At 62.3% G+C, this 56,700-nt stretch carries 50 protein-coding genes (1 of these 50 only partly in view); 23 read left to right on the top strand and 27 right to left on the bottom strand.

What is annotated here, in order from left to right; genetic code table 11:
* The 4 genes from APH33_RS11390 to rpsU all read right to left on the bottom strand — a co-directional run.
* Positions 1-3,512, bottom strand: the 5' portion of a protein-coding gene (locus APH33_RS11390; RefSeq protein ID WP_054885231.1) for a bifunctional diguanylate cyclase/phosphodiesterase. 232 nt of this gene lie to the left of the window's left edge; the window shows 3,512 of its 3,744 coding nt (coding positions 1-3,512); it begins with the start codon at positions 3,510-3,512; the stop codon falls past the left edge of the window.
* A 118-nt stretch (positions 3,513-3,630) separates the two neighbouring features.
* Complete coding sequence (rpoD, locus tag APH33_RS11385; protein ID WP_054885230.1) at positions 3,631-5,481, bottom strand: RNA polymerase sigma factor RpoD; 1,851 nt, start codon at positions 5,479-5,481, stop codon at positions 3,631-3,633.
* Between the two features lie 67 nt (positions 5,482-5,548).
* A complete protein-coding gene (gene dnaG, locus APH33_RS11380) occupies positions 5,549-7,531 on the bottom strand; it encodes a DNA primase (protein WP_054885229.1) in 1,983 nt (660 codons plus the stop codon).
* Positions 7,532-7,816: 285 nt separating this feature from the next.
* Positions 7,817-8,032 carry a 30S ribosomal protein S21 gene (gene rpsU / locus APH33_RS11375; protein WP_003255575.1) on the bottom strand — a complete coding sequence of 72 codons (216 nt, stop codon included), beginning with the start codon at positions 8,030-8,032 and terminating at the stop codon, positions 7,817-7,819.
* 204 nt (positions 8,033-8,236) lie between these two features.
* Between rpsU and tsaD the strand changes: the two genes are divergently transcribed.
* Positions 8,237-9,262 (top strand): tRNA (adenosine(37)-N6)-threonylcarbamoyltransferase complex transferase subunit TsaD, encoded by a 1,026-nt coding sequence (tsaD, locus tag APH33_RS11370; protein WP_054885228.1) that lies wholly within the window; start codon positions 8,237-8,239, stop codon positions 9,260-9,262.
* Between the two features lie 15 nt (positions 9,263-9,277).
* Here tsaD and plsY read toward each other — a convergent pair whose 3' ends face one another.
* Complete coding sequence (gene plsY / locus APH33_RS11365; RefSeq protein WP_054885227.1) at positions 9,278-9,847, bottom strand: glycerol-3-phosphate 1-O-acyltransferase PlsY; 570 nt, start codon at positions 9,845-9,847, stop codon at positions 9,278-9,280.
* Between the two features lie 74 nt (positions 9,848-9,921).
* Between plsY and folB the strand changes: the two genes are divergently transcribed.
* Together folB and folK are read left to right on the top strand one after the other, a co-directional pair.
* Positions 9,922-10,278, top strand: coding sequence for a dihydroneopterin aldolase (folB, locus tag APH33_RS11360; RefSeq protein ID WP_009682799.1), 357 nt, complete (start codon positions 9,922-9,924; stop codon positions 10,276-10,278).
* The gene (folK, locus tag APH33_RS11355) at positions 10,269-10,778 is read left to right on the top strand and encodes a 2-amino-4-hydroxy-6-hydroxymethyldihydropteridine diphosphokinase (RefSeq protein WP_054885226.1); all 510 of its coding nucleotides are present in this window, start codon (positions 10,269-10,271) and stop codon (positions 10,776-10,778) included. Before folB ends, folK begins: the two co-directional genes overlap by 10 nt.
* A 109-nt stretch (positions 10,779-10,887) precedes the next feature.
* On the opposite strand, the gene APH33_RS11350 is transcribed toward folK, so the two are convergent.
* The 11 genes from APH33_RS11350 to APH33_RS11300 form a co-directional block, all read right to left on the bottom strand.
* Positions 10,888-11,982: a multifunctional CCA addition/repair protein gene (locus APH33_RS11350; RefSeq protein WP_054885225.1), complete on the bottom strand. Its 1,095-nt coding sequence runs from the start codon at positions 11,980-11,982 to the stop codon at positions 10,888-10,890.
* A gap of 54 nt (positions 11,983-12,036) precedes the next feature.
* Positions 12,037-13,605: a SpoVR family protein gene (locus APH33_RS11345; protein WP_054885224.1), complete on the bottom strand. Its 1,569-nt coding sequence runs from the start codon at positions 13,603-13,605 to the stop codon at positions 12,037-12,039.
* A complete protein-coding gene (locus APH33_RS11340) occupies positions 13,602-14,873 on the bottom strand; it encodes a YeaH/YhbH family protein (protein ID WP_054885223.1) in 1,272 nt (423 codons plus the stop codon). The genes APH33_RS11345 and APH33_RS11340 overlap by 4 nt, the downstream gene beginning before the upstream one ends.
* Positions 14,874-15,014: 141 nt before the next feature.
* Positions 15,015-16,937, bottom strand: a complete 1,923-nt coding sequence (locus tag APH33_RS11335; RefSeq protein WP_054885222.1) for a PrkA family serine protein kinase — start codon at positions 16,935-16,937, stop codon at positions 15,015-15,017.
* 283 nt (positions 16,938-17,220) lie between these two features.
* Positions 17,221-17,550 (bottom strand): thiosulfate sulfurtransferase GlpE, encoded by a 330-nt coding sequence (glpE, locus tag APH33_RS11330; RefSeq protein WP_054885221.1) that lies wholly within the window; start codon positions 17,548-17,550, stop codon positions 17,221-17,223.
* A gap of 13 nt (positions 17,551-17,563) precedes the next feature.
* Complete coding sequence (locus APH33_RS11325; protein WP_054885220.1) at positions 17,564-18,430, bottom strand: symmetrical bis(5'-nucleosyl)-tetraphosphatase; 867 nt, start codon at positions 18,428-18,430, stop codon at positions 17,564-17,566.
* Positions 18,430-18,810 carry a Co2+/Mg2+ efflux protein ApaG gene (gene apaG, locus APH33_RS11320; RefSeq protein WP_054885219.1) on the bottom strand — a complete coding sequence of 127 codons (381 nt, stop codon included), beginning with the start codon at positions 18,808-18,810 and terminating at the stop codon, positions 18,430-18,432. The genes APH33_RS11325 and apaG overlap by 1 nt, the downstream gene beginning before the upstream one ends.
* 206 nt (positions 18,811-19,016) lie before the next feature.
* Positions 19,017-19,817 (bottom strand): 16S rRNA (adenine(1518)-N(6)/adenine(1519)-N(6))-dimethyltransferase RsmA, encoded by an 801-nt coding sequence (gene rsmA, locus APH33_RS11315; protein ID WP_054885218.1) that lies wholly within the window; start codon positions 19,815-19,817, stop codon positions 19,017-19,019.
* Positions 19,814-20,803 (bottom strand): 4-hydroxythreonine-4-phosphate dehydrogenase PdxA, encoded by a 990-nt coding sequence (pdxA, locus tag APH33_RS11310; RefSeq protein ID WP_054885217.1) that lies wholly within the window; start codon positions 20,801-20,803, stop codon positions 19,814-19,816. Before pdxA ends, rsmA begins: the two co-directional genes overlap by 4 nt.
* Positions 20,800-22,119: a peptidylprolyl isomerase gene (locus APH33_RS11305; protein ID WP_054885216.1), complete on the bottom strand. Its 1,320-nt coding sequence runs from the start codon at positions 22,117-22,119 to the stop codon at positions 20,800-20,802. Before APH33_RS11305 ends, pdxA begins: the two co-directional genes overlap by 4 nt.
* On the bottom strand, positions 22,100-24,904 hold the full coding sequence (locus tag APH33_RS11300; protein ID WP_054885215.1) for an LPS-assembly protein LptD: 2,805 nt from the start codon (positions 24,902-24,904) through the stop codon (positions 22,100-22,102). Before APH33_RS11300 ends, APH33_RS11305 begins: the two co-directional genes overlap by 20 nt.
* Positions 24,905-25,034: 130 nt before the next feature.
* On the opposite strand from APH33_RS11300, the gene APH33_RS11295 reads away from it, so the two are divergent.
* From APH33_RS11295 to APH33_RS11285, 3 genes are read left to right on the top strand one after another with little or no spacing between them, the layout of a single operon-like run.
* Positions 25,035-26,054, top strand: a complete 1,020-nt coding sequence (locus APH33_RS11295) for an aminoglycoside phosphotransferase family protein (protein WP_054885214.1) — start codon at positions 25,035-25,037, stop codon at positions 26,052-26,054.
* Positions 26,051-26,722, top strand: coding sequence for an N-acetylmuramate alpha-1-phosphate uridylyltransferase MurU (murU, locus tag APH33_RS11290; RefSeq protein ID WP_054885213.1), 672 nt, complete (start codon positions 26,051-26,053; stop codon positions 26,720-26,722). The genes APH33_RS11295 and murU overlap by 4 nt, the downstream gene beginning before the upstream one ends.
* 1 nt (position 26,723) lies before the next feature.
* On the top strand, positions 26,724-27,488 hold the full coding sequence (locus APH33_RS11285) for a TerB family tellurite resistance protein (RefSeq protein ID WP_054885212.1): 765 nt from the start codon (positions 26,724-26,726) through the stop codon (positions 27,486-27,488).
* A 31-nt stretch (positions 27,489-27,519) separates the two neighbouring features.
* Here APH33_RS11285 and APH33_RS11280 read toward each other — a convergent pair whose 3' ends face one another.
* A complete protein-coding gene (locus APH33_RS11280) occupies positions 27,520-28,518 on the bottom strand; it encodes an alpha/beta hydrolase family protein (RefSeq protein ID WP_054885211.1) in 999 nt (332 codons plus the stop codon).
* A gap of 95 nt (positions 28,519-28,613) precedes the next feature.
* On the opposite strand from APH33_RS11280, the gene APH33_RS11275 reads away from it, so the two are divergent.
* The 9 genes from APH33_RS11275 (at position 28,614) to trpE (ending at position 39,500) form a co-directional block, all read left to right on the top strand.
* The gene (locus tag APH33_RS11275; RefSeq protein ID WP_054885210.1) at positions 28,614-31,001 is read left to right on the top strand and encodes a PAS domain S-box protein; all 2,388 of its coding nucleotides are present in this window, start codon (positions 28,614-28,616) and stop codon (positions 30,999-31,001) included.
* A gap of 10 nt (positions 31,002-31,011) precedes the next feature.
* Positions 31,012-31,641 (top strand): response regulator transcription factor, encoded by a 630-nt coding sequence (locus APH33_RS11270; RefSeq protein ID WP_054885209.1) that lies wholly within the window; start codon positions 31,012-31,014, stop codon positions 31,639-31,641.
* Between the two features lie 294 nt (positions 31,642-31,935).
* Positions 31,936-33,060: an ABC transporter ATP-binding protein gene (locus tag APH33_RS11265; protein WP_054885208.1), complete on the top strand. Its 1,125-nt coding sequence runs from the start codon at positions 31,936-31,938 to the stop codon at positions 33,058-33,060.
* Positions 33,061-33,100: 40 nt separating this feature from the next.
* The gene (locus APH33_RS11260) at positions 33,101-34,135 is read left to right on the top strand and encodes an ABC transporter substrate-binding protein (protein ID WP_054885207.1); all 1,035 of its coding nucleotides are present in this window, start codon (positions 33,101-33,103) and stop codon (positions 34,133-34,135) included.
* Between the two features lie 60 nt (positions 34,136-34,195).
* Positions 34,196-35,443, top strand: coding sequence for an ABC transporter permease (locus APH33_RS11255; RefSeq protein WP_054885206.1), 1,248 nt, complete (start codon positions 34,196-34,198; stop codon positions 35,441-35,443).
* A gap of 11 nt (positions 35,444-35,454) precedes the next feature.
* Positions 35,455-36,282 carry an ABC transporter permease gene (locus APH33_RS11250; protein WP_054885205.1) on the top strand — a complete coding sequence of 276 codons (828 nt, stop codon included), beginning with the start codon at positions 35,455-35,457 and terminating at the stop codon, positions 36,280-36,282.
* A 176-nt stretch (positions 36,283-36,458) separates the two neighbouring features.
* The gene (gene rpe / locus APH33_RS11245) at positions 36,459-37,133 is read left to right on the top strand and encodes a ribulose-phosphate 3-epimerase (protein ID WP_027917448.1); all 675 of its coding nucleotides are present in this window, start codon (positions 36,459-36,461) and stop codon (positions 37,131-37,133) included.
* Positions 37,130-37,948 (top strand): phosphoglycolate phosphatase, encoded by an 819-nt coding sequence (locus APH33_RS11240; protein ID WP_054885204.1) that lies wholly within the window; start codon positions 37,130-37,132, stop codon positions 37,946-37,948. The genes rpe and APH33_RS11240 overlap by 4 nt, the downstream gene beginning before the upstream one ends.
* A 70-nt stretch (positions 37,949-38,018) precedes the next feature.
* Positions 38,019-39,500 carry an anthranilate synthase component I gene (trpE, locus tag APH33_RS11235; RefSeq protein WP_054885203.1) on the top strand — a complete coding sequence of 494 codons (1,482 nt, stop codon included), beginning with the start codon at positions 38,019-38,021 and terminating at the stop codon, positions 39,498-39,500.
* A 131-nt stretch (positions 39,501-39,631) separates the two neighbouring features.
* Here the strand turns inward: trpE and estP are convergent, their stop codons facing one another.
* Positions 39,632-41,512 (bottom strand): esterase EstP, encoded by a 1,881-nt coding sequence (estP, locus tag APH33_RS11230; RefSeq protein ID WP_054885202.1) that lies wholly within the window; start codon positions 41,510-41,512, stop codon positions 39,632-39,634.
* A 374-nt stretch (positions 41,513-41,886) separates the two neighbouring features.
* Between estP and APH33_RS11225 the strand changes: the two genes are divergently transcribed.
* The 4 genes from APH33_RS11225 to APH33_RS11210 all read left to right on the top strand — a co-directional run bounded on the left by APH33_RS11225 (position 41,887) and on the right by APH33_RS11210 (position 45,139).
* Positions 41,887-42,480 (top strand): aminodeoxychorismate/anthranilate synthase component II, encoded by a 594-nt coding sequence (locus APH33_RS11225; RefSeq protein WP_054885201.1) that lies wholly within the window; start codon positions 41,887-41,889, stop codon positions 42,478-42,480.
* A 9-nt stretch (positions 42,481-42,489) separates the two neighbouring features.
* The gene (gene trpD / locus APH33_RS11220; RefSeq protein WP_054885200.1) at positions 42,490-43,539 is read left to right on the top strand and encodes an anthranilate phosphoribosyltransferase; all 1,050 of its coding nucleotides are present in this window, start codon (positions 42,490-42,492) and stop codon (positions 43,537-43,539) included.
* A complete protein-coding gene (gene trpC / locus APH33_RS11215) occupies positions 43,536-44,369 on the top strand; it encodes an indole-3-glycerol phosphate synthase TrpC (protein ID WP_054885199.1) in 834 nt (277 codons plus the stop codon). The genes trpD and trpC overlap by 4 nt, the downstream gene beginning before the upstream one ends.
* A gap of 65 nt (positions 44,370-44,434) precedes the next feature.
* A complete protein-coding gene (locus tag APH33_RS11210; protein WP_054885198.1) occupies positions 44,435-45,139 on the top strand; it encodes a lipoate--protein ligase family protein in 705 nt (234 codons plus the stop codon).
* Here APH33_RS11210 and crp read toward each other — a convergent pair.
* Entirely contained in the window at positions 45,136-45,780 is a 645-nt protein-coding gene (crp, locus tag APH33_RS11205; RefSeq protein WP_054885258.1) for a cAMP-activated global transcriptional regulator CRP, read from the bottom strand. The two genes, APH33_RS11210 and crp, sit on opposite strands and share 4 nt — an antisense overlap.
* A gap of 189 nt (positions 45,781-45,969) precedes the next feature.
* Between crp and APH33_RS11200 the strand changes: the two genes are divergently transcribed.
* Positions 45,970-46,392, top strand: coding sequence for an OsmC family protein (locus tag APH33_RS11200; RefSeq protein ID WP_054885197.1), 423 nt, complete (start codon positions 45,970-45,972; stop codon positions 46,390-46,392).
* A gap of 42 nt (positions 46,393-46,434) precedes the next feature.
* On the opposite strand, the gene APH33_RS11195 is transcribed toward APH33_RS11200, so the two are convergent.
* From APH33_RS11195 to hemJ, 6 genes are all read right to left on the bottom strand, one after another.
* Positions 46,435-47,475: a hypothetical protein gene (locus tag APH33_RS11195; RefSeq protein WP_054885196.1), complete on the bottom strand. Its 1,041-nt coding sequence runs from the start codon at positions 47,473-47,475 to the stop codon at positions 46,435-46,437.
* A gap of 13 nt (positions 47,476-47,488) precedes the next feature.
* Positions 47,489-48,136 (bottom strand): 2-polyprenyl-3-methyl-6-methoxy-1,4-benzoquinone monooxygenase, encoded by a 648-nt coding sequence (gene coq7, locus APH33_RS11190; RefSeq protein WP_054885195.1) that lies wholly within the window; start codon positions 48,134-48,136, stop codon positions 47,489-47,491.
* A gap of 66 nt (positions 48,137-48,202) precedes the next feature.
* Positions 48,203-48,541 (bottom strand): histidine triad nucleotide-binding protein, encoded by a 339-nt coding sequence (locus APH33_RS11185; protein WP_054885194.1) that lies wholly within the window; start codon positions 48,539-48,541, stop codon positions 48,203-48,205.
* Positions 48,542-48,604: 63 nt separating this feature from the next.
* Positions 48,605-49,387: an SDR family oxidoreductase gene (locus APH33_RS11180; RefSeq protein WP_054885193.1), complete on the bottom strand. Its 783-nt coding sequence runs from the start codon at positions 49,385-49,387 to the stop codon at positions 48,605-48,607.
* Between the two features lie 67 nt (positions 49,388-49,454).
* Positions 49,455-50,411, bottom strand: a complete 957-nt coding sequence (locus APH33_RS11175; RefSeq protein WP_054885192.1) for a nitronate monooxygenase family protein — start codon at positions 50,409-50,411, stop codon at positions 49,455-49,457.
* Positions 50,412-50,434: 23 nt separating this feature from the next.
* The gene (gene hemJ / locus APH33_RS11170) at positions 50,435-50,860 is read right to left on the bottom strand and encodes a protoporphyrinogen oxidase HemJ (RefSeq protein WP_054885191.1); all 426 of its coding nucleotides are present in this window, start codon (positions 50,858-50,860) and stop codon (positions 50,435-50,437) included.
* Positions 50,861-51,002: 142 nt separating this feature from the next.
* On the opposite strand from hemJ, the gene argC reads away from it, so the two are divergent.
* Complete coding sequence (gene argC, locus APH33_RS11165) at positions 51,003-52,037, top strand: N-acetyl-gamma-glutamyl-phosphate reductase (protein WP_054885190.1); 1,035 nt, start codon at positions 51,003-51,005, stop codon at positions 52,035-52,037.
* A 146-nt stretch (positions 52,038-52,183) separates the two neighbouring features.
* On the top strand, positions 52,184-52,534 hold the full coding sequence (gene erpA / locus APH33_RS11160; RefSeq protein ID WP_015268740.1) for an iron-sulfur cluster insertion protein ErpA: 351 nt from the start codon (positions 52,184-52,186) through the stop codon (positions 52,532-52,534).
* Between the two features lie 58 nt (positions 52,535-52,592).
* On the opposite strand, the gene APH33_RS11155 is transcribed toward erpA, so the two are convergent.
* A complete protein-coding gene (locus APH33_RS11155; RefSeq protein ID WP_054885189.1) occupies positions 52,593-53,684 on the bottom strand; it encodes an anhydro-N-acetylmuramic acid kinase in 1,092 nt (363 codons plus the stop codon).
* 3 nt (positions 53,685-53,687) lie between these two features.
* Positions 53,688-55,106: a peptidoglycan DD-metalloendopeptidase family protein gene (locus APH33_RS11150; RefSeq protein WP_054885188.1), complete on the bottom strand. Its 1,419-nt coding sequence runs from the start codon at positions 55,104-55,106 to the stop codon at positions 53,688-53,690.
* Positions 55,107-55,321: 215 nt separating this feature from the next.
* On the opposite strand from APH33_RS11150, the gene tyrS reads away from it, so the two are divergent.
* Positions 55,322-56,521 carry a tyrosine--tRNA ligase gene (gene tyrS, locus APH33_RS11145; RefSeq protein WP_054885187.1) on the top strand — a complete coding sequence of 400 codons (1,200 nt, stop codon included), beginning with the start codon at positions 55,322-55,324 and terminating at the stop codon, positions 56,519-56,521.
* Positions 56,522-56,700: the final 179 nt, after the last annotated feature.

Genomic DNA, 56,700 nt, shown 5'->3' with positions numbered 1-56,700 from the left:
TCATGGGGATCGTCCGGCAGGCCGCGAATGAACGACTTGTCGATCTTGAGGATATCCAGCGGCAGGCGCTTGAGGTAACTCAGCGATGAGTACCCGGTACCGAAATCGTCGATCGCCAGCTGCACGCCCAGCTGTTTGAGCTGATGCAAAATGGCCAAGGCCTCTTCGGCCTGGCTCATGATGAAGTTCTCGGTAATCTCCAGCTGCAGGTCGCCCGCTTTCAGCTGATACACCTTCAACAGGTGCTCGATGCGCTTGGCGAGGTTGGGGTGGCGCAGCTGCGCACCAGCCAGGTTGATCGACAATGGCCCGAAGGCTTGATAAGCCTTTTTCCAGCGATGCATCTGCTGGCAAGCCTGCTCCAGCACCCAGTCGCCCAGCTGCAGGATGGTGCCGTTCTCTTCGGCCAGATGAATGAAATGCTCGGGCGGCACTTCGCCGAATGTCGGGTGGCTCCAGCGAACCAATGCTTCGGCCCCGACCAGGGTCTGGGTCTTGAGGCTCAGCTTGGGCTGGAAGCTCAGGCTCATCTCGTTGCGCTCGATGGCGCGGCGCAGTTCGTGCTCCATGGCGATGCGTTCGCTGGCCTGTACGGTCAGGTCACGGGTGTAGGCTTCCACGCGGTTGCGACCTTTGGCCTTGGAGCGGTACATGGCGGCGTCGGCGTTGCGGATCAGCGTGGCGACGTCGGTGCCATCCTGCGGGTAAAGGCTGATGCCGATGCTGGCGCTGGTAAAGAACTCATGCTCGCCGGCCTGGAACGGGGCGACGAAGCAGGCCAGCAACTTGTTGGCGATGGCATGGGCATCGCTGGGCTTGTGCAGGCCGGGCAGCAGGATGATGAATTCGTCGCCGCCCAGGCGGGCCACGGTGTCGACGTCGCGCACCTGCTCCTTGAGGCGCTGGGCGATGCCTTTGAGCAACAGGTCGCCAACCGGGTGGCCGAGGCTGTCGTTGATGTGCTTGAAGCGGTCCAGATCGAGGAACAGCACAGCACCCTGCCGGTTGGACACCTGTGCGCAGGTCAGCACGGCCTGCAGCCGGCTTTCGAAGAGGGCGCGGTTGGGCAGGCCGGTCAGTGGGTCGTGGTGGGCCTGGTAGTCGAGTTTGGCCTGGGCGTGCTTGAGGCTGGAGATGTCGGCGAACACGGCGACGAAGTGGGTGATGTTGCGATCATTGTTGCGAACGGCGCTGATGGTCAGCCAGCCGGGATACAGTTCGCCGTTCTTGCGCTTGTTGTAGATCTCGCCCTGCCAGTGACCTTCTGCGGTGAGCTGGTGCCACATGGCGGCATAGAAGGCGCTGTCATGCTGGCCAGAGGCGAGCAGGCGCGGGGTCTGGCCGAGCGCCTCGATCTCGCTGTAGCCGGTGATCTCACTGAAGGCACGGTTGACTGCACTGATGCGCTGGTCGGTGTCGGTAATCAATACACCTTCAGCGGTATTTTCAAACACGGTGGCAGCCAGTTGCAGTTTTTCCTGCATCAGGTGGCGTTCGGTAATGTCGCGGGCGATGGTCAGCATGCAGTCGACACCACCGATCGGCAGTGGCCGGGCCGAGAGTTCGCAGAGGCGAATCTGCCCGTCGCTGCGGCGCAGGTGGCAGCTGAAGTCACGCACGAAACCATTGCGTCCCAGTTGGTCGATCAGGCGTTTGCGTTCGTTGAGGTCGACCCAGATCCCCAGGTCGAAGGAAGTCTGGTCGATAGGCTGGTTGAATTCGTAACCGGTCAGGCGGCAGAAGCCTTCGTTGACTTCCAGCAGCAGGCCGTCGCTTTGGCGCGACAGCAACAGGCCGTCAGGCGAGGCGTGGAAAGCCTTGGCGAACTTTTCCTCGGAGGTCTGCAACTGTTGTTGGGTTTCCTTGAGCTGGCTGATGTCGCGAACCGCCACGACCAGCGCCGGGGTGCCGTCGAGCTCGAAGGTTTCGGCCGAAGTCAGGCCGGTGAACAACTGGCCGTTGCTGCGGCGGAAAGTCATTTCAAGGTTGCGGATGCCACCCTGATGCAGGCGTTCGAGAAGCCTCGGGCCCATGCCTTCGACCCCCCACAGGTTGAGCTCGGTAGCGGTACGGCCGATGACCTCACCCGGTTTCAGGCCGATCTGTTCTTCGAAGGCTTCGTTGACCTCGAGCAGCACGCCATCACTATGCCGTGCGATCAGCAGAATGTCCGGGCACTGCTCGAACACCGAGGCGAACTTTTGCTCAGACAGACGCAGGGCGTCTTCGGTGCGTTTGGTCTCGCTGATGTCGATCATCAGGCCCCGCATCACCGGCCGGTGGCCGTGTTCGATCATGCTGACGATGTTGCGCACCCAAAGCGCCTGGCCGTCGGCGCGTAGCACGCGGTAATCGAGGCTGTGATCACGCCCTGCGGCGGTTTCGCTTTCGCAGAAAGCCTGGGCCCAGAGCGCATCGTCGGGGTGCAGGATGCTGCGCCAGAAGCCGGGCTTGAGCCAGTCGTGCAACGGGTAGCCCAACAGGTCCTCGGCGTGCGGCGAGACATAACTGTAGGTGAAGTCGTTGGCGTCGGCTTCCCAGGCGATTGCCGACAGGCTCTCGATCAGGCCGCGGTAATGGTATTCGCTGCTGCGCAGTTCCTGTTCCAGGGCGATACGTCTGGAAATTTCCGAACTGAGCCGGCGATTGATACGGATGACCGCGGCGAGAATGGCGATCAGCAGCAGGACGGCCGGCAGCCCATAGAGCAGCGTGTCGTGCCAGAAGCTTCGCTGGTCGACCACGGCGCCGACCCAGCGCTGCTGGATATGGCTGATCTCTTCGCTGGACATGTCGGCCATCACTTTGTCGAGGATGCCGACCAGCACCTGCTGGTCACGGGGCGCGGCCATTGCCAACTGATAGCGATAGGGTGTGTCGCCGCTTACATACAACCCTTCGAGCTTGAGCTGGCGCAGGCTCCAGATACTGGAGGCGAGGTCACCGACCACGGCGTCCACCGCGTCGGTGGCCAGTGCCTGCAGGGTCGAGTTGACATTCGGCATCGCCACCAGGTTCAGGTCCGGGTGGTGGGTGCGGAGCAGTTCATGGGGCGCATAGTTTTCCACCACAGCGACCTTCAGCCCGTACAAGTCCTTGAGCGTGCGCGGTTGCGGGCCGCCTTCATGGGCCAGGATGACGATGGGGAAATCGAGGTAGGGACGGGTGAACGCGAGGTAGCCCTGGCGTTCGGGTGTCGACATGATGCCGGGCAGCAAGTCGATGCGGCCTTCGCGCGCCTGCTGCAGCACTTCGGTCCACCTGCTCGGCTCGACCGGTTTCAGTATTACGCCCAGGCGATCCTGGAGCAGGGCGATGTAATCGGCGGCCAATCCCTGGTACCGGCCCTCCTGGTCACGAAACTCGAAAGGTGGCCAGGAAGCGTCGACGCCCAGTCTCAACTGCGGGTGGGCAGCGAGCCAGGTTTTTTCCTCGTCTGTCAGGGTCAGGGCGCCGGCCGTTGTGTTCCACAGCATCAGGAACAGCAACAGAATGGCCGGCTTCGGCAGCATAGCGGCCTCGCATTCAGTTGGTCTGAAGTCGAGTGTAGACGGGCATTCAGCCAGCAGAGTGGCCGATCACAACTATTTGTCGGATAAGAAAAACCCCGGCCTGGGCCGGGGTTCGTCATCACTCGTCGAGGAAGGAGCGTAGATGCTCGCTGCGAGTCGGGTGGCGCAATTTGCGCAACGCCTTCGCTTCGATCTGACGGATCCGCTCACGGGTCACGTCGAACTGCTTGCCTACCTCTTCAAGGGTGTGGTCGGTGTTCATGTCGATACCGAAGCGCATGCGCAGCACCTTGGCTTCGCGTGCGGTCAGGCCCGAGAGCACGTCACGGGTCGCTTCCTTGAGGCTTTCGACCGTGGCCACGTCGATCGGGGACTGCATGGTCGAGTCCTCGATGAAGTCGCCCAGGTGCGAATCTTCGTCATCACCGATCGGGGTTTCCATGGAGATCGGTTCTTTGGCGATCTTCAATACCTTGCGGATCTTGTCCTCAGGCATTTCCATGCGCTCACCGAGCTCTTCCGGGGTCGGCTCACGGCCCATTTCCTGCAGCATCTGGCGGGAAATACGGTTGAGCTTGTTGATCGTCTCGATCATGTGCACCGGAATACGGATGGTGCGCGCCTGGTCGGCGATCGAGCGGGTGATCGCCTGACGGATCCACCAGGTGGCGTAGGTCGAGAACTTGTAACCGCGACGGTATTCGAACTTGTCCACCGCCTTCATCAGGCCGATGTTGCCTTCCTGGATCAGGTCGAGGAACTGCAGGCCCCGGTTGGTGTACTTCTTGGCGATGGAAATCACCAGACGCAGGTTCGCCTCGACCATTTCTTTCTTGGCGCGGCGGGCTTTCGCCTCGCCGATAGACATGCGGCGGTTGATTTCCTTGATCTCGGCGACGGTCAGGCCGGTCTCGGTCTCAAGGTCGATCAGCTTCTGCTGGCAAGCGACGATGGCGGCGTCCTTTTCACCCAGGGCAGCTGCCCACTTGGTGTTGCGCTTGGCCAGGTCACCGGACCAGGTCTGGTCGGTTTCATTGCTCGGGAACAGGCGCAGGAAGTCAGCACGCGGCATACGGGCATCACGCACGCACAGCTGCATGATCGCGCGCTCTTGCTGACGCAGGCGATTCAGGGCATCGCGCACACGCTCGACCAGGACGTCGAACTGCTTCGGCACCAGCTTGATCGGCATGAACAGGTCAGCCAGGGCCTGGAGGGCCTCGATGCTTTCCTTGCCGTCACGGCCGTGCTTTTTCAGGACCTTGGCGGTGACCTGGAGCTGATCGGCAACGGCACCGAAGCGCTGGGCTGCGACAACCGGATCGGGACCGCTTTCGGTCTCTTCCTCGTCGTCACCCCCTTCGCTTTCCTCGTCTTCGTCGTCCGACTCTTCCTTGGCCGCTGGTACCTTGGCACCAGGTACTGGCACTTCGTCGGTCGGTGCGGCGATGTTGTCGTCAGGGTCGATGTAACCGCTGAGGACGTCGGACAGGCGGCCGCCTTCGGCGGTGACGCGGTCGTATTCGCCGAGGATGTAGTCGACAGTGCCCGGGAAGTGAGCGATGGCGCCCATGACTTCACGGATGCCTTCCTCGATACGCTTGGCGATTTCGATTTCGCCTTCGCGAGTCAGCAGCTCGACGGTACCCATTTCGCGCATGTACATGCGCACCGGGTCGGTCGTGCGGCCGATATCGGTTTCAACTGCCGCCAACGCAGCAGCGGCTTCTTCGGCCGCGGCTTCGTCGGTGTCGGCTTCCGCCAACAGAAGGGCATCCGCATCCGGAGCACTCTCGAATACGTTGATCCCCATGTCGTTGATCATGCGGATGATGTCTTCCACCTGTTCCGGATCTGAAATATCCTCAGGCAGGTGGTCGTTGACCTCCGCGTAAGTCAGGTAGCCCTGCTCACGACCGCGGGTGATCAACTCTTTGATACGAGACTGCTGTTGCGCTTTTCCGGACATAACACCCTATCCACTGAAGGTCTTGGCGGGCAAAAAACAAGCCGAGGATTATACCCGAGCATGGGCCTCACGCGCCAGATGAGGTCGGCGTTTGTGCGGGAACATTCCGGCTCAGCAGGGCGAGGAGCTGTGATTTTTCCTCGCTGGTCAATTCGCTTTGACGTGATTTCCTGAGCAGTTGTTCCAGGCTGCGCTCGCGTTGGCGGGCGGACAAGCTAGTTATAGTGTCGAAAAACTGTTGTTCAAGGTTGTCGGCCACGATCAACCATTCCTTTTCGGCCAGGGCCCGCAGCAGGCGGCCTTGTTCAGTGCCGTGCCAACGTGCGATCAACTGCATTGAGCTTAGCCCAGGATTCTTCTGCGCAGCTTCGATCAGGGCCACCAGCAGCTGGCTGTACAGGTGTTCTTCGTCGGCGAAGTGGCTGGCATCCTCGACCTTGCCGGCCAGCAATGGATGGTGCAGCAAGGTGCGCAGGGCGGCCAGGGTCGGTGGTTCGACCGGTGCCGGCACCCGCGGCGGTGCTTCGTCGCGCTGCTGCCATGGCTTGCCGCCCTTGCGGTTCTTGTCCCAGGGCTTGTCGCCCCACTGCTTCTTGCCCCCGCCTTTGTTTGGCTTCCACTCCTGTTGCTGATGAACGGGGGCGTAGTCGGGCTGTGGCATGTCGCCGTAGTCGGGGGTATAGCTGGCCATGGCATCGTAGTCATAGCCAGGGTCGTAATCTGGCACGCCGCTGGTCGCCGGGGCCTGTTGCGCCAGTTGCTCGACCTGCTGAGGGTCGAGGCCGGTGATTTCCTTCAGGCGGTTGCGCATGAGCTGACGCAAGTTCGCACCGGGGATCTTTTCGATCAACGGTGCAGCCAGGGTGGCCATGTGTGCCTTGCCTTCCAGCGAGCGCGGGTCGGCTTCGTTGCTCAATTGCTCGAAGAAATAGTCGGCCAGTGGCTGTGCGTGCTGGTTGATCCGGGCCATGAAGGCATCGGTGCCTTCGGCGCGTACCAAGCTGTCCGGGTCTTCACCTTCTGGCAGGAACAGGAAGCGCGCACGGCGGCCATCCTGCAGTGCCGAGAGGGTCGATTCCAGCGCCCGCCAGGCAGCCTTGCGCCCGGCCTGGTCGCCGTCGAAGCAGAACAGTACGCTGGGCACCACGCGGAACAGGCGCTTGAGGTGCTCTTCGCTGGTCGCGGTGCCGAGGGTGGCGACGGCATTGCGCAGGCCTTGCTGGGCCAGGGCGATCACGTCCATGTAGCCTTCGACGACGATTATTTCGTCGAGGTTGCGGTTGTGCTTGCGTGCCTCGTACAGCCCGTAGAGTTCCTGGCCCTTGTGAAACACCGGGGTTTCCGGTGAGTTGAGGTACTTGGGCTTGTCGTCGCCCAGTACCCGGCCGCCAAAAGCGATGATGCGCCCACGGCTATCGCGGATCGGGAACATCACCCGGTCGCGGAAGCGGTCGTAGCGTTTGCCGCTTTCGGCATTCTCGATCAACAAGCCGGCGTCGATCATCACCTTTTGCTGCAGACTGTCGGCGCCCAGGTGCTTGAGCAGGTTGTCCCAGCCCGGCGGCGCGAAGCCCAGGCCGAAGTCTCGGGCGATCTCGCCAGACAAGCCACGGCCCTTGAGGTAGTCCACCGCCGCCTTGCGGGTCGGATGGCTGCGCAGGGCCTGGCGGTAGAACTCCGAGGCGGCATCGAGCAATGGGTACAGCGGCGAATCGGTTGGCTGGCGCGGCTTGTTGTCGCGACGGCCTTGTTCCCTGGGCACTTCCATGCCGGCTGCGCGGGCCAGCTCCTCGACGGCCTGGGGAAAGTCCAGGTTGTCGTGGTCCATGACGAAACCAAGGGCGTTGCCGCCGGCACCGCAGCCGAAGCAGTAGTAGAACTGTTTGTCTGGGCTGACCGTGAAGGAAGGGGTCTTTTCCTTGTGGAACGGGCAGCAGGCGGAGTAGTTCTTGCCGGTTTTTTTCAGCTGAACGCGCGAACTCACCACGTCGACAATGTCGAGGCGGTTGATCAGGTCGTCGATGAAGCTTTGGGGAATCAGCCCGGCCATGGCAGTCTCGTCATCTGGCAACTGGCAAGTCTAAACGCTAACGGGGCGAGTGATGCTAGGGGAAGTGCGAGGGAGTGTGTGCTCGTCGCCAGCCTCCGGCTTGCCGGGGGCTCGTCAGTCAGGACGTGCACGACTGGCCGAAACCAGATCTGACGCTTTGAAACCATTTGCCCGCTGCAAGTTGCTGCAGGCACCTTGGGCTAGCTGCTCAAGGCCAAACAAACCGCTGCCATCGGCCCGGCAGCGAGCCGGGCAGGGCAGAAGCTCTTGCGTAGAACGTCTGTATTAGTACAGGCGAACGGCGCGGCGCTGTTCGCGCTGAACTTTCTTGGCGTGACGCTTAACAGCTGCAGCTGCTTTGCGCTTACGCTCGGCGGTCGGCTTCTCGTAAAACTCGCGGCTACGAACTTCAGCCAGTACACCGGCTTTTTCGCAGGAGCGCTTGAAACGACGCAGAGCTACGTCGAAGGGTTCGTTCTCTTTAACTTTGACGGCTGGCATCCAGGGCTACCTTAATTCATTACCGGGGTAGACGTGCTCCTGGCAAAACAAAGGTGTGCTGGAGAACGTCGGTTTTCAAGGGTTGCGGATGTTAACCCTTAGTACGCCGGAATGCAAAGCCTCTGATCGAAAACCGCTGGTCGGCACCCGGCACGGGGACTATCATGCGCGGCTTCGAATTCAGCCCCCACAAGGGACGAGCCCATGCTAGTACTGGGATTGGAAACATCCTGCGACGAAACCGGCGTCGCATTATACGACAGCGAGCGCGGTTTGTTAGCCGACGCGCTGTTCAGTCAGATCGACCTGCACCGCGTGTTCGGTGGCGTGGTGCCCGAGCTTGCCTCGCGTGACCACGTCAAGCGCATGCTGCCGCTCATCCGCCAGGTGCTGGAGGAAGCTGGCTGCGTCGCCACCGAGATCGACGCCATTGCCTACACTGCCGGCCCTGGCCTGGTCGGTGCGCTGTTGGTCGGCGCCTCGTGCGCCCAGGCCCTGGCTTTCGCCTGGGATATCCCGGCGATCGGTGTGCATCATATGGAAGGCCACCTGTTGGCGCCGATGCTGGAGGAAAACCCTCCCGAGTTTCCGTTCGTCGCTTTGCTGGTTTCCGGCGGCCATACCCAGCTGGTGCGGGTGGATGGCATCGGCCAGTACGAGCTGCTGGGCGAGAGCCTCGACGATGCTGCCGGCGAAGCGTTCGACAAGACCGCCAAGCTGATCGGCCTCAACTACCCGGGGGGGCCGGAAATCGCGCGCCTGGCCGAGCGGGGTGTGCCTGGGCGCTTCGTGTTCCCGCGGCCGATGACCGATCGGCCGGGTCTTGAGTTCAGCTTCAGTGGCCTCAAGACTTTCGCCCTGAACACCTGGCAGCAATGCAAGAATGCTGGCGACGACAACGAGCAAACCCGTTGCGACCTGTCCCTGGCTTTCCAGCAGGCGGTGGTGGAGACTCTGACCATCAAGTGCAAGCGGGCCCTCAAGCAGACTGGCCTCAAGCGCCTGGTCATCGCGGGTGGCGTGAGCGCCAACAAGGCCTTGCGCGCCTCCCTGGAAGACATGCTGGCCGGCCTCAAGGGCAACGTGTACTACGCGCGACCACAGTTCTGCACTGATAACGGTGCGATGATCGCCTATGCCGGTTGCCAGCGTCTGTTGGCCGGGCAGAAGCAGGACTTGGCCATCAGCGTGCAGGCACGCTGGCCCATGGAGCAGCTGCCGCCGCTGTGATGGCGTGCGGGCGCGTCAGAAATGCCTTTCGCGCCCGGCAAACAAGTCGCGCAGGTTGTTGCGGTGGCGCCAGACGATCATCACTGTCAGCACGGCGATCGGCAGCAGCGCCTCCGGCTCTCGCCAAGCCAGAAGTGGCAAGGTCAGCGGGGTTGCCACAAGCGCCGCCAGCGAGCTGGTGCGAGTGAGATAGAAGGTCAACAGCCAAGCGCCGATGGCCAGCAGTGCGGCTGGGAAATACAGGCCCATGAGCATGCCTGCGGCAGTGGCGACGCCTTTGCCGCCGCGGAAGCGGAAATACAGCGGGAACAGGTGGCCGAGCACTGCGCACACGCCGACCCAGGCTTGCTCTTGCAGGCCAAGGCCGGCAGCGCGGGCGAGCAAAACCGGCAACAGCCCCTTGCACAGGTCGCCGAGCAGGGTCAGGATCGCCAGTTTACGGCCCGCCAGGCGTAGCATGTTGGTGGCGCCGGCATTGCCCGAACCGCTGGAACGAGGGTCCGGGCTGCCCGAAAGGCGGCTTAGGACGATGGCGAAGGACAGCGAGCCGAGCAGGTAGGCGAGCAACGCCAGTAACCAAAACATGCTAACTATTCCGGGCGAGGACGCCCTGATTCTAACGGCGCCAGTCGCCCTTGTCGTGCTGTGGAGAGAAGTGCTTGGACAGAGTGTTCATCGAAGGCCTGGAAGTCGATACCGTCATCGGCGCCTATGACTGGGAGCGGGATATTCGCCAGTGCCTGCGCCTGGACCTGAGTTTTGCCTGGGATAACCGCCCGGCAGCCGCCGGTGATGACCTGAACCTGGCACTCGACTATGCCAGCGTGTCGGCGCGGATCCAGGCATTTGCCGAGCAGGCGCGCTTCGAATTGGTGGAAACCTTCGCCGAGCGCCTGGTGGCCGCGCTGATGGAAGAGTTCCACATTCCTTGGGTGCGGTTGAAGCTGACCAAGCCGGGGGCCGTTCCCGCCGCCCGCGGCGGTGTTGGCGTGGAGATCGAGCGCGGATGTCTCTGAACACCGTTTACCTGGGCCTTGGCAGCAACATCGATCGCCACCAGCACCTGTGTGCGGGGCTCGATGCGCTGGCGGCCATTCTCAGCGACATGCAATGTTCCCCGGCGTTCGAGAGCCAGGCTGTGGGGATCAAGAGCGGGCCGTTCATCAACTTCGTGGTCACCGGCAAGACCGATCTGCCGCTGATGGAGCTGGATCGCCGGCTCAAGTTCATCGAGGCGGACAATGGTCGCTATGCTCCGGATCGCAAGGGCCTGCCGCTGGATATCGATGTACTCCTGTATGACGACCTGCATGGCACGTTCGATGGGCTGGTGCTGCCTCGGGCGGAGATCCTGAAGAATGCCTTCGTGCTGTGGCCTTTGTCGTTGCTGGCGCCGGAGCTTGTACATCCAGGTGCGGGCAAAAGCATGGCGCAGCTGTGGCAGGAGGCGCGGATCGACCAGGTGTTGGCACCTGTCGCTTTCGAATGGCGGGGCGTGCAGCTGACCCAGGCGTGAGCCTGTAACGGCCCTTTCGCGGCTAAAGCCGCTCCCGCAGTGACCCCATAAGCTTTGGTCTGATGCGATCCCTGTGGGAGCGGCTTTAGCCGCGAAAGGGCCGGTGTGGTCAGCCCGGCTTGTAAGCCTCGAGCGCTTTTAGCCGCTCACCGTTGAGGGCCTCGCCCAGGCCTTGCCCGGTCAGCCCGGCTTCCACCAGTGGCTTCACATCCACTGCCCGGGCTGCGGCTGCCGCCCCGCGCAGATAATTACCCTGTGGATAACCTTCACAGGTGGCCATTTCACACGCGGCAATGAAATCCTCTAAACGCTGCGGTCGTCGATAAACGTCGAATTTCTGCAGCATTTCCAGCAATTTTGCAGGCGTTAATTGCAACGCGTTGTCAGCCCGCCCGGCAAACTCACCCACCAGCACGGCCAGTTCCTGGCATTCACGCGGCGCCTTGAAACGCTGATTGAGTGATTTGATCGCCATTGGCTCCAGCCCTCGCAGCAAGCACGCCCAGCGCACAGCCAGCGGCTGCTGGCGCTCTGCCGCCCGGCGAAGGGCGCCCAGTACGTGCGCAGGCTGTTCCAGCTCAGGCATCAACTCGTTCAATGCGCCACAGGCCTGCAATACCTGGATGAACACTTGCGGCTGACTTTCCATCAGCGCCCGTTCGATCTCTTTCCAGCTACGTTCGGCTGTCAGCGCCTGCAATTCGCCAGATTCGGCGATCTGGCGCATCAGCGCCAGTGTTTCATCGGCGACCTTGAAGCCCAAGGGGGCGTAACGTGCGGCAAAGCGGGCAACACGTAACACACGTAGGGGATCTTCGGCGAATGCAGGGGAAACGTGGCGCAGAATGCGTTGTGCAAGGTCGGCCTGGCCATGGTAAGGGTCGAAGACCACGCCCTGTTCATCCTCGGCCATCGCATTGATGGTCAGGTCGCGGCGGATCAGGTCTTCCTCCAGCGTAACGTCCGGGCTGGCGTGAAAGGTGAACCCGCCGTAACCGCGTCCGCTCTTGCGCTCTGTGCGTGCGAGGGCATATTCCTCGCCGGTCTCTGGATGCAGGAACACCGGGAAATCAGCGCCGACCGGGCGGAAGCCCAGGGCATGCATTTCCTCGACCGTGGCGCCAACCACCAGCCAGTCGATATCACTGACCGGGAGCCCGAGCAGGCGGTCGCGTACTGCGCCGCCGACTTTGTAGATGTGCATGTGCAGCCTCCATTACTGCCCACAGGATAACCTGTTGGCAGTAATGGCGGTGCATCAGAGGTGGTGGATGACGGCGAGGTCCATGCGCCCGTAATCGCCGCTCTCGGCATGTTCCCCGCGCGGTGGCATGTGATGGGTCTTGATCACCTGGTCGCCCTGTACTGTCTCCAGGTGGATATCGAAGCCCCACAAGCGGTGCAGATGCTTGAGCACTTCCTCGGTGGAATCGCCCAGCGGTTTGCGGTTGTGCTGCTGGTGGCGCAAGGTCAGCGAGCGATCGCCGCGGCGGTCGATGCTCCAGATCTGCACGTTGGGCTCGCGGTTGCCCAGGTTGTACTGGGCAGCCAGTTGCTCACGAATTATCCGGTAACCCGCCTCGTCATGGATGGCCGGTACCAGCAGGTCGTCGCGCTGGTCATCATCGAGGATGCTGAACAGTTTCAGGTCACGCATCACCTTGGGTGACAGGTACTGCAGGATGAAGCTCTCGTCCTTGAAGCTGCTCATGGCGAACTTGATGGTAGAAAGCCAGTCACTGCCGGCAATGTCGGGGAACCAGTGGCGATCTTCCTCCGTCGGGTTTTCGCACATGCGGCGGATGTCGGTGTACATGGCAAAGCCCAGTGCATACGGGTTGATGCCGCTGTAGTACGGGCTGTCGAAACCGGGCTGGAACACCACGCTGGTGTGGGACTGCAGGAACTCGATCATGAAGCCTTCAGTGATCAGGCCTTCGTCGTACAGGTCATTCATCAGGGTGTAGTGCCAGAAGGTGGCCCAACCTTCATTCATCACCTGGGTCTGGCGCTGTGGGTAGAAGTACTGGGCGATCTTGCGCACGATGCGCACCACCTCGCGCTGCCAGGGTTCGAGCAGCGGAGCGTTCTTCTCGATGAAGTAGAGGATGTTTTCCTGCGGCTCGGAGGGGAAGCGGGCATCGTCGCGGTCACCGCCTTTGTCCGCACTCTTTGGAATCGTGCGCCACAGGTCGTTGATCTGCCGCTGCAGGTGCTCTTCCCGGTCTTTCTGACGCCGACGTTCTTCCTCAGCGGAGATCGGATAGGGGCGCTTGTAGCGGTCCACGCCGTAGTTCATCAGCGCATGGCAGGAGTCGATCAGGTCCTCCACGGCGTCGATGCCGTGGCGTTCCTCGCACTGGGCGATGTACTGCTTGGCGAACACAAGGTAATCGATGATCGATGTGGCGTCGGTCCAGGTGCGGAACAGGTAATTGCCTTTGAAGAAGCTGTTGTGGCCATAGCAGGCGTGGGCAATCACCAGTGCCTGCATGCACATGGTGTTCTCTTCCATCAGGTAGGCGATGCACGGATCGGAATTGATCACGATCTCATACGCCAGACCCATCTGGCCCCGGCTGTAGGACTTCTCGGTACTGAGGAACTGCTTGCCGTAGGACCAATGGTGGTAACCCAGCGGCATGCCGACGGACGCGTAGGCATCCATCATCTGCTCGGCAGTGATCACCTCGATCTGGTTGGGGTAGGTGTCCAGGGCGTAACGCTCGGCCAGCCGACTGATTTCCCGATCGTAGGTCTGGATCAGTTCGAACGTCCACTCGGACCCGGTGGAAATGGGTTGGCGTCTCTGTGCTCTGGCGGTCATGTGGCTAACCTGCGCTGGAAGAGTTCACGGAAGACCGGGTAGATATCGCCGGCCGATACCAACTGCTGCTGGGCGAATGTGTCGGTGAAGGCTTCGCCGATTCGCTCGTACTCGTACCACAACGCCTGGTGCTCACGGGGGGTGATCTCAACGTAAGTGTAGTACTGCACATGCGGCATGATCTGCTTGGACAGGATCTCGCGGCAGATCGGCGAGTCGTCGTTCCAGTTGTCGCCGTCGGACGCCTGGGCGGCATAGATGTTCCAGTCGGCGGCCGGGTAACGTTCAGCCATGATTTCCTGCATCATCTTCAGCGCACTGGAGACGATGGTGCCGCCAGTTTCCCGGGAATAGAAGAATTCTTCCTCGTCGACTTCGCGGGCGCTGGTGTGGTGGCGGATGAACACCACCTCGATCCGGTCGTAGTTTCGCTTGAGGAACAGGTACAGCAGGATGAAAAAGCGTTTGGCGATATCCTTGGTGGCCTGAGTCATCGAGCCGGACACGTCCATCAGGCAGAACATCACCGCCTTGGAACTGGGATTGGGTTGCTTGACCAGCAGGTTGTACTTGAGGTCGAACGTGTCGAGGAAGGGCAGGCGGTTGATGCGTGCCTTGAGCCGTTCGATTTCCTGTTCGACTTCCTGGATATCGGTGAAGTTGTCGGGTTCTTCGATTTTCAGCCGGTCCAGTTCCTTCTGTGCTTCGCGCAGCAGCGCACGGCTGCTGCCGGTCAGGGCGATGCGCCGGGCATGCGCCGAGCGCAGGGTACGGACGATGTTGATGCGTGACGGGTTGCCCTCGTTGGCGATGCCAGCACGCACGGTCTTGAAGGTGTCGGCGCCGGTCAGGTGGCGTTTGACCAGGTTGGGCAGTTCGAGGTCTTCGAACATGAATTCGAGAAACTCTTCCTGGGTGATCTGGAAGACGAAGTCATCCATCCCCTCGCCGGAGTTGCCGGCCTTGCCGCGGCCACCGCCGCCCCCGCCGCCTTGTGGCCGAGGGATATGCTCGCCAGCGGTGAACTCCTTGTTGCCTGGGTGCACGATGGTCTGCTTGCCGCCCCGGCCATGGTGCAGCACAGGTTCATCGATGTCCCGTCCCGGAATGCTGATCTGTTCGCCATGTTCCATGTCCATGATGGAACGGCGGCTCACGGCCTCTTCGACGGCCTTCTTGATGTGTTCACGGTAACGCCGCAGGAAGCGCTGGCGGTTGACCGTGCTCTTGTTCTTGCCGTTCAGGCGTCGGTCGATAACGTAGCTCATGGTCCCTCCGGTAGCTGGGAGCAGCTGCAAGCCACAAGCTTCAGACTGCTGGAATCAGCAGCCACCGCTGCTTCACGCTACGGCGCCGGGCTTGCGCTCGGCGCTGGGCAGCTTGAAGCGAGCGGCTTGTAGCTTGCCGCTTTATTGCGATTTCCTGACCCGTAGGTACCATTCCGAGAGCAGGCGAACCTGTTTGTCGGTGTAGCCACGTTCCACCATCCGCGTGACGAAGTCGTTGTGCTTCTGTTGGTCCTCCTTGCTGGCCTTGGCGTTGAAGCTGATGACCGGCAGCAGGTCCTCGGTGTTGGAGAACATTTTCTTCTCGATCACCACCCGTAGCTTCTCATAGCTGAGCCAGCTCGGGTTCTTGCCATTGTTGTTGGCGCGGGCACGCAGCACGAAGTTGACGATCTCGTTGCGGAAGTCCTTCGGATTGCTGATGCCTGCCGGTTTCTCGATCTTTTCCAGTTCTTCGTTGAGGGCGATGCGGTTGAGGATCTCGCCGGTTTCCGGATCGCGGTATTCCTGGTCCTGGATCCAGAAGTCGGCGTACAGCACGTAGCGGTCGAAGATGTTCTGACCGTATTCGCTGTAGGACTCGAGGTAGGCCGTCTGGATTTCCTTGCCGATGAACTCGATGTAGCGCGGTGCCAGGTACTCCTTCAGGTAGCGCAGGTAACGCTCGCGTACTTCGGCCGGGAACTGTTCCTGCTCGATTTGCTGTTCCAGCACGTACAGCAGGTGCACCGGGTTGGCTGCCACTTCATGTGGATCGAAGTTGAACACCTTGGAGAGAATCTTGAAGGCGAAGCGGGTCGACAGGCCGTTCATGCCTTCGTCGACGCCCGCCGCATCGCGGTACTCCTGGATCGACTTGGCTTTCGGGTCGGTGTCCTTGAGGTTTTCGCCGTCGTAGACGCGCATCTTCGAATAAATGTTGGAGTTTTCCGGCTCCTTCAGGCGTGAGAGCACGGTGAACTGGGCGAGCATCTTCAGCGTGTCTGGCGCGCAATGGGCCTTGGCCAGCGAGCTGTTGATCAGCAGCTTGTCGTAGATCTTGATCTCATCGCTGACCCGCAGGCAGTACGGCACCTTGACGATGTAGATCCGGTCGATGAACGCCTCGTTGTTCTTGTTGTTACGGAAGGTGTGCCACTCCGATTCGTTGGAGTGGGCCAGCAGGATACCGGTGTAGGGAATGGCCCCAAGGCCTTCGGTACTGTTGTAGTTGCCTTCCTGGGTGGCGGTGAGCAAGGGGTGCAGGACCTTGATCGGCGCCTTGAACATTTCGACGAATTCCATCAGGCCCTGGTTGGCCCGGCACAGAGCGCCCGAATAGCTGTAGGCATCGGCGTCGTTCTGCGGGAATTCCTCGAGCTTGCGGATATCGACCTTGCCGACCAGGGCGGAGATGTCCTGGTTGTTCTCGTCGCCCGGCTCGGTCTTGGCGATGGCGATCTGGTTAAGGATCGAGGGGTACAGCTTCACTACCCTGAACTTGCTGATGTCACCGCCGAACTCCTGCAGGCGCTTGGTGGCCCAAGGCGACATGATGGTGTTCAGGTAGCGCCGCGAGATGCCGTACTCCTCCTCGAGAATGGCCCCGTCTTCGGTGGCATTGAACAAGCCCAAGGGGGACTCGAACACTGGCGAGCCCTTGATTGCGTAGAAGGGCACCTTTTCCATCAACTGCTTGAGTTTCTCGGCCAGCGACGATTTACCGCCGCCTACCGGGCCCAGCAGATAGAGGATCTGCTTCTTCTCTTCCAGGCCTTGGGCGGCATGGCGGAAGTACGAAACGATCTGGTCGATGCACTCTTCCATGCCATGGAAGTCGGCAAAGGCCGGATACCGGCGAATGACCTTGTTGGAAAAGATTCGCGACAGCCTGGAGTTGGTTGAGGTGTCGATCAGTTCTGGCTCACCGATGGCCAGCAACAGCCGTTCAGCCGCCGATGCGTAGGCACTGCGATCCTCTTTGCACAGCTCGAGGTACTCCTGCAGCGAGAGTTCTTCCTGGCGCGTAGACTCGAAGCGTTGTTGGAAGTGGCTAAAAATGCTCATGACGTCACCTCGCTCGATACGTGGAGACGACGCCGGATCAGTCAGCTGATGCTGGCATGCAACCGGGTTCGCCGATTGCTGTATACCCCCCAGAACACCCTGAAACGCTACCGATGACCCGCACGCCGGTGTACCGGCTCTCCCCTTTTTTTGGATGGCCTGCGCTTAAGAATAGTTGGTTATCCGCAAGGTCAAGGGCGCGCAGTGCAGAAGTTACGAACGACCGTTCGTCAGGTGGGCTGCGAGCCCGCGTGGGGCGCGGGCTGCAGTAAATATGAAAAAATTATTCGGCAGCGCCTTGAGCGGTCTCTGCCGGGTAGGTGGCGCGCCATAGTTCGAAGCCGCCATCGACGCTGTACACCTCGGAGAAACCTTGGCCGACCAGGTAGGCCGCTGCGCTCTGGCTGGAGTTACCGTGGTAGCAGACCACCAGGGTCGGGGCATCCAGGTCGGCATTGCGGATGAACTCGGCGACCGAGTGGTTATCCAGATGCTTGGCACCGGTGATGTGACCGGCGGCAAAGGCTTGCGGGTCGCGAATGTCGACGACTACCGCACCTTGTGCGCGCAGTGCCAGGGCCTGCTCGGGAGGGATGCGCTTGAATTCGCTCATGGTACGGCTCTCTTCAGGATTGATCGTTCAGTGTAGTGGGTTGTGCAGGCAGTCGGACATTGCCGTCGTCGGTGCAGTCGCAGCGGTGGTATTCACCGCTGTCAACGTTGTACAGGGTCATGGCGCCCCCCCACACGCAGCCGGTGTCCAGAGCGATGATGCCAGGCTCATCGACCTGGCCCTGGAGTGCAGCCCAGTGGCCGAAAATGATCGTCACGTGGCGGGAGCGGCGGTCTTTGTGGGCATACCAGGGTTTGTAGCCCTTGGGTGCGGTGCCCAGGCCTTCTTTGCTCTTGAGGTCGAGCTTGCCTGCGGGGGTGCAGAAGCGCATGCGCGTAAGGTAATTGGTGATGACCCGCAGGCGCTCGATACCGGTGAGGTGTTTGCTCCACTTGTTCGGCTCATTGCCGTACATGCCATCCAGATACAGCTTCAGTCGGCCGTCGTCGCGCAGCACTTCTTCGACTTCCGCAGCGAGCTTCAGGGCCTGGCCAAGGGTCCACTGTGGCGGGATGCCGGCATGAACCAGGGCGACGCCGCGGGGCTCGTCGTAATGCAGCAGCTTCTGCTGGCGCAGCCAGTCGAACAACTGATCGGCGTCCGGCGCCTCGATGACCTCGCGCAGGGTGTCGCTCTTCTTCAAACGCTCGACATTTTGCCAGGCAGCCAGCAGGTGCAGATCATGGTTGCCCAGCACGCACACCAGTGACTGGCGGATCGAGTAGAGGTAGCGCAGGGTTTCCAGCGACTCGGGGCCGCGGTTGACCAGGTCGCCGACCAGCCAGAGGCGGTCGACCGCGGGGTTGAAGTTGACCCGCGCGAGCAGGCACTTGAGCGGACCAAGGCAGCCTTGCAGGTCTCCGACGGCGTAGGTAGCCATCAGTGCAGCGCTCCAGGAACCGCGAGGCGGAAGGGTGCGATGTCGGCTTCGAAGCGCTTGCCGTCTTCGGCGAACATCTCGTAGCTGCCCTGCATGGTGCCGACGCGTGTGCTGATCACCGCGCCACTGCTGTAGGTGTGGCTCTGGCCAGGTTCGATGGTCGGCTGCTGGCCGACCACGCCGGCACCGCGCACTTCCTCGACTTCGCCATCACCGTTGGTGATCAGCCAGTGGCGTGACAGCAGCTTGGCTTTGACCAGGCCGTTGTTCTGCACGGTGATGGTGTAGGCGAAGGCGAAGCGACTGCTTTCGGGGTCGGATTGGTCTTTCAGGTAACGGGTCACGACGCTGACGTCGATCTGATAGCGAGGGTCGGACATGCAAGGGCCTTGGGCGAACTGACGCAATAATGCAGTCTAGGCCATTGGCAGGGTGGAGGGCCAGCGGTGTAGGGGCTTGGAGGGTGTGCTGTCAGTGCCGGCCCCTTCGCGGGTAAACCCGCTCCCACAGGGACCGCACAGGCTCCTGGGGTTGCGCAATTCCTGTGGGAGCGGGTTCACCCGCGAAAGGGCCGGTGCAGGCTGAATCAGGCTTGCTGGTCGGCCAGCTGATCGGCCAGGCGCACGAACGCCGCCAGGTCGAGCTGTTCAGGGCGCAGGCTGCCATCCACGCCAGCGGCCTCGATTGCGGCGCTGTCGAGCAGGCCTTTCATGGTGTTGCGCAGGGTCTTGCGACGCTGGTTGAACGCTTCACGCACCACCTGCTCCAGCAACCGTGCATCCTTGGCCGGGTGCGGCAGCACTTCGTGCGGCACCAGGCGCACGATTGCCGAGTCGACCTTCGGCGGCGGGTTGAACGCGCCTGGGCCGACGTTGAACAGGTGTTCCACGCGGCAGTGGTACTGGACCATGATCGACAGGCGACCCCAGTCACCCCCGCCTGGGCCGGCAGCCATGCGCTCGACCACTTCCTTCTGCAGCATGAAGTGCATGTCACGGATCAGTCCGGCATGGCTGAGCAGGTGGAAGATCAACGGGGTAGAGATGTTGTACGGCAGGTTGCCGACCACCTTCAGGCTGCGTGGTGGCACACCCAGCTGGTTGAAGTCGAACTTCAACGCATCGCCCTGGTGCAGGCGGAAATTATCGCGGCCAGCGAACTTGTGCTGCAGGATCGGGACCAGGTCCTTGTCCAGCTCGACAACGTCCAGCTGAGCGCCACTGCCCAGCAAGCCTTCGGTCAGGGCGCCCTGGCCCGGGCCGATTTCCAGCAGGTGTTCGCCGGCCTTGGCGTTGATGGCGCGCAGGATGCGGTCGATGATGCCTGCATCGTGCAGGAAGTTCTGGCCGAAGCGCTTGCGTGCCCGGTGTTGGTATTGCTCGTTCATGGTCGGTTCTCGGCCATCTGGTAGGCGGTTTCCAGGGCTACGCGCAGGCTGCCGGTGTCGACCTTGCCGCTACCGGCGAGGTCCAGGGCAGTGCCGTGGTCGACCGATGTGCGGATGATCGGCAGGCCCAAGGTCACGTTGACGGCTGCGCCAAAGCCTTTGTACTTGAGTACGGGCAGGCCCTGGTCGTGGTACATCGCCAGCACTGCATCGCAGTGCTCCAGATATTTGGGGGTAAACAGGGTATCGGCCGGCAGTGGGCCGCGCAGGTCCATGCCTTCAGTGCGCAGGCGGGCCAGCGTCGGCTCGATGATGTCGATTTCTTCGCGGCCAAGATGGCCGCCTTCTCCGGCATGCGGGTTGAGGCCGCAGACCAGGATGCGCGGGTTGGCGATGCCGAACTTGTCGCGCATGTCGGCGTGCAGGATGCGGGTAACCCGCTCCACACGTTCGGCAGTGATGGCGTCGGCAATGTCCCGCAGCGGCAGGTGCGTGGTCACCAGGGCAACGCGCAGGCCACGGGTGGCCAGCAGCATCACCACCTGGGCGGTGCGGGTCAGGTCGGCAAGAAATTCGGTATGGCCGGAGAAGGCGATACCGCTTTCGTTGATCACGCCCTTGTGCACTGGCGCGGTGATCATCCCGGCGAATTGCCCATCAAGGCAACCTTGGCCGGCACGGGTCAGCGTTTCCAGCACGAACGCCGCGTTGGCCTTGTTCAGCTGGCCCGCCACCACGGGCGCAGCCAAGGGTGTATCCCATACGTACAGGCTACCGGCAGGCGCAGGCTGGTCAGGCCATTGGCCTGGCGCTACCGCTAGCAGGTTGACCGCCAGCCCCAGCTGCGTGGCCCGCTCGGCGAGCAGGTCACGGCTGGTGATGGCAATCAGGGGATGGGGCTGGGCGTCGGCGGCGAGCAGCAGGCACAGGTCAGGGCCTATGCCGGCTGGTTCGCCGGGAGTGACGGCGAAGCGCAGGGGCTTCACTTCGCGGCCTGGTCAGCGCCAGGCAGCTTGATTTCAACGTAGGCTTCGTCGCGGATCTGGCGCAGCCAGGTCTGCAGCTCTTCGTCGTACTTGCGGTTGCGCAGCACGTTCATGGCCTGTTGCTCACGCGCCTGTTCGGTGCTGTCGGTAGCGCGACGGCCCAGCACTTCCAGGACGTGCCAGCCGTACTGGGTCTTGAATGGCTTGGTCACCACGCCTTGCTGGGCATCGGCCATCTGCTCGCGGAACTCAGGCACCAGGCTGTTCGGGTCGACCCAGTTGAGATCGCCGCCGTTGAGTGCCGAACCTGGGTCTTCCGAGAAGCTCTTCGCCAGTTCGCCGAAATCTTCGCCGTTCTGGATACGCTCGTACAGGCGCTCGGCCAGCTGCTTGGTGGCTGCTTCGCTGCGGATTTCGCTCGGCTTGATCAGGATATGACGGACATGCACTTCGTCACGCAGCACGTTCTCGCCGCCACCGCGCTTCTCTTCGAGCTTGAGAAGGATGAAGCCGTTGGGGATGCGGATTGGCTGGGTGATGTCGCCGACTGCCATGCTGCTGAGCATCTTGGCGAAGTCCGGTGGCAGCTGGGCCGCTTTACGCCAGCCCATTTCGCCACCTTCCAGGGCGTTTTCGCTGGCCGAGTTGGCAATCGCCACCTGGCCGAAGTCGGCGCCCTGGCGCAGTTGCTGGTACAGCTCGCCGACCTTGCGTGCAGCTTTCTGGATGTCGTCCGAGTTGGCGGCTTCCGGGGTCGGGATGAGGATGTTGGCCAGGCGGTACTCTTCCGACATCTGCATCTTGCCCATGTCCGAGGCGAGGAAGTTCTTCACTTCCTGCTCGGACACCTGGATGCGCTCGGCAACGCGACGCTGACGCACGCGGCTGATGATCATCTCGCGCTTGACCTGCTCACGGGCGTCGTCGAACGACAAGCCGTCATGGGCGAGGGCGGCGCGGAACTGCTCCAGGGACATGCCATTGCGCTGGGCAATGGTACCGATGGCCTGGTTCAGTTCTTCGTCGGTGATGCGGATCCCCGAACGTTCGCCAATCTGCAGCTGCAGGTTCTCGACGATCAGGCGTTCCAGTACCTGCTGCTCCAGTGCGCCGGTCGGTGGTACGCCACCGCCGCGCTTGGCGATGGTCTGCTGCACCTCGTGGACGCGCTGGTCCAGCTGGCTTTGCATGACCACGTCGTTGTCGACGATGGCTACCACGCGGTCCAGAGGTTGTACCGCGGCATGCACCGCGCCACTCAGCAATGCAGCGCCCAGCAATACCGGGCGCAGTCGATCAATAAGCTTGGTCTTCACGTGTACGGTAACCTTGAATGCCTTGGTCGAGGAACGATTCCACCTTGTTGCCCACTACGCCGCCGAGGCCTTTCAGGACGATTTGCAGGAAGATGCCGTGGTCACCCTTTTCGTTTGTCGGGGTAGCCTGGCTAAAGTCGTCGGAGTCGATCCAGTAACGGTTGATCAGGCGCAGCTTCCAGCAGCAGTTGTCGTACTCGAAGCCACCCATGGCTTCCAGGGTACGGTTGCGGTTGTAGTCATGCTGCCAGCGGGCGATCACGCTCCATTGCGGCACGAGCGGCCAGATCACCGAGAAGTCGTGCTGCTGGATCTTGTAGTAATCCTTGATGAAGTTCGGGTCGCCCGGCGTGCCATAGTCGCCGCCGCCCACTTTCCAGGTACCGGTGGTGGAATCGTAAGCGATGGTGTCATTGCGGTAGCGATAACCGAAGTTGACCACCTTGTTCGGGTTGTCTTCAGGCTGGTAGTGGAACATCGCGCTGCCCGAGCGGGTGCTGCGGCTGTCCGGGTCCCAGTTGAAGTCCGAATTGAAGCGCCAGTCGCGGTTGAAGTAGTAGTTGTACAGCAACGCGTATGGCGACACATCCGACTGCGAGTCCTTGCGGGTACGGTAGTCGATGCCGGGCAGCTGGACCTTGCGGTCCTTGAAGTAGTAGGCCTGGCCGATGCTGAAGTTCTGGCGCTCGAAGCCGTTGTCCTCGATCCAGCGGGTGGTCACACCCAGCGACAGCTTGTTCTCGTCACCGATACGGTCGGTGCCGGAGAAGCGGTTGTCGCGGAACAGCGAGTCGTAGCTGAACAGGGTTTCACCCGTGTCGAACAGCGGGATGTCCTTCTGGTCCTTGTACGGGACGTAGAGGTAGTACATGCGCGGTTCGAGGGTCTGCCGGTAGTTGGTACCGAACAGCGAGGTGTTGCGGTCGAAATACAGGCCGCTGTCGACCGAAGCGATCGGAATATCACGGTTCAGCGTGCTGTTGTAGCTGCCGTATGCCGGGTTGGCCGATTGCGCAATGGCTTGGGCCTGGCCTTGGCTGTCCAGATCGAGGTCATAGTGCGTGTAGGCATATTTCAGCTTGGGCGTGATGTAACCATAGCTGGCTTGCATCGGCAGGCTGATCGACGGCGCAACATTCAGGCGCGTGCCGTTGGCCCGTGCAATGCCACTGATGTTCTGGTCCAGGCGGCGGCCATCGGGACCGGCGGTGGTGTCGAGGTTGCCGTCCTTGTCGAACACCGTGTCGTTCTTGAGGTTACGGTCGAAGCGTACTGCTTCGGTTTCGTAACCCATGTCCAGACCGCCCGGATGGAACGGCAGTGCACCGTTGAGGGTGATCTGCGGCAGCTTGTCGTACGGCGTAATCTGCGACAGGGTCGCCATCTCGTACGCTTGCGCATTCAGGCGGGCGGTGTAGGTGTCGCCACGCCAGGTCAGGGCACCTTGCTGGTTGACCACGTCCCGGCTCTTGACGCCAATCTGGTCGGTTTCCAGGTCCTGGAAGTAGAACGGATCGCTGATGTCGGTGTAATCAACTTCAGTCATCAGGCGCTCGTCCAAGCCACCCTTGTGCTGCCAGTTGATCATCCAGCGTTCTTTCTTGTAGTCCGTCTGCAGCTTGCGATCGTCGTCCTCGTCGTTGAGGTAGCCGCCGCCGAACTGGCCTTCGCTGGACTTGGTCAGGTAGCGGAACTCGCCTTCCATCAGCAGGCCGCGCTTGGTCATGTAGCGCGGGTACAACGTGGCGTCATAGTTGGGCGCCAGGTTGAAGTAGTAAGGCGTGACCAGCATGAAGCCGGTGTCGCTGGTGCTGCTGAACGACGGCGGCAGGAAGCCGGACTGGCGACGGTCGTCGATCGGGAAGTAGATGTACGGTGTGTAGAACACCGGGAAATCTTTGACCCGCAGGGTGACGTTGGTCGCGGTACCGAAACCGGTCGCCGGGTTCAGGGTGATGTTGTTGCCCTTCAGCTGCCAGGCGTTGCTGCCCGGTTCGCACGTGGTGTACGTACCGTCCTTGAGGCGGATGATGGCGTTTTCGCCACGCTTGGCGTACAGGGCGTTGCCGCGGATGTGCGACTTGTGCATCACGTATTCGGCGTTGTCGACCTGGGCTTCGCCGGTGTCGAGCTGGATCTCTGCCTGGTCACCGACGACCAGCGAGCCGTTGTCGCGGATCTTGACGTTGCCCTTGAGCTCGCCACGGTTCTCGGCCTGGTACAGGTTGGCTTCGTCGGCTTCGGCCTGCATGCTGCCCTGGCGCATGACCACGTCACCCGCGAGGGTAGCGATCTGCTGCTCCTGCTGGTACTTGGAGACCTTGGCGTTGATGTAGGTCGGCGACTCGTCCTTCGGCGTGGAGTCGGCCATGCCCGGGCGGGTCGGCTCGATGTACGCACCGCCACAATACGGGCCGGTTTCGGCCAGCTGGGCGGCAGTGAGCTTCTCGCGTGGAACCCAGTCGAGGTGGCTGTAATCTTCGCTGCGCGACTTCAGGCCACGGCCCTTGGCCTCGGTGACCAGCATCGGCTTGTCGGCGCTCTCGGCCTCGGCCGACTCGGCTTCGGTGCCGGACGTGAGCGCAGCACCTTCGTGCACCGGGCGCGGAGGCAGGTTGTTGGCTGGGGTCTTGGGCTTGCAGTCCCAACCACCGGAGGCGGACACTTGGCAGTCGAACTGCTCGGCAGCCACCACATAGGAGGTGGCAAGAGGTTGCATGGCCAGCAGACCGCCGGTTACCAGCAACGGAAACTTTCTACGAAACGCGGGGGATTTCAATGCCATCTTATTAGTCCGGGCTTCCTGCGTGCCATCTGCCCGCGTGTGGGGCCGCACGCCTCTCGATGGTCTGAAAAAGATGCTGGATAATAAAGCATGACCCGCTTGACGGCTAGGGCCGTCGGAGACCCTTGTAATGCCTGAACACGATGTACGCCTGCAACAACTGACTGTCTGGCTCCATGAGCAGCTCGATCGACTTTTCCGCGACAACGCCTGGGGCGAGGTGCCCGAGGGCAGCCTGACCGCCGCCAGCAGCGACGCCAGCTTCCGCCGTTACTTCCGCTGGCAGGGGGCGGGCCACAGTTTCGTGATCATGGACGCGCCGCCTCCGCAGGAAAACTGCCGACCATTCGTCGCCATTGACCATCTGCTGGCCAGTGCAGGCGTGCATGTGCCGCAGATCCATGCGCAGGACCTGGAGCGCGGCTTCCTGTTGCTGGGTGACATGGGCCATCAGACATACCTGGACATCATTCAGGCCGACAATGCCGATGGCCTGTTTGCCGATGCGATTGACGCCCTGCTGGCCTTCCAGCGTCTGCCAATGGACGCGCCATTGCCCAGCTACGATGACGCCTTGCTGCGCCGTGAAGTCGAACTGTTCCCGGAGTGGTACGTAGGCCGTGAGCTTGGCCTGGCCTTCACGCAAGCGCAGAAAGCCAGCTGGCAGCGTATCAGCCAACTGCTGATCGACAGCGCCCTGGCCCAGCCCAAGGTGCTGGTGCACCGTGACTACATGCCGCGCAACCTGATGCAAAGCACCCCGAACCCAGGCGTGCTGGACTTCCAGGACGCAGTCTATGGCCCGGTCACCTACGACATCACCTGTCTGTTCAAGGACGCTTTCCTCAGCTGGCCGCAGGCGCAGGTCGAAGTCTGGTTGCGTAGCTACTGGGACCAGGCGCGAGCCGCCGGTATTCCGGTGCAGCCGGTATTCGGCGATTTCCAGCGTGCCAGTGACCTGATGGGCGTGCAGCGCCACCTCAAGGTGATCGGTATCTTCGCGCGAATCTGCCATCGTGACGGAAAACCGCGTTATCTGGCCGACGTCCCGCGATTCTTCGCCTATATAGATGAAGTGGTCAGCCGTCGCCCGGAGCTTGCCGAACTGGGCCAGCTGATTGCCGAGTTGCAAGCCGGAGCGCATGCATGAAGGCGATGATTCTTGCAGCAGGCAAAGGCGAGCGCATGCGCCCGCTGACCCTGCATACCCCCAAACCGCTGGTGCCAGTCGCGGGTCAGCCACTGATCGAATATCACCTGCGCGCGCTGGCGGCGGCCGGGTTTACCGAGGTGGTGATCAACCACGCCTGGCTTGGCCAGCAGATCGAAGATCATCTGGGCGATGGTGGCCGGTTCGGCCTGAGCATCCGTTACTCGGCCGAAGGGGAGCCGCTGGAAACCGGCGGCGGAATCTTCAAAGCCCTGCCGTTGCTGGGGAGCGAGCCCTTTGCCCTGATCAACGGCGATGTCTGGACCGACTACGACTTCACGCAACTGCGCACGCCGCTGCGTGGGCTGGCGCACCTGGTGCTGGTCGACAACCCAGGGCATCACGGGCGTGGCGACTTCCGTCTGCGCGAGGATCGGGTGATCGATGGTGACGACGCCCCCGGTACGCTGACGTTCAGCGGACTCTCGGTGCTGCACCCGGCGCTGTTCGAAGGCTGCCAGGCGGGGGCCTTCAAGTTGGCGCCGTTGTTGCGTCAGGCGATGGCGTCGGGCCAGGTGAGTGGCGAGCATTACCGTGGCCTTTGGGTGGATGTCGGTACCCTTGAGCGCTTGGCCGAGGCCGAGCGCTTGATCGGCGAGCGCGCCTGATATGTGGTGGCCAGGCACGGTAATCGGGTTGGGCGCAGGCTTCGCGGTCGCCAGTATCCCCGGGGCGCTGCTCGGTGCCTTGCTGGGCCAGGCGATGGACCGGCGCCTGCGCTTGCAGGGTTGGGACGACATGTGCGAGCGCCTGGGTGCTCGCCCGGTCCTGCAAGACGATGAGTTGCTGTTCGTCTTGCTCGGGCGGCTGGCCAAGAGTGATGGTCGTGTGGCCGAGCAGCACATTCAGCAGGCGCGGCAGGAAATGGTCCGCCTGGACATGCCCGAGGCGGCGCGGTTGCGGGCCATCGCCGCGTTCAACCGGGGCAAGGCGGGCAAAGACCGGCTGTCGGGCCACCTGCGCCGGATCCGGCTGCAGCCGCATGCTGCCGAGGGTACCCTCCGTGCCTGCTGGCGCATGGCCTGGGCCGACGGTAAGGCCGGGCGCCATGAGCGCGAGCTGTTACTGGAGTGGGGGCAAAAGCTGGGCCTGAGCCGTCGCCAGGTACAGGCAATGTCGCTGGAGTACGAGCCGCGCAAGGTGCCGGCGTCAGCGGCGGCTATGAACTATGCGGCAGCACTGCGCTTGCTGGGCATCGAGGCCGACACTGAAGGGGACCAGGTCAAGCAGGCTTACCGGCGCCTGGTCAGCAAGCATCATCCGGACAAGCTGGCGGGCAGCGGAGCAAGCGAGGCGCAAGTGCGCGAAGCGACCGAGCGGACCCGCGAACTGCACCAGGCCTATGCCATCGTGCGCAAGCGGCAGGGGTTCTAGCAGGGGCGCACAGCGCCCCTGGCCATTCACACTACTGTTGCGGGCTCATCCAGCCTCGAACCCGGCGGAACAGCTGCTCCTGCTCGCCGTCCTTGTTCGCCGGCATGGCAATCAGCGAGAGCTGCTTGTACTGGCTGTCCTTCTGCCGCTTGCTGGCCTGCAAGCGCAGCGCGGCGGCATTGCGGTCGCCGGTACGGGTGGCGTAGTAGAGGTCGGCCGTCGGCACCTTGAGGGTTGGCGTCAGGCTTTCCAGATCGTGCTCGACCCGCGCCGGCGTCTGCGCCGCCACCATCACCAGTTTCTGCACCTGCGGCGGTTGCTTCTCGCTCAGGTAGCGCGCTGCCCAATAGGCGCCGCTGCCGTGACCGATCAGCACGATGCTGCGCGAATTGTGCTGTTGCGCATAGGCTACGGCAGCATCCAGGCGGGCGAAGATGCGTTCAGCGTCGGCCACGTCGTTCTGTTCGCTGGCTTGCTCGGCGTCGGTGCTTTCTGCGGTCTCGGCGTCGGCGGCCGTGGCCTGGGCGACGTTGGCGTTGGCGTCGGCAGGGGTGTCCTTGGCCGGTGCGCTTTCGCCTGTCTTCTGCTCAGGCGCTGGCGCCGGCTTGGCCTCTACCCGCGCCTGCGGGGCGTCGGCGAGCAGGTCGGGCAGGCTCACGCTCAGGCTGTGCCAGCCGATATCCGGGAACTTGCGCCGCAGCGGCCCGACTGCATTGGGCCAGTCGGCATTCTCGCCAGCGCCAGGCACGATGATCACGGCACCTTGCGGATCAGCGAGGTTGGCCGGTTTCCAAAGGGCCAGGAAGCTGTCCGCTCCGGCCTGCAGGGTCTGTTGTTCGGCTTTTGGTACCAGGCGCTCCAGGGCTTGCGCGCCCTCCTGGCTGCGCTCCAGCAGCGGTGGGCGTGGCGCCGCGGCGGAGGGCGCCTCGGTTGCAGCCTCTGGCGTGGCCGCATCGGCGGCCAGGGCGGCGAGTGGTAGGAGCGAGGCCAGGCAGCACATTGCCAGCGTCGTGCGATAAAGTGTGGACATGAATCAACCCAAGGCCAGAATGATACCGGCAGCCTAATAGTATTTGCCCGCGGCGGCCATGCTGCATGGCCGCCCTTGCCAAGACGAGCGTGTAGATGAAGCGATTGCGTCGCCTGTTGGTTATCGGCTGGTTGTGCCTGCCCTTGATCGCGTTGGCACGGCCGCAGGTGTCGCCAGCGGTGACCTTGGAGCCTGCACAGCAGCAATGGCTCGAAAGCCATCGCAGCTTGCGTGTCGGTCTGGTGCTGCAGGCGCCCTACGCCCAGTTCGACCGGCGTCTGCAACAGCTTTACGGCGCCAACGTCGAGCTGGTGAACTGGTTGGGACAAGCGTTGGGCCTGGACCTGACCTGGCGCAACTTCACTGACCAGGCCAGCCTTGAACATGCCTTGCAGGCGGGAGAAATCGATTTTGCCCCAGGGCTGACGCAAACCCCGGCCAGCTTGCGCCTGTGGCTGTTCAGCGACCCTTACATGCGGGTCCCCCAACTGGTGGTGGGAGCGCGGACAGGGGCAATGTCGGTAGAGCTGGAAAAGCTCGATGCGCAAACCCGCGTCGCAGTGCGCATGCCCAGCGTTCTAGCCGACTATCTGCGCGGTAATTACAGCGGCCTGAACGTGCAAGGCGTGCCCAGCGAACGTGAGGCGTTGCAATGGGTGGTCGGCGGCCAGGCCAGTTACGCGGTGCTGGATGAGGCTCAGCTAAGTCGGTTGTCACGCGAAAATGAGTTCGCCGAGCTGGTAGTGGTGGGTGATATAGGTTTGCCCCAGTTATTGCGGGTGGGCTCCCGGCGCGACTGGCCAATGCTCGCCGATGTGCTCGAACGCGGGCTGCAGGCCATGCCTGCCAAGGCGCTGGAGCAACTTCACCAGCGTTGGTTGCAGCCTAAGTACCCGCGCTTGAGCGAGTCGCCGGGCTTCTGGCAGAACCTGGCGTTGCTGTTCGGCATGTTGCTGCTGTGTACCGTGGCCACCCTGGTGTGGCAGCGTCGGCAGCAACGTCAGCTGGAGCGCAGTCTGCTGGCCACGCGGGAAAGCCTGACCGAGCGGCAGGGCCGCGAAGAGGCACTGCGCCTTAGCCAGTTCGCTATCGACCAGAGTACGGTGGGCATTCTCTGGGTCAATTGGGACAGCCATGTGCGCTACGCCAACCATGCAGTGGAGGCCATGCTCGGCTATGCCGAGGCTGAGTTGCTGGAGCGCCCGCTGAGCGACTTCGAGCCGAACCTGAGCATGGACCGCTGGCTGGAACTGTGGAAGGGGGCACGCGCCGGCGACGGCGGTGCCCGGCAATTCGAAACCCAATGCCGGCGCGCTGATGGCAGCTTGCTCCCGGTGGAGCTGTCGCTCAGTTTCCTGCGTTTTCGCGATGCCGAATACCTGGTGGTGTACCTCGCCGATGTCACCGAGCGCCATCGCGCCCTGGCGGCGTTGCGCGAAAGCGAGGCGCGGCTCAAGGGTATCGCAGGCAACGTGCCGGGCCTGGTGTTCCGCCTTGAACCGGCGCCGGCCGAAGGCGAGCCGGAATTTCCCTACATCAGCGAAGGCAGCGAGGCACTGGTGGGTTACACGCCTGCGCAGATCCAGCACCCGTTGATGGGCTTGCGCAATCTCGTTCATCCGGACGACCGGGCCGACTATCACCAGGTGCAGGACCTGGCCATTGCCAGCGATCAGGACTGGTCGTGGCAGGGGCGCATCCTCACCCGTCAGGGTGAGCAACGCTGGGCCGACATCAAGGCCAGTGCCCGACGCCTGCCCAATGGCCGGGTGGCCTGGGACGGTATCGTCTGGGACATTACCCAAGGCAAGCGCGCCGAGCTGGCGCTGGCCCAGTCGCAGGAACAGCTGCGCGAACTGTCGGCGCACCTGGAGAGCGTGCGCGAAGAAGAAAAGGCCCGCATCGCCCGTGAAGTTCACGACGAGCTGGGGCAGATGCTGACCGTGCTCAAGCTGGAAGTGTCGATGTGCGAGCTGGCCTTTGCCGACCTGGATCCTGGGCTGCACGAGCGCCTGGGCAGCATGAAGCGCCTGATCGCCCAGCTGTTCCAGTTGGTGCGCGACGTAGCCACCGCGCTGCGTCCACCGATCCTCGACGCTGGCATTGCCTCGGCCATCGAATGGCAGGCGCGGCGCTTCGAAGCGCGCACACAGATACCCTGTCTGGTGCAGGTGCCGGATAATCTGCCAGCATTGAGCGATGCCAAGGCCATCGGCCTGTTCCGCATCCTGCAGGAGGCGTTGACCAACGTGATGCGCCACGCGCAGGCGCACAGTGTGGAGATCGAGCTGGTGCGGGAGGACGGGCAGCTGCGCATGACCGTCAGCGACGATGGCACCGGGTTCCGTCGGGACCAGCCCAGACCTGCCTCGTTCGGCCTGGTCGGCGTACGTGAGCGGGTGCTGATGCTCGGCGGCAGCATGGCGCTGGACAGTGAACCAGGCGAAGGCACCAGCCTGAGCGTGACCATTCCCTTGGAGTAGGAGAGCGAGCGTGATTCGAGTGCTGGTGGCCGAAGACCACACCATTGTCCGCGAAGGCATCAAACAGTTGATTGGCCTGGCCAAAGACATGCAGGTGGCGGGGGAGGCCGGGAACGGCGAGCAGTTGCTCGAAACCCTGCGCCACACACCCTGCGAGGTGGTGTTGCTGGATATTTCCATGCCGGGGGTGAATGGCCTGGAGGCGATCCCGCGAATCCGCGCGTTGCACGATGCTCCGGCGATCCTGATGCTGTCGATGCACGATGAGGCGCAAATGGCGGCCCGTGCCTTGAAAGCTGGCGCTGCTGGCTATGCGACCAAGGACAGTGACCCGGCCCTGTTGCTCACGGCGATTCGCCGGGTTGCAGGCGGCGGGCGCTATATCGATCCGGCACTGGCCGACCGCATGGTCTTCGAGGTGGGCCTGACTGAGACCCGGCCACTGCACACGCTGTTGTCAGAGCGCGAGTTCTCGGTGTTCGAGCGCTTGGCCCAGGGCGCCAACGTCAACGACATCGCCCAGCAACTGGCGCTGTCGAGCAAGACCATCAGCACCCACAAGGCCAGGCTGATGCAGAAGCTCAAGGTCAATTCACTGGCGGAGCTGGTCAAGTACGCCATGGAGCACAAGCTGGTCTGACTGTTCTGATTGCGACAGCTGCCATTGCCTGTACGGCGCCGAATCCTGTGGGAGCGGGTTACCCGCGAAAGGGTCAGGCCTGCCATTTGCACGGTGCCTGGGCTGGCCTCTTCGCGGGTGAACCCGCTCCCACCGGGATTAATGTCTGTGCTGAAAGCGCCGTTCTTGTAGGGCAATCCCTACAACAAATCTTCCAGCCGGATGAGGACATTCTCTCAGCACCGCCGATTTCCGGGCGCTGGCGGCTCTTCTACTCTTTTGCCTACGCAGTCATTCCAACAAGAAGGTGCAGGCATGAGCGAGGCGAATTCGAACGCTGCCACCAGCGAGACGCTGGTCAGCTTCCGTGGTGTGCAGAAGAGCTACGACGGCGAATCGCTGATCGTCAAAAACCTCAACCTGGACATTCGCAAGGGTGAATTTCTCACCCTGCTCGGCCCCTCCGGCTCGGGCAAGACCACCAGCCTGATGATGCTGGCCGGTTTCGAAACCCCGACCGCCGGTGAAATCCAGCTGGCCGGGCGCTCGATCAACAACGTGCCGCCGCACAAGCGCGACATCGGCATGGTGTTCCAGAACTACGCACTGTTCCCGCACATGACCGTGGCCGAGAACCTGGCCTTTCCGCTGACCGTGCGCGGCCTGAGCAAGACCGACATCAGCGAACGGGTCAAGCGGGTGCTGAACATGGTCCAGCTCGATGCTTTCGCCAAGCGCTACCCCGGCCAGCTTTCCGGCGGTCAGCAGCAGCGTGTGGCATTGGCTCGGGCACTGGTGTTCGAACCACAGCTGGTATTGATGGACGAACCGCTGGGTGCCCTCGACAAGCAACTGCGTGAACACATGCAGATGGAGATCAAGCACATTCACCAGCGCCTGGGCGTGACCGTGGTCTACGTGACCCACGATCAGGGTGAGGCACTGACCATGTCCGATCGCGTGGCGGTGTTCCACCAGGGCGAAATCCAGCAGATCGCCGACCCGCGCACCCTTTATGAAGAACCCTGCAACACCTTCGTCGCCAACTTCATCGGCGAGAACAACCGCATCAACGGCACCCTGCTGGCCAGCGATGGCAAGCGTTGCCAAGTGCAGCTGGCCCGTGGCGAGCGGGTCGAGGCGCTGGCGGTGAATGTCGGCCAGGCCGGCGAGCCGGTGACCCTTTCGGTACGCCCCGAGCGCGTGCGCCTCAACGGCCACAGCGAAAGCTGCGTCAACCGCTTCTCTGGCCGCGTGGCCGAGTTCATCTACCTGGGCGACCACGTACGGGTGCGCCTGGAGGTCTGTGGCAAGGCCGACTTCTTCGTCAAACAGCCGATCGCCGAGCTCGACCCGGCGTTGGCCGTGGGCGATGTGGTACCCCTGGGCTGGGAGGTGGAGCACGCCCGCGCGCTCGATCCGATTGCCGAAGCCCACTGATCGATTGCTTCACCAACCCTGTACTGTGGAGAAAATAATAATGCGCAAGCAGTTGAAACTGACCGCCCTGGCTCTCGGCCTGTGCGCCGCCGGCCAGAGCATGGCGGCGGACCTGACCGTGGTTTCCTTCGGCGGTGCCAACAAGGCTGCCCAGGTCAAGGCGTTCTACGAGCCATGGGAGAAGGCCGGCAAGGGCAAGATCGTCGCGGGTGAGTACAACGGTGAAATGGCCAAGGTCAAAGCCATGGTCGACACCAACAGCGTGTCGTGGAACCTGGTGGAGGTGGAGTCGCCAGAGTTGGCCCGTGGTTGCGACGAGGGCATGTTCGAAGAACTCGACCCGGCGCTGTTCGGCAATGAATCCGACTATGTGAAGGGCGCCATCCAGCCTTGCGGCGTGGGCTTCTTCGTCTGGTCCACGGTGCTGGCCTACAACGCCGACAAGCTCAAGACCGCACCGACCAGCTGGGCCGATTTCTGGGACACCAAGAAATTCCCGGGCAAGCGTGGCCTGCGCAAAGGCGCCAAGTACACCCTCGAGTTCGCCCTTATGGCCGACGGTGTTGCGCCGAAGGACGTGTATCAGGTGCTGGGCACCAAGGAGGGCGTGGATCGCGCCTTCAAGAAGCTCGACGAGCTCAAGCCAAGCATCCAGTGGTGGGAAGCCGGCGCCCAGCCGCCACAGTACCTGGCCTCGGGTGACGTGGTCATGAGCTCGGCCTATAACGGCCGCATCGCTGCGGTGCAGAAAGAGAGCAACCTCAAGGTGGTGTGGAACGGCGGCATCTACGACTTCGACGCCTGGGCGATCCCGAAAGGCGCCAAGGATGTGGAGGAGGCGAAGAAGTTCATCGCCTACACCGTGCAGCCCGAGCAGCAGAAGACCTACTCCGAGAACATCGCCTACGGCCCGGCCAACTCCAAGGCCGTCCCGCTGCTGGCCGATGCGGTGAAGAAAGACATGCCGACCACGCCTGAGAACATCGCCAACCAGGTGCAGATCGACGTGGCCTTCTGGGCCGACAACAGCGAGCAGCTGGAGCAACGCTTCAACGCCTGGGCGGCGAAGAAGTAAGAAACCGGGAAGCGGGGCCGCGCTGCGGCCCCAATTTCAGCCTGTATCGCGGAGTTCGCCATGGCCATTGCAGTGCCCCTCAACGAAGGCGCAGGTCCAAGTCTCAAGCAGCGCCTCAAGCATGCCGAGCGGGTCAACCGCTGGAAGGCGCAGGCGTTGATAGCGCCGCTGGCGCTGTTTCTCCTGCTGGTGTTCCTGGTGCCGATCGCGGCGCTGCTGTACAAGAGCGTCGGCAACCCGGAAGTGGTCGGCGGCCTGCCGCGCACGGTCGAGCTGATCAGCCAGTGGGACGGCAAGAGCCTGCCCGGCGAAGACGTCTACAAGGCGCTGAGCCAAGATTTGGCCGAGTCGCGCAAGAACCAGACCCTGGGCGACCTCTCCAAGCGCCTGAACATGGAGCTGGCCGGCTACCGCAGCCTGCTGGCCAAAACCGCACGGGCGCTGCCGTTCAAGGCCGAGCCTGCCTCATACAAGGATGCCTTGCAGGCAGTCGACGAGCGTTGGGGCGACCCGGCCTACTGGCAGGCGATTCGCCGCAATACCAGCTCGCTGACCTCGTTCTACCTGCTGGCGTCGCTCGACCACCGCATCGATGACCTTGGCGAGCTGGCCAAAGCCACCCCCGACCAGGCCATCTACCTGGATATCTTTGCCCGCACCCTGTGGATGGGTGTGGTGATCACCGCCATCTGCCTGGTACTGGCCTATCCACTGGCCTACCTGCTGGCCAACCTGCCGACCCGGCAGAGCAACCTGCTGATGATCCTGGTGCTGCTGCCGTTCTGGACCTCGATCCTGGTACGGGTCGCTGCGTGGATCGTGCTGCTGCAGTCCGGCGGTTTGATCAACAGTGCGCTGATGGCGATGGGCATCATCGACCAGCCACTGGAACTGGTGTTCAACCGCACTGGCGTGTACATCTCGATGGTGCACATCCTGCTGCCATTCATGATCCTGCCGCTGTACAGCGTGATGAAAGGTATTTCGCCGAGCTACATGCGTGCGGCGATTTCGCTGGGCTGCCACCCGTTTGCCAGCTTCTGGCGGGTGTACTTCCCGCAGACCTACGCCGGGGTAGGCGCCGGTTGCCTGCTGGTATTCATCCTGGCCATTGGCTACTACATCACCCCGGCGCTGCTCGGCAGCCCGAACGACCAGATGGTCAGCTACTTCGTCGCCTTCTATACCAACACCAGCATCAACTGGGGCATGGCCACTGCCCTGGGTGGCTTGCTGCTGCTGGCGACCGTGCTGCTGTACCTGATCTATAGCTGGCTGGTCGGCGCCAGCCGCCTGCGCCTGAGCTGAGGAGCCTTGAGATGCTGAGCCCCTACATGTCGCCCGTCGAACGGGTCTGGTTCTACACCCTGCGCATCCTCTGCGGTCTGATCCTGCTGTTCCTGGTGTTGCCGGTGCTGGTGATCGTGCCGCTGTCGTTCAATAGCGGCAGTTTCCTGGTCTATCCACTGCAAGGCTTTTCGCTGCAGTGGTACCACGACTTCTTTGCCTCCGCCGAGTGGATGCGGGCATTGAAGAACAGCATCATCGTCGCGCCAGCGGCCACGGTACTGGCCATGGTGTTTGGCACCCTGGCGTCGATCGGCCTGACCCGTGGCGATTTCCCGGGCAAATCGCTGGTGATGGCGCTGGTGATTTCGCCGATGGTGGTACCGGTGGTGATCATCGGCGTGGCCAGCTACCTGTTCTTCGCCCCGCTGGGCATGGGCAACAGTTTCACCTCGCTGATCCTGGTGCACGCAGTGCTGGGCGTGCCGTTCGTCATCATCACCGTGTCGGCGACCTTGCAGGGCTTCAACTACAACCTGGTGCGTGCGGCTGCCAGCCTCGGCGCCTCGCCGTTGTTGACCTTCCGTCGGGTGACCTTGCCGCTGATCGCCCCCGGGGTGATCTCGGGGGCACTGTTCGCCTTTGCCACGTCGTTCGACGAAGTGGTGGTGACGCTGTTCCTCGCCGGACCGGAGCAGGCGACCCTGCCGCGGCAGATGTTCAGCGGCATTCGCGAGAACCTCAGCCCGACCATTGCAGCTGCGGCGACGCTGTTGATTGCCTTCTCGGTGGTCTTGTTGCTGACCCTGGAGTGGTTGCGTGGGCGTAGCGAGAAGCTCAGGACTCAACAACCTGCCTGATGATGCATTGTCTGTACCGGCCTCTTCGCGGCTAAAGCCGCTCCCACAGGAGGTATGCGAACCCTGTGGGAGCGGCTTTAGCCGCGAAGAGGCCGGTACAGGTTGATGCTAATCAGCCCTGATAGACTTCCCTGAGTTACAATGCGCGCCACCGTGATTCTGCCAACAGGTGCGCCATGCAGCCCTACGCTATTGCCCCCTCCATTCTCTCTGCCGATTTCGCCCGTCTGGGCGAGGACGTCGACAAGGTTCTGGCTGCGGGTGCCGACATCGTCCACTTCGATGTCATGGACAACCACTACGTACCCAACCTGACCATCGGCCCGATGGTCTGCACCGCGCTGCGCAAATACGGCGTGACCGCGCCGATCGACGTGCACCTGATGGTCAGCCCGGTCGACCGCATCATCGGCGACTTCATCGAGGCCGGCGCCACCTACATCACCTTCCACCCGGAAGCGTCGCAGCACATCGACCGCTCGCTGCAACTGATCAAGGACGGCGGCTGCAAGGCCGGCCTGGTGTTCAACCCGGCCACCAGCCTGGATGCCCTGAAGTACGTGATGGACAAAGTCGACATGGTCTTGCTGATGAGCGTCAACCCAGGCTTCGGCGGGCAGAAGTTCATCCCTGGCACTCTCGACAAGCTGCGCGAAGCGCGTGCGCTGATCGATGCCAGCGGCCGCGACATCCGCCTGGAGATCGACGGCGGCGTCAACGTCAACAACATTCGCGAAATCGCCGCCGCTGGCGCTGATACCTTCGTAGCCGGCTCGGCGATCTTCAACGCCCCTGACTACCAGGAAGTCATCGCCAAGATGCGTGCCGAACTGGCCCAGGCCCGCCCATGAGTGGCTTCGAGCAGCTGTTCCCGGGGACGCTGCCCAGGCTGGTGATGTTCGATCTGGACGGTACGCTGATCGACTCGGTCCCCGACCTGGCCGCCGCCGTGGATCGCATGCTGCTCGAACTGGGGCGCCCGCCAGCGGGTCTTGAGGCGGTGCGCCACTGGGTTGGCAACGGCGCCCAGATACTGGTGCGCCGCGCGCTGGCCGGTGGCATCGAGCATGAAGAGGTGGACGATGCGCTGGCCGAAAAGGGGCTGGCGCTGTTCATGGACGCATACGCCGAACACCATGAGCTCACTGTGCTCTACCCCGGCGTGAAAGACACCCTGCGCTGGCTGCAGAAGCGGGGCGTGGAAATGGCGCTGATCACCAACAAGCCGGAGCGCTTTGTCGCACCGTTGCTGGACCAGATGAAGATCGGCCGCTACTTCCGCTGGATCATCGGTGGCGATACCTTGCCGCAGAAAAAGCCCGACCCGGCGGCGCTGCTGTTCGTCATGCAGATGGCCGGTGTCAGCCCGCAGCAGTCGCTGTTCGTCGGCGATTCGCGCAGCGATGTGCTGGCGGCCAAAGCAGCCGGGGTGCAATGTGTGGGTCTCACCTATGGCTACAACCATGGCCGGCCAATCACCGAGGAATCGCCCAGCCTGGTGGTCGACAACCTGCGCGCTCTGCTGCCTGGTTGCGCAGACCCGGCCACTGGGATAACGTTGGCGGACCTTCAAGCCTCCCAAGACAGAGAGTCCACCGTGGCGGTCACTGGCAAATTCTGGATGAAAGTCATCAAGGCCCTGGCCCGTTGGCGCTGGCGCGCCTGACTCATGCCTGCCGGCGCCTGCCGGCCCGTCCGCTTGCCCGACCCTATTGCTGCTTGCCACGAGGCTACCCATGACCCGCGAAGAATTCCTGCGCCTGGCCGCTACCGGCTACAACCGCATCCCTTTGGCCTGTGAAACCCTGGCCGACTTCGACACGCCGCTGTCGATCTACCTGAAACTGGCCGACCAGGCCAACTCCTACCTGCTCGAGTCCGTGCAGGGCGGTGAGAAGTGGGGCCGTTACTCGATGATCGGCCTGCCGTCGCGCACCGTCATGCGCGTGCATGGTTACCGCGTGAGCATCCTGCAGGATGGCGTGGAGGTGGAAAGCCACGACGTCGAAGACCCGCTGGCCTTTGTCGAAAGCTTCAAGGACCGCTACAAGGTCGCCGACATCCCTGGCCTGCCGCGTTTCAACGGTGGCCTGGTCGGCTACTTCGGCTATGACTGCGTGCGCTATGTCGAGAAGCGCCTGGGTGCCAGCCCGAACCCAGACCCGCTGGGCGTGCCGGACATCCTGCTGATGGTTTCCGACGCGGTGGTGGTGTTCGACAACCTGGCGGGCAAGATGCACGCCATCGTGCTGGTTGACCCGGCGCAAGAGCAGGCCTTCGAGCAAGGCCAGGCACGCCTGCAAGACCTGCTGGAAACACTGCGCCAGCCCATCACCCCGCGTCGCGGCCTGGACTTGAGCGGCCCGATGGCTGCCGAACCGGCGTTCCGCTCCAGCTACACCCGGGACGACTATGAGAACGCGGTGGGCCGTATCAAGGAATACATCCTGGCCGGTGACTGCATGCAGGTCGTGCCGTCGCAGCGCATGTCGATCGACTTCAAGGCTGCACCCATCGACCTGTACCGCGCGCTGCGCTGCTTCAACCCGACGCCGTACATGTACTTCTTCAACTTCGGCGACTTCCATGTGGTCGGCAGTTCGCCGGAAGTGCTGGTGCGAGTAGAGGACAACCTGGTCACCGTACGCCCGATCGCCGGTACCCGCCCGCGTGGGGCTACCGAAGAAGCGGACCGGGCGTTGGAAGACGACCTGCTGTCGGACGAGAAAGAGATCGCCGAGCACCTGATGCTCATCGACCTCGGCCGCAATGACGTGGGTCGGGTCTCGTCCACCGGTAGCGTGCGCCTGACCGAGAAGATGGTGATCGAGCGCTACTCCAACGTGATGCACATCGTGTCCAACGTCACCGGCCAACTGCGTGAAGGCCTGACCGCGATGGATGCGCTGCGGGCAATCCTGCCGGCGGGCACCTTGTCGGGTGCACCGAAGATCCGTGCGATGGAGATCATCGACGAGCTTGAGCCGGTCAAGCGTGGCGTCTACGGTGGTGCGGTCGGCTACTTCGCCTGGAACGGCAACATGGATACCGCGATTGCCATCCGTACAGCGGTGATCAAGGATGGCGAACTGCATGTGCAGGCAGGTGGCGGCATCGTTGCCGACTCGGTGCCGGCGCTGGAATGGGAAGAGACCATCAACAAGCGCCGGGCGATGTTCCGTGCCGTGGCGCTGGCTGAGCAGACTACCGCCAAGTAAATCGATTGGGGCCGCTTTGCGGCCCTTAGCGGGCTTGCCCGGTCCCACAGATATTGCGCAAGTCTTGAAGCATGTGCGATCCCTGTGGGAGCGGGCAAGCCCGCGAAGGGCTGCAAAGCAGCCCCAAGGATTTAGAAGTCGATGCTGACGCCCAGACTCACACCCTGCTGAGTCAACTCATCACTTTTGCGCCAGTTGTAGTTCCCGCGCAGGTTCACCCCCGCCACCAGTTCATGGCTCACTCCCAGGCTCGCCCGGGTCAAATCACTGTGCGGCGTATACCCGGTCAGCGTGAAGTCATTGGCCGGCAACGTCGTCAGGTGCAAGGCCACATCCTGTTGGTCATCCTCGAACTCATGCTCATGCGCCACCTCGGCAACCAGCCGGGTGCTCGGCAGTACCTGCACGCTGCCTAGCAGCCCAACGCCCAGGCGCCGCGAAGTCCGCTCCTGATCATCAAAGCCCAGCGCAGTCGATCGCCCGCTTTTTTCGTCATAGCCATCGACTTTTACCCGCGCATGATCGGCACTGATAAAAGGTGCCAGTTGCCAGCTGCTGCTTTCGGCCGCCAGGTTGTAGCCCACCCGGGCAGTCACGGCCCAAGCCTCGCCATCGGTGTCACCCTTTTCACTACGGTCGTTGACGCCAAGTGCGAAGGTGCGCTTGAGGTCGTGGTAGTCCAGACGACCCGCGCTCAACGCGGCATCGGCCCACCAGCGGTCCTGCCGGAACTGGGCGAAGGCGCTGGCCAGGTAGCTGTCGAGCTTGTAGTCCGAGTCCTGTTCACCGGCCTCCAGCTTCTGCCGGTATACACCACCGGCAAGGCCCAGGCGCCAGGCGTCGTTGAGACGGTAACTGCCGCCCAAGGTCAGGTTGTAGCCGTGTCCGTCAGCGCTGGCAGCACTGCGCTGGTCATCGAAGTCCAGGTCCTGGCCACCGGTGCTGACGAAAGCTTGCCATTGGCCGACGGCCTGCCAGGGTGACTGCCACTGATTGCGCAGTTCGTCCTGGTGCGCACGCAAGCTGGCGTGAGCCATTTCCGGCAACAGGGTCAACTCCCAGGGAGCAGAAATGATCGAATAGGCGTAGTCGGCAATCAGTTGCTGGCCGGCAATGGTTGGGTGTACTGAGTCATTGAACAGCAGTTTGGTCGGATCTGGCGTTGTGCCATTTATGCCATATATCGGGTTCCCCAAGCATCCTTCGCCGCTGTAGCAGGTGCCAACCAGGTTCTGGCCGATAGCCAGGCCGAACTGACTGGGGCTGGCCAGGGCCTCGCTCAGCAGCACGGGAATGTTCAGCGGGATGATTTCGGCATCGATCTGCCTCAGTTGGCTGAGCAGCGACTGGTTGAATGCACCGGAAAGCAGCGACAGCGGGTTTTGCTGGGGCGTGCCGCTGAAGTTTGGGGTTTGTCCGAGGTCAGGCAGCAGCCAGACCATGATGTAGCGAGCCCCGCCCTGCTGCAGCGCCTGGGCACTGGCGGCCAGACGGCCGCCGGCGGCGATGGCATCGGCCGGGCTGTTCACCAGCCCCTGCAGGAAATCGTTGCCGCCGCCGGTCAGGTAGTACAGCGCATTGGGGTCGGCACGCAGGCCGTTGGCCAGGTAGCCCGGTTTTTCCCGTAGAACCAGTCCGGCACCAGGGCGACCTGGCGGAATGATGGTTTCGGACGTGCTGGTGATCGAATTCAGGATCTGCTGGGTGGTGTAGCCGCCGACCGCCCAGTTGTTGCCATCGGCAATCCCCAGCAACGGATTGACGGGGGAGGTGGAGGGGCCGAGCGCTGTCGGGTTCACTCCCAGCCGACCGCCCAGGATCATCGGCGACACCGGGGCGTAGTCGCCATTGGCATTGCGGTTGGTGAAGCGTGCGCCACCAAACTGCCCGGCGTCGCTGAGGCTGTCGCCAAAAACTATCAATGTGGAGTAGGGCGAAGGCGCGGCGAAGGCCTGGCTGCAGGCCAAGGCCAGCGAGGCGAGGGTGAACCGTACCAGGGGGGCTTTTCGCATCGTTGAACATCCTATTCATTGTTTTTATGAGGAGTAGCTGCTCGACCTTAGCAAATCGCTTTGCATCCCTCCCAAGTCCATTCGTTTCCCCGTGTTTACGGGCATATTGCGCCAGCCGCCCCGGTAGGCTACTGTGCCTGCAAGTATGAGCGAGACCTATCCTGTGTTGATCGTCAGCAAACTCTTGATGCGCGTAATCAAGGCCCATGCCCGTTGGCGTTGGCGCGCCTGACTTTATCTCCTGCCGGCCAGTCCGGCCCGTCCCCGTTTACCTTCCTGTCCGTTTAGCGACTGCCCTTCGTGGCCAAACCGTGCCTGCGGTGGTGTAGGAAGGTTCGTTTTTTGAAGTCAGTAGATTCAAGAGGTTTAGCCCGATGTTACTGATGATCGACAATTACGACTCATTCACTTACAACGTTGTTCAGTACCTTGGCGAGCTGGGTGCCGAGGTCAAGGTCATTCGCAATGATGAAATGACCATCGCCGAGATCGAAGCCCTCAACCCCGAGCGCATCGTTGTTTCCCCAGGCCCGTGCACGCCGAGCGAAGCAGGCGTGTCCATCGAAGCCATCCTGCATTTTGCCGGCAAGCTGCCGATCCTCGGCGTATGTCTGGGCCACCAGTCCATCGGCCAGGCCTTCGGCGGTGATGTGGTGCGTGCCCGTCAGGTCATGCATGGCAAGACCAGCCCGGTGCACCACCGCGACCTCGGCGTGTTCGCCGAGCTCAACAACCCGCTCACGGTAACCCGCTACCACTCCCTGGTGGTCAAGCGCGAAACCCTGCCGGATTGCCTGGAGGTCACCGCCTGGACTGCCCATGAAGACGGTTCGGTCGACGAGATCATGGGCCTGCGCCACAAGACCTTGAACATTGAAGGGGTACAGTTCCACCCCGAGTCCATCCTCACCGAGCAGGGCCACGAGCTGTTCGCCAACTTCCTCAAGCAGACCGGCGGCCGCCGCTAAGGATTGATCATGGATATCAAGAGCGCGTTGGGCCGCATCGTCGGTCACCTGGACCTCAGCACCGATGAAATGCGTGACGTCATGCGCCAGATCATGACCGGCCAATGCAGCGAGGCGCAGATCGGCGCCTTCCTGATGGGCATGCGCATGAAGAGCGAGAGCATTGACGAGATCGTCGGTGCGGTCTCGGTGATGCGCGAGCTGGCTGACAAAGTCGAACTGAAAAGCCTCGATGGCGTGGTGGATATCGTCGGTACCGGCGGTGATGGCGCCAACATCTTCAACGTTTCCACCGCGTCCGCGTTTGTCCTCGCCGCTGCCGGCTGCAGCGTGGCCAAGCATGGCAACCGTGCCGTGTCGGGCAAGAGCGGCAGCGCCGACCTGCTGGAAGCCGCCGGTATCTACCTGAACCTGACTCCGACCCAGGTCGCTCGCTGCATTGACAGCTTGGGCATCGGTTTCATGTTCGCCCAGAGCCATCACAGTGCCATGAAACATGCCGCTGGCCCGCGTCGCGATCTGGGGCTGCGTACCCTGTTCAACATGCTCGGCCCGCTTACGAATCCGGCCGGTGTGAAGCACCAGGTGGTCGGTGTGTTCACCCAGGCGCTATGCCGCCCGTTGGCCGAGGTCCTGCAGCGGCTGGGCAGCAAGCATGTGCTGGTGGTGCACTCGAAGGATGGCCTGGACGAGTTCAGCCTGGCTGCGCCAACCTTCGTCGCCGAGCTGAAGAATGACGAGATCACAGAGTATTGGGTCGAACCCGAAGACCTAGGCATGAAGAGCCAGAGCCTGCATGGCTTGGCTGTCGAGACGCCGCAGGCCTCGCTGGAGCTGATCCGCGATGCCCTGGGCCGGCGCAAGACCGAAAACGGCCAGAAGGCCGCTGAAATGATCGTGCTCAATGCTGGCGCGGCACTGTATGCCGCTGACCATGCCATGAGCCTGAAGGCTGGCGTGGAACTGGCCCACGACGTACTGCACACCGGGCTGGCCTGGGAGAAACTGCAGGAACTGGGCGCCTTTACTGCAGTATTCAAGGTGGAGAACGAAGCATGAGTGTGCCGACGGTGCTGGAAAAGATCATCGCCCGCAAGTTCCAGGAAGTGGCCGAGCGCAGCGCGCGCGTCAGCCTTGCCGAACTGGAGCGCCTGGCCAAGGCAGCTGATGCCCCGCGTGGCTTTGCCAATGCGCTGATCGAGCAGGCCAAGCGAAAGCAGCCGGCGGTAATCGCCGAAATCAAGAAGGCTTCGCCAAGCAAAGGCGTGATCCGCGAGAACTTCGTGCCGGCGGACATCGCCGTCAGCTACGAGAAAGGCGGGGCGACCTGCCTGTCGGTGCTGACCGATGTGGATTACTTTCAGGGCGCAGACGAGTACCTGCAGCAGGCCCGCGCGGCTGTTTCGCTGCCGGTGATCCGCAAGGACTTCATGGTCGACCCGTACCAGATCTTCGAGGCCCGTGCCCTGGGTGCCGACTGCGTGCTGTTGATCGTGTCGGCGCTGGATGATGTGAAGATGGCGGAGCTGGCTTCGGTGGCCAAGGATGTCGGCCTCGACGTGCTGGTCGAGGTGCATGATGGCGATGAGCTGGAGCGTGCGCTGAAGACCCTCGATACGCCGCTGGTGGGGGTGAACAACCGTAACCTGCACACCTTCGAAGTCAGCCTGGAAACCACCCTCGACCTGCTGCCACGCATTCCACGAGAGCGTCTGGCGATTACCGAGAGCGGAATTCTCAACCGTGCCGATGTCGAGCTGATGGAGATCAACGAGGTCTACTCGTTCCTGGTCGGTGAGGCGTTCATGCGCGCACCGCATCCGGGGCTGGAGCTGCAGCGGTTGTTCTTCCCGGATCAGGTGAAGAAGACTGTTCAGCCTCTGGACTGATCGAAACAAAGCCGGCTTGATGCCGGCTTTTTCATGCCCGCAAAAACAATATGAAAGGTGGATCAATGACCGATCAACCCCTGGCCCTAACCGTCGAGCAGGGCCTGCATGCCGAGCAGGAGCTACTCGCTGCCGTCTGCCGTGGCGAGCGCGATTGCGGCGTGCTGTTCTGGCGCCCCACCGATCACGCCCTGGTCATGCCACGCCGCATGAGCCGCCTGGACAACTTCGAAGCCGCCTGCTCGGAGCTGGCAATTGCCGGCTGGCCGGTCCTGCTGCGTGAAACCGGTGGTGAGCCGGTGCCGCAGTCGCACGCGACGGTGAACGTTGCACTGGTCTACGTGGCCCCGCGTAGCGAAGGCGATCATGGCCGAATCGAAAGCGCCTACGAACGCCTGTGCCTGCCATTGTGCGATGTGCTGCGCGAGTGGGGCGGCGTCGCTTCGGTGGGTGAAATCGATGGTGCCTTCTGCGATGGTCGTTACAACGTCAACCTCAATGGCCGCAAACTGGTCGGTACGGCCCAGCGCTGGCGCCAGGGCCTGGGTGGCAAACGCCCGGTGGTGCTGGTGCATGGCGCGCTGCTGCTGGACAACGAGCGCGAGTCGATGGTCGCGGCGGTCAACCGCTTCAATGAGTGCTGCGACCTGGAGCAACGCTGTCGCGCCGACAGCCATATCGCCCTGCACGAAGTGGCGCCTGAGGCGCCCTGGTTCGAGCGCCTGTCCCTGGCCTACCGCGACGTGCTGGCGGCGCTGCCCAAGGATTAACGAGTGCCGTAGACCACCATGGTCTTGCCCTTGACCTGTACCAGGCTGCGTTCTTCGAGGTCTTTGAGGACGCGGCCGACCATTTCCCGTGAGCAACCGACGATTCGACCGATTTCCTGACGGGTGATCTTGATCTGCATGCCGTCCGGGTGGGTCATGGCATCAGGTTGCTTGCACAGGTCGAGCAGGCAACGGGCCACGCGGCCGGTAACGTCGAAGAAGGCCAGGTCGCCGACCTTGCGCGTGGTGTTGCGCAGGCGCTGGGCCATCTGGCTACCCAGGGCGTAGAGAATCTCCGGGTCCTGGCGGGCCAGTTCGCGGAACTTGTCGTAGCTGATCTCTGCCACTTCGCACTCGGTCTTGGCACGTACCCAGGCGCTGCGCTGTTGCTCGCCGCCTGCCGGTTCGAATAGCCCCAGCTCGCCAAAGAAGTCGCCATTGTTGAGGTAGGCGATGATCATCTCGTGACCTTCGTCGTCTTCGATCAGGATGGTGACCGAGCCCTTGATGATGAACGACAGCGTTTCGGCACGGTCGCCTGCGCAGATGATATTGCTTTTGGCGGTGTAGCGGCGGCGCTGGCAATGAACCAGCAGTTTGTCGATGTTCTTGATCTTGGCGGGTAGGGCTGAGGCAACCATCACGAAATCCTGTTCGAGGCGAGGCATAGGCTCTTCTAGACCTTGTCTGACGCGACGCGCCAGTCAATTGGCGCCAGCTTATCAGACAGCGCTTGAAGTTTTGCCACTAAAGCGACTCGCATTGAGCTTTTCCGACAGGCATACAAGGCTTAAGCTGACACCCTTTTGCGAATCCAGGAGTACGGACAGATGAAGGCACGCATCCAGTGGGCCGGTGAAGCGATGTTCCTCGGTGAGTCGGGGAGCGGCCACGTGGTGGTAATGGACGGCCCGCCCGAGGCGGGCGGCCGCAACCTGGGCGTGCGCCCGATGGAAATGCTCCTGCTCGGCCTTGGAGGCTGCAGCAGCTTCGACGTGGTGAGCATCCTGAAGAAGTCGCGCCAGGCGGTGGAAAGCTGCGAAACGTTCCTGGAAGCCGAGCGTGCCAGTGAAGACCCGAAGGTGTTCACCAAGATCCACATGAACTTCGTGGTCAAAGGGCGAGGGCTGAAAGAGGCTCAGGTCAAGCGTGCGGTGGAGCTGTCGGCTGAGAAGTACTGCTCGGCGTCGATCATGCTCGAACGTGCCGGTGTTGAAATCACCCATGGCTATGAAATCGTAGAGCTGGGCTGAGTCCGACGATCGGGGCCGAGCAGCGGCCCCGGCGAGCCGCAGTCAGTCACGCAGGGCCGGGAAGGCTCTCAGCAACCATGCCGGCAAACTGCTTCTGACCGCCCGGCTCAACTGCTCCCGCCGCTTTTGATACCCCAACCCCAAGCCGATCACCCCCAGCCCGATGAAGCTCAGCACCAGCGGGAACAGCAGCGATTCGGCAAACACGTCGTAAGACAGATAACCCAGATAAGCTGCTACCCCCAGCGCGCCGAACACCATGAACACCGGCCGGCGCAACAACACCGCAGCACCCATCAAGGCCAGGTTGATCAGGCAATACAGAGCCTTGCCCAGTTCACTGTCGCTTTCCATCATCGTCAGCCCGCCCCAGAATGCCGCCAGGCCAGCCAGATAGCCCCAGTGGGCATAGTCCTCGCGGGTACGCCCATCTACGATCAGGAATACCAGGAGCAAGCCGAGCCCGAACCACAGTGACACCGTGCGCCGCTGTTCCCAGGAGAAGGGCGAGCCGTACACCCATTCGCTCAGGTCCATCGACATGAACCACAGGGCCACGGCGATCGGCATCACCACGAAGGGGTAGGGAACCAGGCGCAGCATTAGCAGCCCGGCAACCACGGTGGCGACCTCCATCAGCAGCCAGCCGCCCTGCACGTAGGTGTAGTACTGGTGATAGTCCGCCTGTGCATCATCCAGTGGCCACCAACCCGTCAGGCGCTCGATGGCGAACACGACCAACGGCACGATACTGACCGCGACGGCGGCCAGTACCCCGGCGGCAACCGGTTGCTTGCGCCCCTGCAGGTTGAGGGCGAACGAGGTGAGGACAACGACATAAAGCGTGGCGATGGCCAGCAAGGCTCCGTCACCCATTGTCATCCAGGCTTCGGTGAGCAGCCAGCCCATTGCCCCCATGATCAGCAGCGCGCCGAAGTAAAAGGCGACATGGGCAAGCTGGAAATTGCCCTGGGCTGGCGTTTGCTGGCGCAGGAAAGCCAGCAAGGCCTGGTCTTGGCCAGGCTGCAGAATGCCGGCTTGCACGGCGCGCGCCAGGTCCTTGGCGTCGATACGGTCCCTCATGCGTGTGTCCTTGTCAGATGCGGTAGGTACTTTTGGTCATGACCTTGGCCAGCAGGCTCATGCCGAAACGCACCGGCATCGGGAAGCGGTAGCCGCCAGCTTCAAGGGCAGACTCGGCGTGCTGCTCTTCATCCACGCGCATCTGTTGGAGAATGGCGCGGGATTTCTCGTCTTCCTGCGGCAGCTGTTCCAGGTGTTCGTCCAGGTGTTTGCAGACCTGATGCTCGGTAGCTGCGACGAAACCCAGGCTGACTTTGTCGCTGACCAGGCCGGCGAGAGCGCCAATGCCGAATGACATGCCGTAGAACAGTGGGTTGAGCACGCTCGGGTGGCTGCCCAGCTGACGGATACGTTGTTCGCACCAGGCCAGGTGGTCGACTTCCTCTTCGGCAGCATGTTCCATGGCCTTGCGCACTTGCGGCAGCTTGGCGGTCAGGGCCTGGCCCTGATACAACGCCTGGGCGCAGACTTCGCCGGTATGGTTGATGCGCATCAGCCCGGCGATGTGGCGGGTCTGGTTGTCATCCAGTTCCGCATCAGGCTGGATGATCGCCGGCGACGGGCGGGAGGGTTGGCCGCTGAAGGGCAGCAAGGTGCGCATGGCGGTATCGGCCTGCAGCAACAAGCGGTCGAGCGGCGAGTAGTGACGTTCGGTAGCCATCGGGCACCTCCGCTGAAGTGATGCCCGACAGTTTACCTCAATCGCTCAGGAGGAGCTTGCCTTGGGTCAGCCCGGCGGCCAGTGCATCTGGCGCTGGCCAAGCACGTGCATGTGGATGTGATAGACGGTCTGGCCGCCTTGCTCGTTACAGTTCATGACCACGCGGAAGCCATCCTCGCAGCCCAGTTCCTTGGCCAGGCGCTGGGCGGTAAACAGGATGTGGCCGGCCAGGCCCTTGTCCTCTTCGGTCAGGTCATTGAGGGTGCGGATGTGCTTCTTCGGGATGACCAGAAAATGCACCGGCGCCTGCGGCGCGATGTCATGGAACGCCAGAACCTGGTCGTCCTCGTAAATGATCTTCGCCGGGATCTCCCGGTTGATGATCTTGATGAATAGATCTTCCACAGCACTTGCTCCATGGTGAGTGTCGGGCCGAGTGTACTCAGCCGGGCGTCACTCGCCCAGTGGCTATTCCATGCCAACCGGGCAGTAACGGCGATGGATGAAGCCGGCCAGCTTGCGTGTCAACCAGCGCGGCAGCAGGCGCGGAGCGAAGGCCAGCCAGCGATTACGGCGTACCGGCATGATCACTGCGCGATTTTTCGCCAATGCGCGCACCGTGTACAACGCCACTTCTTCAGGGCTCAGGCAACGGCTGTTGCCTTCAAGCCGGGGGATGCGCCGGCGCGACGAGCGTACCGGGCCGGGGCAAAGTACCGATACCTTGATGCCAGCAGGCTTGAGCTCTTCGCGCAGCGCTTCGCTGAAGTGCATCACATAGGCTTTGCTGGCGGCATAGGTGGCCATGCCCGGCCCCGGTGCCACAGCGGCCAGCCCAGCGACGTTGAGGATCTGCCCGCCACCTTGCACCGCCATCAGGTTGCCAATGGCGTGGCACAGTCGGCTCAGGGCAAGGATGTTGACCTCCAGCAAGTCCTGTTCGTCGGCCCACTCGTGGGCCAGGAACGGGCCATAGGTCCGCTGGCCGGCGCAGTTGGCCAGCAGGTCGATGCGTCGCTCGCCTTCTTCCAGTTCCAGCACGAAACCGGACAGCCGCAGGGGTTGGCTGAGGTCACAGGCGCGTAGCAGCACTTCGACGCCGAAGCGCTGGGCCAGTTCGAGCGCTATCGGCTCCAGCGTTTCTCGATGGCGTGCCACCAGGATCAGGTTGCGCCCGCGCCGTGCCAGTGCTTCCGCCAGGGCCAGGCCCAGGCCGCTGGAAGCTCCGGTAATCATGGCGTAACGGGTCATGCAAGGCTCCTGGGGGCTGAAGAGGGCGCCTAGTGTACAGCCTGGCCGCGCGAGTTGTTGCCTTTTGCTAGAGGGCCTTGTCGCGCAACGCCTGGAAGCGCGCCAAGGCGGCGCGGTACTCGTTGTGCAGGCGCTCGATCAGTGTGGCGGCTGCAGGCAAGTCATGGATTTCGCCGACGCCCTGGCCGGCCGACCAGACGGTCTTCCAGGCCTTGGCTTCATCGTCGATCGGCTTGAGCTTGCCTTGCTCGTGCCCGGATTTCAGTGCCGCCATGTCATACCCGGCCTGTTCAAGGCTGGGGCGCAGGAAGCTGGCCGGGATGCCGGAGACGGCAGGCGTGTGGATGATGTCTGCGGCTTGGGCCTCAAGGAGCATCTGCTTATAGGCTGCCTGGGCATGGCTTTCGTGGGTGGCAATGAAACGCGTGCCCATGTAGGCCAGGTCGGCACCGAGCAACTGTGCAGCGAGAATCTCGTGACCGTGGTTGATGCAGCCGGCCAGCAGCAGGGTCTTGTCGAAGAACTGGCGGATTTCGGCCGCCAGCGCGAATGGGCTCCAGGTACCTGCATGGCCACCGGCGCCGGCTGCAACGGCGATCAGACCGTCGACGCCAGCTTCGGCGGCTTTCTCGGCGTGACGGCGGGTGGTGACGTCGTGGAACACCAGGCCGCCGTAGCCGTGCACTGCATCCACCACTTCCTTCACGGCGCCGAGGCTTGTGATGACAATGGGTACGCGGTGCTCGACGCACAGTGCGAGGTCAGCCTGTAACCTCGGGTTGGTCGGGTGGACGATCAGGTTCACCGCATAGGGTGCTGGCGCCTGCAACTGATCCAATCCCGCCTCGATTTCTTCCAGCCAGGCCTTGAAACCGGTGCTGTCACGTTGGTTCAACGCCGGGAAACTGCCGACCACGCCACTGCCACAGCAGGCCAGTACCAGCTCGGGGTTGGAAATCAGGAACATCGGCGCTGCCACCACAGGCAAGCGCAGGCGTTGTTCAAGCGAAGCGGGCAGGGTCATGGATCAGGCTCCATCGTGTCATGTCAGAACGGTTTGACCACCACCAGAATCACGATGCCCAGCAGGAACAGTACGGGCACCTCGTTGAACCAGCGGTAGTAGACGTGGCTGCGGGTATTGTTGCCAGCGGCGAAGCGTTTGCGCTGGGCACCACAGATGTGATGGTAGCCGGTCAGCAGAATCACCAGGGTGAGCTTGGCATGCAGCCAGCCCTGGCTCAGCCATCCGGGTGTCAGGTAGAGCATCCAGGCGCCAAACACGTAAGTGGCGATCATTGCCGGGTTCATGATGCCGCGGTACAGCTTGCGCTCCATGGTAACGAAGCGTTCCTGGCTGATGCTGTCCTGACTCTGGGCGTGGTAAACGAACAGCCTGGGCAGGTAGAACAGGCCGGCGAACCAGCAGACCACGCTGACGATATGCAGCGCCTTGATCCATAGGTAAAGCATGGAGGGAGTTCCTTCAGGTAATCACGGTCGTCAGATAGTAGAGCCCAAGCGCTCGAAGGGGCACCCCAAGAGTTGTTACAGCCGCTTTGCCCCCCTATCATCGTGCGCTTTCCAGACGGCTCGTTGATAAGGGGCAAGCGTTATGATCAAGGTCGGTATCGTCGGCGGCACGGGTTACACCGGCGTCGAACTGTTGCGTCTGCTGGCACAGCATCCTCAGGCCGAAGTGGCGGTCATCACTTCGCGCTCCGAAGCGGGCGTGGCGGTCGCCGACATGTATCCGAACCTGCGCGGCCACTATGACGGCCTGGCTTTCAGCGTGCCGGACAGCAAAACCTTGGCCGCCTGCGACGTGGTGTTCTTCGCCACGCCGCACGGGGTCGCCCATGCCCTGGCTGGCGAACTGTTGGCTGCCGGGACCAAGGTGATCGACCTGTCCGCCGACTTCCGCCTGCAGGATGCAGCCGAGTGGGGCAAATGGTATGGCCAGCCACATGGCGCTGCAGAGCTGCTCAAGGACGCCGTCTACGGCTTGCCTGAGGTCAACCGTGAAAAAATCCGCCAGGCACGCCTGATTGCCGTGCCGGGTTGCTACCCGACCGCTACCCAGCTGGGCTTCCTGCCTCTGCTCGAAGCTGGCCTGGCCGACCCCTCGCGCCTCATTGCCGACTGCAAGTCGGGCGTCAGCGGCGCTGGCCGTGGTGCAGCGGTGGGGTCGCTGTTCTGTGAGGCAGGCGAAAGCATGAAGGCCTACGCGGTCAAGGGCCACCGTCACCTGCCTGAAATCAGCCAGGGCCTGCGCCTGGCCGCTGGCAGGGACATCGGGCTGACCTTCGTGCCGCACCTGACTCCGATGATCCGTGGCATCCACGCCACCCTTTATGCGACCGTCGCCGACAAGTCGATCGACCTGCAGGCGCTGTTCGAAAAGCGTTACGCCGATGAGCCGTTCGTCGACGTGATGCCGGCCGGCAGCCACCCGGAAACCCGCAGCGTGCGCGGAGCCAACGTCTGCCGTATCGCCGTTCATCGCCCGCAGGGGGGGGATCTGGTGGTGGTGCTGTCGGTAATCGACAACCTGGTCAAAGGAGCTTCGGGCCAGGCGGTGCAGAACCTCAACATCCTGTTCGGCCTGGACGAGCGCATGGGCCTTTCCCATGCCGGCCTGCTGCCGTAAGCGCTCGCTGATGGAACAGGCCCGCCCAGTGCGGGCCTTTTTGTTTGTCGCGACTAAAGCCGCACAATTCTTGACCAATTTTCTCGGAGAAGCGGATAATGCGCGTCATCGAGTTTTATGGCGGCTACCGCGCCGGGAGAATCAACATGAGCGTCGAAACCTTCACCCCTACGGCTTTGGAATTCACCCACGGCGCCGCGCAAAAGGTGAAGAACCTGGTTTCCGAAGAAGGCAATGACCGCCTCAAGCTGCGCGTGTTCGTCACCGGTGGCGGCTGCTCGGGCTTCCAGTACGGCTTCACCTTCGATGAGGACGTGGCTGAAGACGACACCATTGTCGAGCGTGAAGGCGTTTCGCTGGTGGTCGACCCAATGAGCTTCCAGTATCTCGCCGGTGCCGAAGTGGACTATCAGGAAGGCCTGGAAGGTTCGCGCTTCGTGATCAAGAACCCGAATGCTGCGACCACCTGCGGTTGCGGTTCTTCGTTCTCGATCTGAGCCAAGGCTGTACGAAAACGCCGCGCTATTGCGCGGCGTTTTGCTTTGTGGCTAGGGGTCAGGCGGGGTAGATCGCGCCGAGTACGCGTAACCCTTTGGCCGCTGTCACACTAGGGCGATTGGCGGCAATGCCCTCGAGGCAACAGTGGGCGAGCCAGGCAAAGGCCATGGCCTCGACCCAGTCCGGATCCACGCCATGGGCACCGGTGCTGGTTACCCGGGCCTTGGGCAGCAGTTCGGCAAGCCGATTCATCAGGGCGCCATTGCGAGCGCCGCCGCCGCAGACCAGCAGTGCTTCGGTGCCATGCTGGGCGTTTTGCAACGATTCGACGATGCCGCGCGCAGTCAGCTCCAGCAGGGTGGCCTGGACATCTTCTTCACGGTAGCTCGGTAGACTCGCCAGGTGGGCATCCAGCCATGGCAGGTTGAACACTTCTCGGCCGGTGCTCTTCGGACCGGTGCCGGCGAAGAACGGGTCACTCAGCAGGCGGCTGAGCAGATCGCCCTGCACGATGCCGCTGGCCGCCCAGGCGCCATCCGCGTCATAAGCCTGACCACGCTTGCGCTCGATCCAGGCGTCCAGCAGCACGTTGCCGGGCCCGCAGTCGAAGCCATGCACGGGCCTGGCCTCTTCGATCAGGCTCAGGTTGCTGAAACCACCCACATTGAGGACCGCCAGGCGTTGGCCGAGGTGGCCAAACAGGGTTTCATGGAAGGCCGGCACCAACGGGGCGCCCTGGCCTCCTGCAGCAACATCGCGGCGGCGAAAGTCGGCGACCACGCTGATACCGGTAAGCTCGGCGAGCAGCGCCGGGTTGCCGATCTGCACGGTGAAGCCGCGAGCCGGCTCATGGCGGATGGTCTGGCCATGGCTGCCGATGGCGCGGATGGCCTCGGCCGGCAGCCCTTGCTTGTCGAGCAACTGCCGTATGCCTTCACCTGCCAGGCTGGCCCAGTGGTTCTCTGCCAGCGCGGCGCGGGCAATCTCGTCAGGGCCGCTGCTGCAGAGGCTGAGCAGTTGCTGGCGCAGGTCGGTCGGCATGGGCAGGTAATGAGTGGCGAGCAACTGAAGCTGCTCGCCCTGATCGACCAGGGCGATATCCAGGCCATCAAGGCTGGTACCGGACATCACCCCCAGATAAAGCGCCATGGGTCAGCGCTTGTTGGCCGCGAGCATGGTGGCCTTTTCCTGGTCCATGCGGGCGATCAATGGTTGGCTCTGTTGCATGAAGCGCTGGCGTTCGTTCTTGGCGATCGGATCAGCCATCGGCACCTTCTGGCTCAGCGGGTCGACGTGCACGCCGTTTACCTGAAACTCGTAGTGCAGGTGCGGGCCGGTCGACAGGCCGGTAGTACCGATGTAACCAATGATCTGGCCCTGCTTCACGTTACTGCCGGTCTTGATGCCCTTGGCGAAGCCCTGCATGTGACCGTAAAGAGTTTTGTAGCTGTTGCCGTGGGCAATGATCACGGTGTTGCCGTAACCGCCGCGGCGGCCAGCCAGTTCGATGCGGCCATCACCGGCTGCCTTGATCGGCGTGCCACGTGGGGCCGCATAGTCCACACCCTTGTGCGCGCGAATCTTGTTCAGGATCGGGTGCTTGCGGCCGGCGGAAAAGCGCGAGCTGATGCGGGCGAAGTCGACCGGGGTGCGGATGAAAGCCTTGCGCAGGCTGTTGCCGTCAGCGGTGTAGTAGCTGGTGTTGCCCTGCTTGTTGGTGTAGCGCACGGCGGTGTAGGTCTTGCCGCGGTTGGTGAAGCGTGCGGACAGGATGTTGCCGGTGCCGACCACCTTGCCGTCCATGACCTTTTGCTCGTAGACCACGTCGAACTCGTCGCCCGGGCGGATATCCTGGGCGAAGTCGATGTCGTAGCCCAAGACCTTGGCCATGTCCATGGTCATGCTGTGGGAAAGTCCGGCGCGCTGGGCGGATGCCGACAGCGAGCTTTTGATCACGCCATGGGCGTAAGCGGTGCGGACCACCGGCTTGCTGATCTCGCGATCGAAGGTGTAGCCCTTGGCGGTCTTGGTCAAGCGGATGGTTTCGAGGTTGCTGACCTTGCTGTGCAGGCTGGCCAGTTGGCCGTCCTTGTCGAGTTCGAACTGCAGCACCTGGCCATGCTTCAGCTGACTGAACTGCTTGGCTTGCTTGTTGCTGGCCAGCAGGTCGTGCACGGCATTGGCCGGTAGACCCACCTTGGCGAACAGGGTGGACAGGGTGTCGCCACGGGATACGGTCACTTCGCGGTGACCTGGCTCCTTGGCCTCAGGCGTTTTCTCGGTGGCCGGCGCTTCTTGTGCTGCCTGCCCGGTGCTGGTTTCGGCGCCGTCGATCTGTGCGAAGGGGGAGCCCTGATCGCCTTGAGCCTGGACCAGCGGCGTGCTGCTGGCTTCGTCCTTCAACTGCTCGGCCGGGCTTTCCAGCTCCAGGCTGAGGGTGGTCTTTTTGGCTTCGACCTCGCTGGAGGGAAATACCAGCAGTGCCAGGCTGAGCAGGGCGGCGATGCCGCTGGCGGCCAACAGATGGCTTTTCGGATAAAGCGGGGGCGCTTTAGGCGTTTCGTTGGTCATAGATAAGGTGACTTTGAAGAAAAATGAATATGGAAAAGATGAATGACATGATGAAGATGAAATAACTGTATAAAATATAACCAAATCCGCTTTCGCGCAAGGGCGCGTAGACGCCGTGACGCGTCGGTCGGGTCACATTTCATTTCGAAACTTGTAATTGATGGCCGATCTTGTATGGTTGGCTCCCTTTGAATCTGAGCCTTGCGGGTCTGTCTATGAAGTCGGTTGAAGAGCAGCTGGCGCTTATCAAGCGCGGTGCGGAAGAGGTATTGGTCGAGTCGGAACTGGTCGAGAAGCTCAAGCGTGGCCAGCCTCTGCGTATCAAGGCAGGCTTCGACCCGACTGCGCCTGACCTGCACCTGGGGCACACGGTGCTGATCAACAAGCTGCGCCAGTTCCAGGAGCTGGGGCATCAGGTCATCTTCCTGATCGGTGACTTCACTGGCATGATCGGTGATCCGAGCGGCAAGAGCGCCACCCGTCCGCCGCTGACCCGCGAGCAGGTGCTGGACAACGCCGAGACCTATAAGCAGCAAGTGTTCAAGATTCTCGATCCGGCAAAGACCGAGGTCGCGTTCAACTCCACCTGGATGGACAAGCTGACGCCAGCCGACTTCATTCGCCTGGCATCGCAGTACACCGTTGCGCGCATGCTCGAGCGTGACGACTTCGACAAGCGTTACACCACCAATCAGCCGATTGCGATCCACGAGTTCCTCTACCCGCTGGTGCAGGGCTACGATTCCGTGGCGCTGAAGGCAGATGTGGAGCTGGGTGGTACAGACCAGAAGTTCAACCTGCTGATGGGGCGCGAGTTGCAGCGTTCCTATGGGCAGGAGGCACAGAACATCGTGACCATGCCATTGCTCGAAGGGCTTGATGGCGTGAAGAAGATGTCCAAGTCGCTGGGTAACTATGTTGGCATCCAGGAAGCGCCGGGTGTGATGTACAGCAAGCTGGTGTCGATCCCGGACACCCTGATGTGGCGTTACTTCGAGCTGCTGAGCTTCCGCTCGATGGAAGAGATCGATCAGTTCCGCGCCGACGTTGCCAACGGTGCGAATCCGCGTGATATCAAGATCAAGCTGGCCGAAGAGATCGTTGCGCGCTTCCATGGTGAAGAGGCTGCGGCCAATGCTCACCGCGCTGCGGGTAACCGCATGAAAGAAGGCGAGCTGCCTGAGGATCTGCCAGAGATTGAAGTGGCTGCAGCTGAAGCCTTGCCAATCGCTGCCGTGCTGAACCGTGCGGGCCTGGTGAAGAACTCGGCGCAAGCGCGTGACCTGCTCAGTGGTGGAGCGGTAAAGGTCGATGGCGCGGTGGTCGACAAGGACTTCATGTTTGCCCTCGGCGCGACCCATGTGTGCCAGGCGGGTAAGAAGTCGTTTGGCCGGGTTACCCTCAAGGCTGAGTGATCGCCTAGTGGTGTAGCTATATAGAAGCGGGGAGGCCGACAGGCCTCCCCGCTTTGTTTTTCAGCGATATTAAAGTTTTCTTGAAATTAAAGATTGACGCGCTTTCGAATCCCCTTATAATGCGCCCCACTTCCAGCGACATCGGAACGACAAACTCCTTGAAATTCAATGAGTTAGGT

Origin of the sequence: Pseudomonas sp. NBRC 111130, from assembly GCF_001320485.1 — a bacterium.
GTDB lineage: Bacteria > Pseudomonadota > Gammaproteobacteria > Pseudomonadales > Pseudomonadaceae > Aquipseudomonas > Aquipseudomonas vlassakiae.
Note: the sequence above shows the minus strand (reverse complement) of the source record. Positions and strands in the feature narration are given on the sequence as shown.

Excerpts from the sequence above, each read along its gene's own strand:
- apaG (WP_054885219.1), bottom strand. The coding sequence starts at position 18,810 with ATGTCCGACCCTCGCTATCAGATCGACGTCAGCGTCGTGACCCGTTAC.
- APH33_RS11295 (WP_054885214.1), top strand. The coding sequence starts at position 25,035 with ATGCCTGAACACGATGTACGCCTGCAACAACTGACTGTCTGGCTCCAT.
- APH33_RS11335 (WP_054885222.1), bottom strand. The coding sequence starts at position 16,937 with ATGAGCATTTTTAGCCACTTCCAACAACGCTTCGAGTCTACGCGCCAG.
- rpoD (WP_054885230.1), bottom strand. The coding sequence starts at position 5,481 with ATGTCCGGAAAAGCGCAACAGCAGTCTCGTATCAAAGAGTTGATCACC.
- APH33_RS11250 (WP_054885205.1), top strand. The coding sequence starts at position 35,455 with ATGCTGAGCCCCTACATGTCGCCCGTCGAACGGGTCTGGTTCTACACC.
- APH33_RS11240 (WP_054885204.1), top strand. The coding sequence starts at position 37,130 with ATGAGTGGCTTCGAGCAGCTGTTCCCGGGGACGCTGCCCAGGCTGGTG.
- rsmA (WP_054885218.1), bottom strand. The coding sequence starts at position 19,817 with ATGAACGAGCAATACCAACACCGGGCACGCAAGCGCTTCGGCCAGAAC.
- rpe (WP_027917448.1), top strand. The coding sequence starts at position 36,459 with ATGCAGCCCTACGCTATTGCCCCCTCCATTCTCTCTGCCGATTTCGCC.
- tsaD (WP_054885228.1), top strand. The coding sequence starts at position 8,237 with ATGCTAGTACTGGGATTGGAAACATCCTGCGACGAAACCGGCGTCGCA.
- APH33_RS11225 (WP_054885201.1), top strand. The coding sequence starts at position 41,887 with ATGTTACTGATGATCGACAATTACGACTCATTCACTTACAACGTTGTT.
- APH33_RS11300 (WP_054885215.1), bottom strand. The coding sequence starts at position 24,904 with ATGGCATTGAAATCCCCCGCGTTTCGTAGAAAGTTTCCGTTGCTGGTA.
- plsY (WP_054885227.1), bottom strand. The coding sequence starts at position 9,847 with ATGTTTTGGTTACTGGCGTTGCTCGCCTACCTGCTCGGCTCGCTGTCC.
- glpE (WP_054885221.1), bottom strand. The coding sequence starts at position 17,550 with ATGAGCGAATTCAAGCGCATCCCTCCCGAGCAGGCCCTGGCACTGCGC.
- APH33_RS11265 (WP_054885208.1), top strand. The coding sequence starts at position 31,936 with ATGAGCGAGGCGAATTCGAACGCTGCCACCAGCGAGACGCTGGTCAGC.
- APH33_RS11255 (WP_054885206.1), top strand. The coding sequence starts at position 34,196 with ATGGCCATTGCAGTGCCCCTCAACGAAGGCGCAGGTCCAAGTCTCAAG.
- tyrS (WP_054885187.1), top strand. The coding sequence starts at position 55,322 with ATGAAGTCGGTTGAAGAGCAGCTGGCGCTTATCAAGCGCGGTGCGGAA.
- APH33_RS11195 (WP_054885196.1), bottom strand. The coding sequence starts at position 47,475 with ATGAGGGACCGTATCGACGCCAAGGACCTGGCGCGCGCCGTGCAAGCC.
- hemJ (WP_054885191.1), bottom strand. The coding sequence starts at position 50,860 with ATGCTTTACCTATGGATCAAGGCGCTGCATATCGTCAGCGTGGTCTGC.
- APH33_RS11345 (WP_054885224.1), bottom strand. The coding sequence starts at position 13,605 with ATGACCGCCAGAGCACAGAGACGCCAACCCATTTCCACCGGGTCCGAG.
- murU (WP_054885213.1), top strand. The coding sequence starts at position 26,051 with ATGAAGGCGATGATTCTTGCAGCAGGCAAAGGCGAGCGCATGCGCCCG.
- APH33_RS11180 (WP_054885193.1), bottom strand. The coding sequence starts at position 49,387 with ATGACCCGTTACGCCATGATTACCGGAGCTTCCAGCGGCCTGGGCCTG.
- APH33_RS11280 (WP_054885211.1), bottom strand. The coding sequence starts at position 28,518 with ATGTCCACACTTTATCGCACGACGCTGGCAATGTGCTGCCTGGCCTCG.
- APH33_RS11150 (WP_054885188.1), bottom strand. The coding sequence starts at position 55,106 with ATGACCAACGAAACGCCTAAAGCGCCCCCGCTTTATCCGAAAAGCCAT.
- trpC (WP_054885199.1), top strand. The coding sequence starts at position 43,536 with ATGAGTGTGCCGACGGTGCTGGAAAAGATCATCGCCCGCAAGTTCCAG.
- argC (WP_054885190.1), top strand. The coding sequence starts at position 51,003 with ATGATCAAGGTCGGTATCGTCGGCGGCACGGGTTACACCGGCGTCGAA.
- APH33_RS11275 (WP_054885210.1), top strand. The coding sequence starts at position 28,614 with ATGAAGCGATTGCGTCGCCTGTTGGTTATCGGCTGGTTGTGCCTGCCC.
- rpsU (WP_003255575.1), bottom strand. The coding sequence starts at position 8,032 with ATGCCAGCCGTCAAAGTTAAAGAGAACGAACCCTTCGACGTAGCTCTG.
- APH33_RS11175 (WP_054885192.1), bottom strand. The coding sequence starts at position 50,411 with ATGACCCTGCCCGCTTCGCTTGAACAACGCCTGCGCTTGCCTGTGGTG.
- coq7 (WP_054885195.1), bottom strand. The coding sequence starts at position 48,136 with ATGGCTACCGAACGTCACTACTCGCCGCTCGACCGCTTGTTGCTGCAG.
- APH33_RS11325 (WP_054885220.1), bottom strand. The coding sequence starts at position 18,430 with ATGGCTACCTACGCCGTCGGAGACCTGCAAGGCTGCCTTGGTCCGCTC.
- dnaG (WP_054885229.1), bottom strand. The coding sequence starts at position 7,531 with ATGGCCGGGCTGATTCCCCAAAGCTTCATCGACGACCTGATCAACCGC.
- trpE (WP_054885203.1), top strand. The coding sequence starts at position 38,019 with ATGACCCGCGAAGAATTCCTGCGCCTGGCCGCTACCGGCTACAACCGC.
- APH33_RS11340 (WP_054885223.1), bottom strand. The coding sequence starts at position 14,873 with ATGAGCTACGTTATCGACCGACGCCTGAACGGCAAGAACAAGAGCACG.
- erpA (WP_015268740.1), top strand. The coding sequence starts at position 52,184 with ATGAGCGTCGAAACCTTCACCCCTACGGCTTTGGAATTCACCCACGGC.
- APH33_RS11285 (WP_054885212.1), top strand. The coding sequence starts at position 26,724 with ATGTGGTGGCCAGGCACGGTAATCGGGTTGGGCGCAGGCTTCGCGGTC.
- estP (WP_054885202.1), bottom strand. The coding sequence starts at position 41,512 with ATGCGAAAAGCCCCCCTGGTACGGTTCACCCTCGCCTCGCTGGCCTTG.
- APH33_RS11210 (WP_054885198.1), top strand. The coding sequence starts at position 44,435 with ATGACCGATCAACCCCTGGCCCTAACCGTCGAGCAGGGCCTGCATGCC.
- APH33_RS11350 (WP_054885225.1), bottom strand. The coding sequence starts at position 11,982 with ATGCACATCTACAAAGTCGGCGGCGCAGTACGCGACCGCCTGCTCGGG.
- APH33_RS11155 (WP_054885189.1), bottom strand. The coding sequence starts at position 53,684 with ATGGCGCTTTATCTGGGGGTGATGTCCGGTACCAGCCTTGATGGCCTG.
- folK (WP_054885226.1), top strand. The coding sequence starts at position 10,269 with ATGTCTCTGAACACCGTTTACCTGGGCCTTGGCAGCAACATCGATCGC.
- APH33_RS11200 (WP_054885197.1), top strand. The coding sequence starts at position 45,970 with ATGAAGGCACGCATCCAGTGGGCCGGTGAAGCGATGTTCCTCGGTGAG.
- APH33_RS11260 (WP_054885207.1), top strand. The coding sequence starts at position 33,101 with ATGCGCAAGCAGTTGAAACTGACCGCCCTGGCTCTCGGCCTGTGCGCC.
- crp (WP_054885258.1), bottom strand. The coding sequence starts at position 45,780 with ATGGTTGCCTCAGCCCTACCCGCCAAGATCAAGAACATCGACAAACTG.
- trpD (WP_054885200.1), top strand. The coding sequence starts at position 42,490 with ATGGATATCAAGAGCGCGTTGGGCCGCATCGTCGGTCACCTGGACCTC.